The 57,443-nt window shown below is 70.4% G+C and carries 50 protein-coding genes (1 of these 50 cut by a window edge); 33 read left to right on the forward strand and 17 right to left on the reverse strand.

Translation table 11 applies throughout. From position 1 onward, the window contains the following. Positions 1–44: 44 nt before the first annotated feature. The 3 genes from AB0D31_RS00865 to AB0D31_RS00875 form a co-directional block, all read right to left on the reverse strand. Positions 45–1,331, reverse strand: a complete 1,287-nt coding sequence (locus tag AB0D31_RS00865; protein WP_362715254.1) for an MFS transporter — start codon at positions 1,329–1,331, stop codon at positions 45–47. 280 nt (positions 1,332–1,611) lie between these two features. Next, positions 1,612–2,268 carry an MBL fold metallo-hydrolase gene (locus AB0D31_RS00870; RefSeq protein ID WP_362715072.1) on the reverse strand — a complete coding sequence of 219 codons (657 nt, stop codon included), beginning with the start codon at positions 2,266–2,268 and terminating at the stop codon, positions 1,612–1,614. A 21-nt stretch (positions 2,269–2,289) separates the two neighbouring features. Next, positions 2,290–2,979 (reverse strand): maleylpyruvate isomerase family mycothiol-dependent enzyme, encoded by a 690-nt coding sequence (locus tag AB0D31_RS00875; RefSeq protein WP_362715075.1) that lies wholly within the window; start codon positions 2,977–2,979, stop codon positions 2,290–2,292. Between the two features lie 214 nt (positions 2,980–3,193). On the opposite strand from AB0D31_RS00875, the gene uvrA reads away from it, so the two are divergent. Further along, entirely contained in the window at positions 3,194–6,238 is a 3,045-nt protein-coding gene (uvrA, locus tag AB0D31_RS00880; RefSeq protein WP_362715078.1) for an excinuclease ABC subunit UvrA, read from the forward strand. A 262-nt stretch (positions 6,239–6,500) separates the two neighbouring features. Here uvrA and AB0D31_RS00885 read toward each other — a convergent pair whose 3' ends face one another. After that, entirely contained in the window at positions 6,501–7,427 is a 927-nt protein-coding gene (locus tag AB0D31_RS00885; RefSeq protein ID WP_362715080.1) for a carbohydrate kinase, read from the reverse strand. Between the two features lie 374 nt (positions 7,428–7,801). Between AB0D31_RS00885 and AB0D31_RS00890 the strand changes: the two genes are divergently transcribed. Continuing rightward, positions 7,802–8,230: a Rieske (2Fe-2S) protein gene (locus tag AB0D31_RS00890; RefSeq protein WP_362715083.1), complete on the forward strand. Its 429-nt coding sequence runs from the start codon at positions 7,802–7,804 to the stop codon at positions 8,228–8,230. Positions 8,231–8,247: 17 nt separating this feature from the next. Here AB0D31_RS00890 and AB0D31_RS00895 read toward each other — a convergent pair whose 3' ends face one another. Continuing rightward, positions 8,248–9,171, reverse strand: coding sequence for a hypothetical protein (locus AB0D31_RS00895; protein WP_362715086.1), 924 nt, complete (start codon positions 9,169–9,171; stop codon positions 8,248–8,250). A gap of 237 nt (positions 9,172–9,408) precedes the next feature. Between AB0D31_RS00895 and AB0D31_RS00900 the strand changes: the two genes are divergently transcribed. The 13 genes from AB0D31_RS00900 to pgi all read left to right on the forward strand — a co-directional run bounded on the left by AB0D31_RS00900 (position 9,409) and on the right by pgi (position 25,535). After that, entirely contained in the window at positions 9,409–10,071 is a 663-nt protein-coding gene (locus AB0D31_RS00900; RefSeq protein WP_362715089.1) for a papain-like cysteine protease family protein, read from the forward strand. 5 nt (positions 10,072–10,076) lie between these two features. Further along, a complete protein-coding gene (locus tag AB0D31_RS00905; protein WP_362715257.1) occupies positions 10,077–10,856 on the forward strand; it encodes a hypothetical protein in 780 nt (259 codons plus the stop codon). A 334-nt stretch (positions 10,857–11,190) separates the two neighbouring features. Beyond that, entirely contained in the window at positions 11,191–13,353 is a 2,163-nt protein-coding gene (gene uvrC / locus AB0D31_RS00910) for an excinuclease ABC subunit UvrC (RefSeq protein WP_362715091.1), read from the forward strand. Further along, on the forward strand, positions 13,350–14,297 hold the full coding sequence (gene rapZ, locus AB0D31_RS00915; protein WP_362715094.1) for an RNase adapter RapZ: 948 nt from the start codon (positions 13,350–13,352) through the stop codon (positions 14,295–14,297). Before uvrC ends, rapZ begins: the two co-directional genes overlap by 4 nt. Continuing rightward, the gene (gene yvcK, locus AB0D31_RS00920) at positions 14,294–15,316 is read left to right on the forward strand and encodes a uridine diphosphate-N-acetylglucosamine-binding protein YvcK (RefSeq protein ID WP_362715097.1); all 1,023 of its coding nucleotides are present in this window, start codon (positions 14,294–14,296) and stop codon (positions 15,314–15,316) included. The genes rapZ and yvcK overlap by 4 nt, the downstream gene beginning before the upstream one ends. Then, positions 15,307–16,296: a DNA-binding protein WhiA gene (whiA, locus tag AB0D31_RS00925; RefSeq protein WP_362715100.1), complete on the forward strand. Its 990-nt coding sequence runs from the start codon at positions 15,307–15,309 to the stop codon at positions 16,294–16,296. Before yvcK ends, whiA begins: the two co-directional genes overlap by 10 nt. 299 nt (positions 16,297–16,595) lie before the next feature. After that, complete coding sequence (locus tag AB0D31_RS00930; protein ID WP_362715103.1) at positions 16,596–19,553, forward strand: M14 family zinc carboxypeptidase; 2,958 nt, start codon at positions 16,596–16,598, stop codon at positions 19,551–19,553. A 208-nt stretch (positions 19,554–19,761) separates the two neighbouring features. Next, a complete protein-coding gene (gene gap, locus AB0D31_RS00935; protein ID WP_362715106.1) occupies positions 19,762–20,772 on the forward strand; it encodes a type I glyceraldehyde-3-phosphate dehydrogenase in 1,011 nt (336 codons plus the stop codon). 121 nt (positions 20,773–20,893) lie between these two features. After that, positions 20,894–22,105, forward strand: coding sequence for a phosphoglycerate kinase (locus AB0D31_RS00940; protein ID WP_362715109.1), 1,212 nt, complete (start codon positions 20,894–20,896; stop codon positions 22,103–22,105). A gap of 6 nt (positions 22,106–22,111) precedes the next feature. After that, entirely contained in the window at positions 22,112–22,888 is a 777-nt protein-coding gene (gene tpiA / locus AB0D31_RS00945) for a triose-phosphate isomerase (RefSeq protein ID WP_362715112.1), read from the forward strand. 109 nt (positions 22,889–22,997) lie between these two features. After that, a complete protein-coding gene (gene secG, locus AB0D31_RS00950; RefSeq protein ID WP_261711188.1) occupies positions 22,998–23,231 on the forward strand; it encodes a preprotein translocase subunit SecG in 234 nt (77 codons plus the stop codon). A gap of 113 nt (positions 23,232–23,344) precedes the next feature. After that, entirely contained in the window at positions 23,345–23,680 is a 336-nt protein-coding gene (locus AB0D31_RS00955) for an RNA polymerase-binding protein RbpA (RefSeq protein WP_003976875.1), read from the forward strand. A gap of 202 nt (positions 23,681–23,882) precedes the next feature. Next, positions 23,883–25,535 carry a glucose-6-phosphate isomerase gene (gene pgi, locus AB0D31_RS00960; RefSeq protein WP_362715259.1) on the forward strand — a complete coding sequence of 551 codons (1,653 nt, stop codon included), beginning with the start codon at positions 23,883–23,885 and terminating at the stop codon, positions 25,533–25,535. A gap of 110 nt (positions 25,536–25,645) precedes the next feature. Here pgi and pgl read toward each other — a convergent pair whose 3' ends face one another. From pgl to tkt, 5 genes are read right to left on the reverse strand one after another with little or no spacing between them, the layout of a single operon-like run. Continuing rightward, complete coding sequence (gene pgl / locus AB0D31_RS00965) at positions 25,646–26,428, reverse strand: 6-phosphogluconolactonase (RefSeq protein ID WP_362715115.1); 783 nt, start codon at positions 26,426–26,428, stop codon at positions 25,646–25,648. Continuing rightward, positions 26,425–27,459: a glucose-6-phosphate dehydrogenase assembly protein OpcA gene (gene opcA / locus AB0D31_RS00970; protein ID WP_362715118.1), complete on the reverse strand. Its 1,035-nt coding sequence runs from the start codon at positions 27,457–27,459 to the stop codon at positions 26,425–26,427. Before opcA ends, pgl begins: the two co-directional genes overlap by 4 nt. Then, on the reverse strand, positions 27,456–28,988 hold the full coding sequence (gene zwf / locus AB0D31_RS00975) for a glucose-6-phosphate dehydrogenase (protein ID WP_362715121.1): 1,533 nt from the start codon (positions 28,986–28,988) through the stop codon (positions 27,456–27,458). Before zwf ends, opcA begins: the two co-directional genes overlap by 4 nt. Positions 28,989–28,991: 3 nt before the next feature. Next, positions 28,992–30,110: a transaldolase gene (gene tal, locus AB0D31_RS00980; RefSeq protein WP_362715124.1), complete on the reverse strand. Its 1,119-nt coding sequence runs from the start codon at positions 30,108–30,110 to the stop codon at positions 28,992–28,994. A gap of 35 nt (positions 30,111–30,145) precedes the next feature. Further along, a complete protein-coding gene (tkt, locus tag AB0D31_RS00985; RefSeq protein WP_362715127.1) occupies positions 30,146–32,233 on the reverse strand; it encodes a transketolase in 2,088 nt (695 codons plus the stop codon). A 307-nt stretch (positions 32,234–32,540) separates the two neighbouring features. Here tkt and AB0D31_RS00990 point away from each other — a divergent pair, with 307 nt between their 5' ends. The 3 genes from AB0D31_RS00990 (at position 32,541) to AB0D31_RS01000 (ending at position 35,084) form a co-directional block, all read left to right on the forward strand. Then, positions 32,541–33,494, forward strand: a complete 954-nt coding sequence (locus AB0D31_RS00990; protein WP_362715129.1) for a heme o synthase — start codon at positions 32,541–32,543, stop codon at positions 33,492–33,494. Positions 33,495–33,583: 89 nt separating this feature from the next. Continuing rightward, complete coding sequence (locus tag AB0D31_RS00995; protein WP_362715132.1) at positions 33,584–33,925, forward strand: hypothetical protein; 342 nt, start codon at positions 33,584–33,586, stop codon at positions 33,923–33,925. A gap of 76 nt (positions 33,926–34,001) precedes the next feature. Further along, positions 34,002–35,084 carry an amidohydrolase gene (locus tag AB0D31_RS01000; protein WP_362715135.1) on the forward strand — a complete coding sequence of 361 codons (1,083 nt, stop codon included), beginning with the start codon at positions 34,002–34,004 and terminating at the stop codon, positions 35,082–35,084. An 18-nt stretch (positions 35,085–35,102) separates the two neighbouring features. On the opposite strand, the gene AB0D31_RS01005 is transcribed toward AB0D31_RS01000, so the two are convergent. The 4 genes from AB0D31_RS01005 to AB0D31_RS01020 form a co-directional block, all read right to left on the reverse strand. Continuing rightward, positions 35,103–36,107, reverse strand: coding sequence for a COX15/CtaA family protein (locus AB0D31_RS01005; protein ID WP_362715262.1), 1,005 nt, complete (start codon positions 36,105–36,107; stop codon positions 35,103–35,105). Between the two features lie 85 nt (positions 36,108–36,192). Next, positions 36,193–36,960, reverse strand: coding sequence for an ABC transporter permease (locus AB0D31_RS01010; RefSeq protein ID WP_362715138.1), 768 nt, complete (start codon positions 36,958–36,960; stop codon positions 36,193–36,195). Continuing rightward, positions 36,957–37,883 carry an ABC transporter ATP-binding protein gene (locus tag AB0D31_RS01015; RefSeq protein ID WP_362715141.1) on the reverse strand — a complete coding sequence of 309 codons (927 nt, stop codon included), beginning with the start codon at positions 37,881–37,883 and terminating at the stop codon, positions 36,957–36,959. The genes AB0D31_RS01010 and AB0D31_RS01015 overlap by 4 nt, the downstream gene beginning before the upstream one ends. 58 nt (positions 37,884–37,941) lie before the next feature. After that, the gene (locus AB0D31_RS01020; RefSeq protein ID WP_362715144.1) at positions 37,942–38,748 is read right to left on the reverse strand and encodes an AAC(3) family N-acetyltransferase; all 807 of its coding nucleotides are present in this window, start codon (positions 38,746–38,748) and stop codon (positions 37,942–37,944) included. A 172-nt stretch (positions 38,749–38,920) separates the two neighbouring features. On the opposite strand from AB0D31_RS01020, the gene AB0D31_RS01025 reads away from it, so the two are divergent. The 8 genes from AB0D31_RS01025 (at position 38,921) to AB0D31_RS01060 (ending at position 45,502) form a co-directional block, all read left to right on the forward strand. Beyond that, on the forward strand, positions 38,921–39,673 hold the full coding sequence (locus AB0D31_RS01025; protein ID WP_362715147.1) for a winged helix-turn-helix transcriptional regulator: 753 nt from the start codon (positions 38,921–38,923) through the stop codon (positions 39,671–39,673). Then, entirely contained in the window at positions 39,670–41,091 is a 1,422-nt protein-coding gene (gene sufB / locus AB0D31_RS01030; RefSeq protein ID WP_362715150.1) for a Fe-S cluster assembly protein SufB, read from the forward strand. Before AB0D31_RS01025 ends, sufB begins: the two co-directional genes overlap by 4 nt. Before the next feature lie 62 nt (positions 41,092–41,153). Further along, positions 41,154–42,335, forward strand: a complete 1,182-nt coding sequence (gene sufD / locus AB0D31_RS01035) for a Fe-S cluster assembly protein SufD (RefSeq protein WP_362715153.1) — start codon at positions 41,154–41,156, stop codon at positions 42,333–42,335. Next, positions 42,335–42,652 carry a bifunctional 3-phenylpropionate/cinnamic acid dioxygenase ferredoxin subunit gene (locus AB0D31_RS01040; RefSeq protein ID WP_100574415.1) on the forward strand — a complete coding sequence of 106 codons (318 nt, stop codon included), beginning with the start codon at positions 42,335–42,337 and terminating at the stop codon, positions 42,650–42,652. The genes sufD and AB0D31_RS01040 overlap by 1 nt, the downstream gene beginning before the upstream one ends. A gap of 7 nt (positions 42,653–42,659) precedes the next feature. Next, positions 42,660–43,424 carry a Fe-S cluster assembly ATPase SufC gene (sufC, locus tag AB0D31_RS01045; protein WP_362715156.1) on the forward strand — a complete coding sequence of 255 codons (765 nt, stop codon included), beginning with the start codon at positions 42,660–42,662 and terminating at the stop codon, positions 43,422–43,424. Then, the gene (locus tag AB0D31_RS01050) at positions 43,421–44,692 is read left to right on the forward strand and encodes a cysteine desulfurase (protein WP_362715159.1); all 1,272 of its coding nucleotides are present in this window, start codon (positions 43,421–43,423) and stop codon (positions 44,690–44,692) included. Before sufC ends, AB0D31_RS01050 begins: the two co-directional genes overlap by 4 nt. Before the next feature lie 10 nt (positions 44,693–44,702). Beyond that, positions 44,703–45,167, forward strand: a complete 465-nt coding sequence (gene sufU, locus AB0D31_RS01055; RefSeq protein ID WP_267053849.1) for a Fe-S cluster assembly sulfur transfer protein SufU — start codon at positions 44,703–44,705, stop codon at positions 45,165–45,167. Continuing rightward, complete coding sequence (locus AB0D31_RS01060) at positions 45,164–45,502, forward strand: metal-sulfur cluster assembly factor (protein ID WP_362715162.1); 339 nt, start codon at positions 45,164–45,166, stop codon at positions 45,500–45,502. The genes sufU and AB0D31_RS01060 overlap by 4 nt, the downstream gene beginning before the upstream one ends. Positions 45,503–45,594: 92 nt before the next feature. Here the strand turns inward: AB0D31_RS01060 and AB0D31_RS01065 are convergent, their stop codons facing one another. Further along, a complete protein-coding gene (locus tag AB0D31_RS01065) occupies positions 45,595–47,109 on the reverse strand; it encodes a hypothetical protein (RefSeq protein WP_362715165.1) in 1,515 nt (504 codons plus the stop codon). A gap of 21 nt (positions 47,110–47,130) precedes the next feature. On the opposite strand from AB0D31_RS01065, the gene AB0D31_RS01070 reads away from it, so the two are divergent. The 4 genes from AB0D31_RS01070 (at position 47,131) to dapD (ending at position 50,702) form a co-directional block, all read left to right on the forward strand. Next, on the forward strand, positions 47,131–47,496 hold the full coding sequence (locus AB0D31_RS01070) for a VOC family protein (protein ID WP_362715168.1): 366 nt from the start codon (positions 47,131–47,133) through the stop codon (positions 47,494–47,496). 91 nt (positions 47,497–47,587) lie between these two features. Further along, positions 47,588–48,985, forward strand: coding sequence for a DUF3616 domain-containing protein (locus AB0D31_RS01075; RefSeq protein ID WP_362715171.1), 1,398 nt, complete (start codon positions 47,588–47,590; stop codon positions 48,983–48,985). Between the two features lie 141 nt (positions 48,986–49,126). Next, on the forward strand, positions 49,127–49,450 hold the full coding sequence (locus AB0D31_RS01080; RefSeq protein WP_362715174.1) for a multidrug efflux SMR transporter: 324 nt from the start codon (positions 49,127–49,129) through the stop codon (positions 49,448–49,450). A gap of 256 nt (positions 49,451–49,706) precedes the next feature. Continuing rightward, entirely contained in the window at positions 49,707–50,702 is a 996-nt protein-coding gene (gene dapD, locus AB0D31_RS01085) for a 2,3,4,5-tetrahydropyridine-2,6-dicarboxylate N-succinyltransferase (RefSeq protein ID WP_362715177.1), read from the forward strand. Positions 50,703–51,050: 348 nt separating this feature from the next. Here the strand turns inward: dapD and dapA are convergent, their stop codons facing one another. Beyond that, positions 51,051–51,935: a 4-hydroxy-tetrahydrodipicolinate synthase gene (dapA, locus tag AB0D31_RS01090; protein ID WP_362715180.1), complete on the reverse strand. Its 885-nt coding sequence runs from the start codon at positions 51,933–51,935 to the stop codon at positions 51,051–51,053. A gap of 161 nt (positions 51,936–52,096) precedes the next feature. On the opposite strand from dapA, the gene AB0D31_RS01095 reads away from it, so the two are divergent. After that, positions 52,097–52,831 carry an SDR family oxidoreductase gene (locus AB0D31_RS01095; RefSeq protein ID WP_362715183.1) on the forward strand — a complete coding sequence of 245 codons (735 nt, stop codon included), beginning with the start codon at positions 52,097–52,099 and terminating at the stop codon, positions 52,829–52,831. Between the two features lie 133 nt (positions 52,832–52,964). Here AB0D31_RS01095 and AB0D31_RS01100 read toward each other — a convergent pair whose 3' ends face one another. Continuing rightward, a complete protein-coding gene (locus tag AB0D31_RS01100; RefSeq protein WP_362715185.1) occupies positions 52,965–54,809 on the reverse strand; it encodes an endonuclease/exonuclease/phosphatase family protein in 1,845 nt (614 codons plus the stop codon). A 307-nt stretch (positions 54,810–55,116) separates the two neighbouring features. Between AB0D31_RS01100 and AB0D31_RS01105 the strand changes: the two genes are divergently transcribed. Together AB0D31_RS01105 and AB0D31_RS01110 are read left to right on the forward strand one after the other, a co-directional pair. Continuing rightward, the gene (locus tag AB0D31_RS01105) at positions 55,117–56,562 is read left to right on the forward strand and encodes a hypothetical protein (protein WP_362715188.1); all 1,446 of its coding nucleotides are present in this window, start codon (positions 55,117–55,119) and stop codon (positions 56,560–56,562) included. A 160-nt stretch (positions 56,563–56,722) separates the two neighbouring features. Then, positions 56,723–57,443, forward strand: partial view of a TROVE domain-containing protein gene (locus AB0D31_RS01110; protein WP_362715191.1) — the 5' portion only. 836 nt of this gene lie beyond the right edge of the window; the window shows 721 of its 1,557 coding nt (coding positions 1–721); its start codon is at positions 56,723–56,725; the stop codon falls past the right edge of the window.

Consider the following 57,443-nt stretch of genomic DNA (forward strand, 5'->3'; position numbering starts at 1 on the left):
CCTGGCCCTTTACGCGGGGGCCGTCTCCGATTCCGCCTGGCCCTTTACGCGGGGGCCGTCTCCGATTCCGCCCCGGGGGCAGGCCGCACCGCCGCCTGCGGACCGGTCTCCGGCAGCAGCGCGAAGCAGCCCAGACTCAACAGCCCGAGCCCGGTCAGATACGCGGCGACGCCCCACGGCGGCCCGGCACCGCGGGACAGTGCGGTCGCCACGATCGGCGTCAGCGCGCCGCCGACCACCCCGCCCAGGTTGTAACCGACTGCGGCGCCCGTGCAGCGCACCTTCGGCTCGTACAGCTCCGGCAGATACGCCGCGATCACCGCGAACATCGAGATGAACGCCAGCATCGCACCAAGGAACCCCGCGAACATCAGAAGCGGTTCGGCGGTCTCCAGCAGCGCCACCATCGGGAACATCCAGACCACCGTCGCCGCACACCCCACGAGACACAGCGGCCGCCGTCCGTAGCGGTCGCCGAGCAGCGCCGCGAACGGCGTCAGCACGCCCATGATCGCGACGGCCGCCATGACACAGGCCAGCATCACCGTGCGGTCGACGCCGAGCCGCTCGGTGGCGTACGCGAGCGACCAGGTGGAGACCGCGTAGAAGACGGCGTACCCGACGGCGAGCGCGCCCGCGGTCAGCAGGACCAACCGACCGTGCCCGCGCGCCACTTCGAGGAGCGGCAGCCTGACCGGTTCGCCCATCGCGCGGAACTGCGGCGTCTCGGCCAGCGAGGTGCGCAGCAGCAGGCCGCCCAGAGCCAGCAGCCCCGCGCCCCAGAAGGGCACCCGCCACCCCCAGTCGCGGAACTGCGCGTCGCTCAGGGACGCGGACAGGGCGAGGACGACGCCGTTGGCGAGCAGGAAGCCGACGGAGGGCCCGATCTGCGGGAAACTCGTCCACAGCCCGCGCCGGTGGGCGGGCGCGTGCTCGGCGGTGAGCAGCACGGCGCCGCCCCATTCGCCACCGAGCCCGAGCCCCTGGAGGAAGCGCAGCACCAGGAGGAGTACGGGCGCCGCGACGCCGATCGCTGCGTACGAGGGCACACAGCCGACCGCCACCGTCGCCAGCCCGGTCAGGGTGAGCGAGGCGAACAGGACCGGGCGGCGCCCGTAGCGGTCGCCGATGTGTCCGAAGACGACGGAGCCCAGGGGGCGGGCGAGGAAGCCGGCCCCGAAGGTACCGAAGGCCGCGAGGGTTGCCGCGAGCGCGGAGAAGGTCGGAAAGAAGAGCGGGCCGAGAACGAGCGCGGCCGCGGTGCCGTACACGAAGAAGTCGTAGAACTCGATGGCGGTGCCCGCGAGCGAGGCGGCCGCGAGGCGGAGCATGGACGGGGGACCGGAGGCGGGTGTGGTGCTGGTGCGCATGGAGCGCCAACTACCCACGGTGACCAACCGTTACGGGGGCGCGCGGGAGCTCAGGGGGCGGGGCGGAGCCCCCGGAAACGGGGCCGGCGCCACGCGCGCCGGAGGCCGTGCGGCCGGGCGGGCACTGCGCGCGGACCCGATTGTCAGTGGCGGGTGCCACCATCGGGGCATGGACTTCTACGGCGCGGTGAACGGACCGGTTCCCCCTGCGGGGACGACGGCGCGTGCCGCCGACGGGCGGCTACCAGCCCCGTGCGTGCCACTCCGGCAGGTGCGGGCGCTCGTCACCGAGCGTGGTGTCGTTGCCGTGGCCGGGATAGACCCAGGTCTCGTCCGGCAGGGTGGCGAAGAGCTTGGTCTCGACGTCGTGGATGAGGCTGGCGAAGGCCTTCGGGTCCTCCCAGGTGTTGCCCACACCGCCCGGGAACAGGCAGTCGCCGGTGAACACATGGGGGTGCCCGTGCGGGTCGTCGTAGACCAGGGCGATCGAGCCGGGTGTGTGGCCGACGAGGTGGCGCGCGGTCAGCTCGACGCGGCCCACGGTGATGGTGTCGCCGTCCTCGACGAGCACATCGGTCGCCACCGGGATGCCTTCGGCGTCAAGGCGGCCCGCGTAGGTGCGGGCGCCGGTCGCGGCGACGACCTCGGCGAGCGCCTGCCAGTGATCGCCGTGGCGGTGTGTGGTGACGACGGACGCGATGCCGTCGTCACCGATCAGCGTGAGCAGCGTCCCGGGCTCCGCGGCCGCGTCGATGAGCAGCTGCTCGCCGGTGTTGCGGCAGCGCAGGAGATACGCGTTGTTGCCCATGGAGCCGACCTGCACCTTGGAGATCATCAGGTCGGTCAACTCGTGCACATCGGCGGGACCGCCGGCCTTCACCGTTCCGCTGTACGTCATGGGGTCAGCCTAGCCCCGGGGTCACAGCGGGGGCAGGGCGGGCAGTGCTCCTCCGGTCGTTTTCAAAGCGGCGCCGTCACGCCGTCCCGCGAGCCAGCCGACGAGGTCGGCGGCGCGGCCGTCGACCTGGACGGGATCGCCTTCGGCGCCGCCCCCGGTGGCCCACGTCCGGCCCTTGTCGTCGTTCAGGGCGATCGACGGCAGATCCTTGTGGCCGACGAAGCGATCGGTGAGGAAGTCGGTCTCGCGGCGGACGAAATCCTCGGAGAGGTCTTCGAGTTCATAACCGATCCCGAGGTCCACGTGGTGCAGTTCGACCTCGACGAGCCGGCGGAACGGCACGCGGGCCGCGGCGTCCGTCACGCCGTTGCGCAGCTCGACGGTGCGGGACCAGTCGGCGGGCCGCTCGCCCTCCGCCTGGAAGCGGGCCGCGCTGTCGCGTACGTCCGCGAGCTGTGCCTCCAGCGGACGCGGCGCATCGCGGTCGATGTCGGCGTCCCGGGTCTCGGCGCTCGCATACATGGGCCGCCCGGCCAGCACGTTGACGAGCGCGTCCGCGTTCCGCGCCAAATGGGCCAGCACATGGCCGCGGCTCCAGCCGGGCAGCCGTGACGGCGCGGCGACGGAGGCGTTGTCCAGTGCGGCGGCTGCGGTGAGCAGCCGGTCGGTGGCTTCGCGTACAGAGGCCAGGTCGCGTGCGTGATCAATCATGGCGCCGACGATAGCCCCGCCACTCGTCCGGGTGAAGGTGGCAGGACGAGACCGTAAATCGAATGCACGTGCTATACGCTCGGGAATGGGTTTCCGCTCGGAACCGTTGAGGAACCCGGGAACCTGTCTGGGTTCATCCAAGAATCAACCACATCGCCGCGGCGGCCCCCCTACCCTGGATGGGGGCTCCTGCAGCTCCCTCTCCCTATGAAAGGTGCGGACCGGCGTGGCCGACCGTCTCATCGTCCGTGGCGCGCGCGAGCACAACCTCAAGAACGTCTCGCTCGACCTGCCACGCGACTCCCTCATCGTCTTCACGGGTCTGTCCGGGTCGGGCAAGTCCTCGCTCGCCTTCGACACGATCTTCGCCGAGGGACAGCGGCGGTACGTCGAATCGCTGTCCTCGTACGCCCGCCAGTTCCTCGGGCAGATGGACAAGCCGGACGTCGACTTCATCGAAGGTCTCTCGCCCGCCGTCTCCATCGACCAGAAGTCGACCTCGCGCAATCCGCGCTCGACGGTCGGCACCATCACCGAGGTCTACGACTACCTGCGTCTGCTCTTCGCGCGCATCGGCAAGCCGCACTGCCCCGAGTGCCACCGGCCGATCTCCCGCCAGTCGCCGCAGGCCATCGTCGACAAGGTGCTCGAACTGCCCGAGGGCAGCCGCTTCCAGGTGCTCTCGCCGCTGGTGCGCGAGCGCAAGGGCGAGTTCGTCGACCTCTTCGCCGACCTCCAGACCAAGGGCTACAGTCGCGCCCGGGTCGACGGCGAGACCATCCAGCTTGCCGAGCCGCCCAAGCTGAAGAAGCAGGAGAAGCACACCATCGAGGTGGTCATCGACCGCCTCACCGTGAAGGAGGGCGCCAAGCGCCGCCTCACCGACTCGGTGGAGACCGCGCTCGGCCTCGCCGGCGGCATGGTCGTGCTGGACTTCGTCGACCTGGCGGCCGACGACCCCGAGCGCGAGCGGATGTACTCGGAGCACCTGTACTGCCCGTACGACGACCTCTCCTTCGAGGAGCTGGAGCCGCGCTCCTTCTCCTTCAACTCGCCGTTCGGTGCCTGTCCCGACTGCACCGGCATCGGCACCCGCATGGAGGTCGACCCCGACCTGATCGTGCCGGACGAGGACAAGTCGCTCGACGAGGGCGCGATCCACCCGTGGTCGCACGGCCACACCAAGGACTACTTCGCCCGCCTGGTCGGCGCGCTCGCCGGCGAGCTGGGCTTCCGCACCGACATCCCCTGGGCCGGCCTTCCGCAGCGCGCCAGGAAGGCGCTGCTGTCCGGCCACAAGACCCAGATCGAGGTCCGCTACCGCAACCGGTACGGCAGGGAGCGGGCGTACACCACCGCATTCGAAGGCGCCCTGCCGTTCGTCAAGCGGCGCCACTCCGAGGCGGAGAGCGACGGCGCGCGCGAGCGCTTCGAGGGCTACATGCGCGAGGTGCCCTGCCCCACCTGTGCGGGCACCCGCCTCAAGCCCCTGGTCCTCGCGGTCACCGTGATGGAGAAGTCCATCGCCGAGGTCGCCGCGATGTCGATCAGCGACTGCGCGGACTTCCTCGCCCAGCTGCGGCTCAACGCCCGCGACAAGAAGATCGCCGAGCGAGTCCTCAAGGAGGTCAACGAGCGGCTGAAGTTCCTGGTCGACGTCGGCCTGGACTACCTCTCGCTCAACCGCGCCGCCGGCACCCTCTCCGGTGGCGAGGCCCAGCGCATCCGGCTCGCCACGCAGATCGGCTCCGGCCTCGTCGGCGTCCTGTATGTCCTGGACGAGCCGTCGATCGGCCTGCACCAGCGCGACAACCACCGCCTGATCGAGACGCTCGTGCGTCTGCGCGACATGGGCAACACCCTGATCGTCGTCGAGCACGACGAGGACACCATCAAGGTGGCCGACTGGGTCGTCGACATCGGCCCCGGCGCCGGCGAGCACGGCGGAAAGGTCGTCCACAGCGGGCCCTTGAAGCAGCTCCTGAGCAACAAGGAGTCGATGACCGGCCAGTACCTGGCGGGCAAGAAGTCGATCCCGCTGCCCGACCTGCGGCGTCCCACCGACCCCAAGCGCCGGCTCACCGTGCACGGCGCGAAGGAGAACAACCTCCGCGACATCGACGTGTCGTTCCCGCTGGGCGTCCTGACCGCCGTCACCGGCGTCTCCGGATCCGGCAAGTCGACGCTGGTCAACGACATCCTCTACACGCACCTGGCCCGCGAGCTGAACGGGGCGCGCAGCGTGCCCGGCCGGCACACCCGGGTCGCCGGTGACGACCTCGTCGACAAGGTCGTCCACGTCGACCAGTCGCCGATCGGCCGCACCCCGCGGTCCAACCCGGCGACGTACACAGGCGTCTTCGACCACGTCCGCAAGCTGTTCGCGGAGACGATGGAGGCCAAGGTCCGCGGGTATCTGCCCGGCCGGTTCTCCTTCAACGTCAAGGGCGGCCGCTGCGAGAACTGCTCGGGCGACGGCACGATCAAGATCGAGATGAACTTCCTGCCGGACGTGTACGTGCCGTGCGAGGTCTGCCACGGGGCGCGCTACAACCGGGAGACCCTGGAGGTCCACTACAAGGGCAAGTCAATCGCCGAGGTCCTGGACATGCCGATCGAGGAGGGTCTCGAATTCTTCGAGGCCGTTCCGACCATCGCACGGCACCTGCGGACGCTCAACGAGGTGGGTCTCGGTTACGTCCGCCTCGGGCAGTCCGCGCCGACCCTGTCGGGTGGCGAGGCCCAGCGGGTGAAGCTCGCATCCGAACTCCAGAAGCGCTCGACGGGCCGCACGGTGTACGTCCTCGACGAGCCCACCACCGGGCTCCACTTCGAGGACATCTCCAAGCTGATCAAGGTGCTGTCCGGTCTTGTCGACAAGGGCAACACCGTGATCGTCATCGAGCACAACCTGGATGTCGTCAAGACCGCGGACTGGGTCATCGACATGGGTCCCGAGGGCGGCAACGGGGGAGGCCTCGTCATCGCCGAGGGCACGCCCGAGGAGGTCGCATCGGTGCCGACCAGCCACACCGGAAAGTTCCTGCGGGACATTCTGGGGGCGGACCGGATCAGCGACGCGGGGCCGTCGCCGGTGCGGAAGCCGGCGAAGAAGACGGTTTCCGCGGCTGCGTCCGGGTCTGCCAAGAAGGGTGCCGCGGCGAAGGCTGTCCCGGCGAAGAAGGCCGCCGCTCGGGGGGCCGGGGGTGCGAAGTCGGCGGCGCCGGCGAAGAAGGCGGTACGGGGTCGCAAGGCCTGAGCTGTGCCCCTCCCCGCCCCTGCCCTGAACCCTCCGGGGGCGGGGGAGGGTCGGGGAGGGGCGGGGCGTTTTTCCGGCGCTGCGCCCGGCCCCCCTGAGGCGCTTGAGGGGGCTCTGCCCCTCGGACCCCGGTGGGCCTTGCCCTCTGCGCTACCGCCCCGGATCCCGGTGGGGCCTTGCCCTCTGCGCTACGCCCCGGATCCCTTGAGGGGCTCGGCTTTCGGGCCCCGGTGGGGGTTTTGCTCCCTGGACGCAAGCGGGTTCAGGGGTGCGCGGGGAACTGCGCCGGGCCGGAGGAGAAGGCCGCCCGCACCTCCTCGGCCGTCGGGGGCTGAGCCCCCCTTCTCGCGCAGGTCAGGGCCCCCGCCCTCGCCGCGTAGCGCAGGACGCGCGGCCAGTCGGCCGCGGGCAGGGCGGATGCGGTCGGAACGTGCCGCAGCAGCGCCGCGTTCACCGTGTCGCCCGCGCCGATCGTGTCCACGATCTCCACCCGTTCCGCCGGCACCGCGTACGTCGCGCCCTGGGCGGTGTGCACCGACAGGCCGGCCGCGCCCCGTGTCACGACGACCGCCCGCGGGCCCATCTCCAGCCACTCCTCGACCGTGCCGCCGAGCCACGCCGCATCCTCCTCCGAGAGCTTCAGGAGGGACACGTACGGCAGCCAGCTCCTGAAGCGGGCGCGGTAGGCGTCGGCGTCCGGGATCAGGGGCGGGCGGATGTTGGGGTCGAGGAGCGTGAGCAGGCCTCGGCCCGACTCCCTGCGCAGCAGGGCCTCGTAGGCGCTCGCACCCGGTTCGAGGACCAGCGAGCAGGTGCCGAGGGACAACGCCGTTGCCTGGGGCGGGAGTTGAGGAGGAAGCTCGAAGAGGCGGTCGGCCGTACCGTCCGCGTAGAAGCCGTACCCCGCCGAGCCGTCGAGCCCCACCGCCGCCACCGTGAGCGTCGTCGGCTCCGGGCCGCGCTGCACCAAAGACGTGTCCACCCCGGCCGCGGCAAGGCCGCCGAGGAGCGCCTCGCCGAAACCGTCCGTGGACACCCGGGAACAGAAGGCCACCCGCGCGCCGAGCCGCCCGAGGGCCACCGCCGTGTTGTACGGCCCACCGCCCGGCCGGGGCGACAGCGGCCCCAGGGGGTCTCCGGGGTGCTGCGGCACCAGGTCGATGAGGGACTCTCCGGCAACGACGATCACGGCCCAGAACGTAACCCATCCCGAGTCCCCACGGGCAGCCCCACCCCGGCCGCAGTCTGCCCCGGTCCGGGCACGAGCTGCGGTATCTGGGCGTGGCTTGCCCGCGCTCGGGCGTGGCCCGCCCTCGGCCGCGGCCGGCCCCGCCCTCGGCCGCCGCCGGCCCGGCCCGGCCCCGGCGCGCCCTGCCCCACCCCCCGGCGCGACCCGCTCCGACCTGGGATCGGGCGGCTTCGATCCGGCGTCGGGCAGCCCCGGCGAAGGGCTGTCGTTCTGCGCCGGTATCGTCGAATGTGTAACCCGGGTCGGTTGCGCGGCGGCCGGTTCGGTCGTGGGGCGGCGGCCAGGACAAGACCAGTGATCAGTGGAGACAGCCCATGACCGGCCAGCCCGCCGCCCGTCGCACCGTGCTGAAAGGCGCCGCCCTCGCCGGGGCTGCCGGGGTCGGTGTAGCCGCTTGCTCCACCGAGTCCAAGCTCGGGCACGCCGAGACCCCCACCCCGACTGCCCCCGAGCCGCTCGGCTCCCCGGACGCGGTCCCGGTCGGCGGTGCGAAGCTCTACCGCGAGCAGCGCGTCATGGTGTGCTGCCCGGCGAAGGGCGAGTACAAGGCGTTCAGCGCGCAGTGCACGCACGCCGGCTGCCTCCTGGAGAAGATCGAGGACGGTCACGCGAACTGCCCCTGCCACGGCAGCCGCTTCAACGTGATGACCGGCAAGCCCGTCCATGGCCCCGCCACCGTGCCGCTCCCCTCGGTCCCGGTGAAGCTCAAGGACGGCCAGCTGGTGGCCGGGCCCGACGCCTGACAGTCGGCGCGAGGGGCTCACTCCCAGTCCCAGTCCACCCCCAGGATCCCCGGGCGTACGCCCTGCTCGACCAGGTGCACCGAACGGTGGCGCCCACTGAGCGTGAGGTCGCTGCGGCCCGAGCGGGTGGCGCCCGTGGAGCTCTGCGCGAAGCGGCGGCAGCGGGCCGGAAGGGCCCGCTCGTCGAACCTCACCTGCAGGACGTACTGGCCGCCCGCGAAGGCGAAGCCCCGCATGTACTCGTGGCTGGGGCCGCCCGTGCCGTCCTCGAAGCCGTATCCGAACAGGAACGTCTCGCCGGCCCGCAGCCGCGTGTCGAAGAGCAGCTCGGTGACGAGGACCCCGCTGGACCCGTCCCAGCGGACGCGCCCCGTGCGGCAGTTCTCACCCGCGCGCACCTCGACCCGCGCCGGATCGCAGCCGGCGTCGCCGCGGTGGATGGCCAGATAGCGGTCGACGCCGTCACGGTGGGCCCGTACGACATGCTGCGAGACCCGGCCACGCAGTTCGCGGTCCGCGCCGATACGGACCCGTTCGTGGTGGCCGACGGTGTGCAGCCCGCCGTCCACGGGTGACTCGAGCCCTGCGATGAGCTGCTCCACCACCCCCGACGCCTCGACGAGCGAGCGGTAGGAGCGGCCCGTGGGCCGGTCCACTTCGGCCGCGGACGCGTCGTCGAGCAGGCGCAGCAGGGAGTTCGCGGGAAGGCCGAGCACTTCTTCGAGCGCGCGCACCGCGCGCAGCGACTCGGGGCGCTGCGGCCGGCGTGCGCCCTGCTGCCAGTAACTCAGGCTGGTCACACCGACCTTGATGCCGCGCCCGGCGAGATGGTGCTGAACCCGCTGAAGGGGCAGACCCCGTACGGAGAGTGCGGCGCGCAGCGCCAGGTGGAACGGGCCGGTGTGCAGCGCCTGTTCGAGGTCGGCCTCGGTGTGGAGCATGGGGGACTCCTCAGTGAACGTTCACGGTGGGGGGTGGGCGCGGCGTGGCGGCAGGTCGGGGAAAACCTGGTGGCGGGGAAGGAGCGGTTCACACTCCGGCCACTTCGTTCACACCCGCGTCCCACCCCGCATTCAAGCGCGTTGACCTGCTCCCGACAACGCCCGATGCTCATCAGCAAGCGTCCGGACGCGATCCCCCACCATCCCCACCCCCCACCCCGCCATGGGAGGAACGCGATGCGCGACAAGAAGAGACGGCTGTCGGCCCTCACCCTCGTGGTGGCGGCCCTGTTCGCCGCCCCCACGGCAACAGCCACCGCCACCCCGCACAGCGACAAGCCGGTGCCCGCCGCAGCCGCCGCGGCGAGCGCTCCGAGCACCACGACCACGTCGGGCACTCCGAGCGCCGCGAGTGCCGCCAGTTCCAAGCGGCTCAACATCACCATGCAGGCCCAGCAGAAGGACAACTGGTGCTGGGCCGGCAGCGGCAACACCATCGCCACGTGGTTCGGCCGCACCTACACCCAGAACCAGTTCTGCAACGCGGCGTTCGGCCGGGCGCAGGGCTACGACTGCCCCAACTCGCAGGCCGACCTCGGCAACGTGCAGACCGCCCTGAACTGGGCCGGCATCAACTCGGGCTCCTACGTGACCGGTTGGCTGCGCTACTCGACCGTACAGACCGAGATCAACAACAACCGCCCGATCGAGACCCGCATCCAGTGGTCCAGCGGCGGCGGTCACATGCACGTCGTGTACGGCTACGACGACACCAACTCCTGGGTGTACTGGGGCGACCCCTGGCCCTCCAGCACCCGCTACAACTGGGCGTCGCACGACTGGTACGTCGACAACAACTCCTTCTCCTGGACCCACTCGCTGTACCGGATCGGGGCGTGACGACGATGAAGGTGACCCGCCTCGTACCCGCGGCCCTCGCCGTGGCCCTCGTCGGCCTCGCGGCCCCGCACGCCGCTGCCGACCAGGCCGGCCAGACCCCGCCGGCATCCGCCGAGTCCAAGGCCGCGGCCCGCCAGGCCGCGACCGCCCCCGCCACCCTCGACACGCTCTCCCGCTTCTTCTCCCGGGACGGCAAGGTGGCCCTGAAGGCCGCCGCCCCGCGCGTCGAGGGCGACGCGGTGCCCGTCTACGCGCTCTCCCCGCAGTTCGTTGCGGGCAAGGCCGGTGCACCGGTCGCACAACTGGAGTACCTCGCCTCCACGGCCGTCTCCGCCGACGGCCAGAAGGCGTCGCTGTGGACGGTCGAACAAGGCGCCTCCTGGAAGGTGGTGAACATAGCCACCGGCGATGACGAGTCCCGCTACACCGCGGCCGGCGCCGCGAAACTGCCCGGCGGCACGGTGTTCCAGGAGCCGCAGATCAACGCCTGGTACGTGGAGAAGGGCAGCACGGTACTCCCGCTCGACGAGGACGCCGTCAAGGCGATCGGTGCCGGTGGCACCACGCTCGCGGGTTACCAGAAGCGCGTCGCCAAGGCGTACGGGGACAAGCTGCCGGGCTCGGCGTACGACAGGTCGGGCAAGGCGGGTGGCTTCGCCGAGCCGGCCGCTGCCGAGCCGGCATCCGCCGGAGGTTCCGCTCTGCCGGTGCTGGCCGGGGCGGGGGCGCTGCTCGGGCTCGGGCTGAGCGGGGTGCTGCGCAGGCGTAGGCGGTTGTCGGAGTAGCCCCGGGCCGGGGTGGGGAGCCGCCCCTCTCCTCCCCGTCCCGGCTGCCCCGGTTCGCACGTCGCCTGCGGGCCGGAGGGGGGCGTCCGCGCGGTTCCCCGCGCCCCTTAGCCCCGTTTTCGTCTGCGGACCGTGCCCACGTCTCGCGCGGTTCCCCGCGCCCCTTGACTACTCGGTGCCGGACGGCATGGGAAACCTCAGCCCGTCATGAGGGTCCCCTGGCCCTTGAGGCCTTGGGGGAGTGTGAGGACGAGCGCCCTTCAGGCGCGATCGGGTCTGGGGCGGAGCCCAGGGGAGGGCTGGGTTGTCGGTGGGCGACAGTAGGGTGGGGGCCATGGCAGACCCCTCCACCTACCGCCCCAAGCCGGGACAGATCCCCGACTCGCCGGGGGTCTACAAATTCCGTGACGACCACCGCCGGGTGATCTACGTCGGGAAGGCGAAATCCCTGCGCCAGCGGCTCGCCAACTACTTCCAGCCGTTGACGAGCCTGCACCCCCGTACGGCCACGATGGTCACCACGGCCGCCTCCGTGGAGTGGACCGTCGTCGCCACCGAGGTCGAGGCGCTGCAGCTCGAATACTCCTGGATCAAGGAGTTCGACCCCCGCTTCAACGTCAAGTACCGCGACGACAAGAGCTATCCGTATCTCGCGGTGACCATGAATGAGGAGTTCCCGCGGGTCCAGGTCATGCGCGGCGCCAAGAAGAAGGGCGTGCGCTACTTCGGACCGTACGGACAGGCCTGGGCGATCCGCGAGACCGTCGACCTGCTGCTCCGCGTCTTTCCGGTACGCACCTGCTCGGCTGGCGTGTTCAAGCGCTCGGCGCAGATCGGCCGCCCCTGTCTGCTCGGCTACATCGGCAAGTGCGCCGCGCCCTGCGTCGGCCGGGTCACGCCGGAGGAACACCGCGAACTGGCGGAGGACTTCTGTGACTTCATGACCGGCCGCACCGGCGCGTACCTGCGCCGCGTCGAGCAGGACATGATGGTCGCGGCCGAGGACATGGAGTACGAGCGGGCCGCGCGGCTCCGCGACGACCTGGGTGCCCTCAGAAAGGCGCTGGAGAAGAACGCGATCGTCTTCAACGACGCCACTGACGCCGACCTGATCGCGGTCGCCGAGGACGAGCTGGAGGCGGCCGTCCAGATCTTCCACGTGCGGGGCGGCCGGGTCCGCGGCCAGCGCGGCTGGGTTACCGACAAGGTCGAGGCGGTCGACACCGCGGGCCTGGTCGAGCACGCGCTCCAGCAGCTGTACGGGGAGGAGACCGGCGACTCCGTACCGAAGGAGGTCCTGGTCCCGGCGCTGCCCGAGGACGCGGACGCGGTGAGCGGCTGGCTTGCCGCCCGGCGCGGCTCCGCCGTGTCCCTGCGCATTCCGCAGCGCGGCGACAAGAAGGCGCTGATGGAGACCGTCGCGCGCAACGCCCAGCAGGCCCTCATGCTCCACAAGACCAAGCGCGCATCCGACCTCACGACGCGCTCGCGCGCCCTGGAGGAGATCGCCGCCGCCCTGGAGCTCGACAGCGCGCCGCTGCGTATCGAGTGCTTCGACATCTCGCACCTCCAGGGTGACGACGTGGTGGCCTCGATGGTCGTCTTCGAGGACGGTCTCGCCCGCAAGAGTGAATACCGGCGCTTCCAGATCAAGGGCTTCGAGGGTCAGGACGACGTCCGGTCCATGCACGAGGTGATCAGCCGCCGCTTCAAGCGCTACCTCGCCGAGAAGGCACGTACGGGCGAGTGGGTCGAGGAGGAGGAGTCGGAGGCGGCGGAAGGGGCCGGCCGGCCCGGCGCCGACACGCCCGCCGGCGCCGACACGCCCGCCGGGGCCGACACGACGCCCGCCGGGGCCGACACGACGCCCGCCGGGGCCGACACGCCGGCCGCCACCCCGCTGCCCTCCGCACTGGAACTCGCCCCGGTATCCCTATCCGGTGAGGTCTCCGCGTTCCAGGACGAGGACGGCCGGCCCAAGCGGTTCGCCTACCCGCCGCAGCTGCTCGTCGTCGACGGCGGGCAGCCGCAGGTCGCCGCCGCCAAGCGGGCCCTGGACGAGCTCGGCATAGATGACATCGCGGTGTGCGGGCTCGCCAAGCGCCTCGAAGAGGTCTGGGTGCCGGGCGAGGACGACCCCGTGGTGCTGCCCCGCTCCAGCGAGGGGCTCTACCTGCTCCAGCGGGTGCGTGACGAGGCCCACCGCTTCGCCATCACCTACCAGCGGGCCAAACGGACCAAGCGCTTCAAGGCGGGCCCCCTGGATGCCGTGCCGGGCCTCGGAGACACCCGCAAGCATGCTCTGATCAAGCACTTCGGCTCGGTGAAGAGGCTTCGGTCGGCGACAATCGACGAGATCTGCGAGGTCCCCGGCATAGGCCGCAAGACGGCCGAGACCGTTGCCGCGTTCCTCGCACAGGCCGCCCCGGCGGCGCCCGCCGTGAACACGGCGACAGGAGAGATCATGGAAGAGGACGACGGGGGCAGCACGACATGACCGAGCAGAACGAAGACCGAGAAGCGGAAGCGGGAGAACACGTGAGTACGGGCACGACGATCGAGGCCGGCGGGGCCGATGCGCCCATCCCCGAGCTGGTGATCATCTCCGGTATGTCGGGCGCGGGTCGCAGCACCGCCGCCAAGTGCCTGGAGGACCTCGGCTGGTTCGTCGTCGACAACCTGCCGCCCGCGCTGATCCCCACCATGGTGGAGCTCGGCGCCCGCTCCCAGGGCAATGTCGCGCGGATTGCCGTCGTCGTCGACGTGCGCGGCCGCCGGTTCTTCGACAACCTCCGCGAGTCGCTCGCCGACCTCGACGCGAAGGAGGTCACCCGGCGCATCGTCTTCCTGGAGTCCTCCGACGACGCCCTGGTGCGCCGCTTCGAGTCGGTGCGCCGCCCGCACCCGCTGCAGGGCGACGGCCGGATCGTCGACGGCATCGCCGCCGAGCGCGACCTGCTGCGGGAGCTGCGCGGCGACGCCGACCTAGTGATCGACACCTCCAGCCTCAACGTCCACGAGCTGCGCGCCAAGATGGACGCCCAGTTCGCCGGCGACGAGGAGCCGGAGCTGCGCGCCACCGTCATGTCGTTCGGTTACAAGTACGGCCTGCCGGTCGACGCCGACCTGGTGGTCGACTGCCGTTTCCTGCCCAACCCGCACTGGGTGCCGGAGCTGCGTCCCTTCACCGGCCTGAACGAGGAGGTGTCGGGCTATGTCTTCAACCAGCCCGGTGCCAAGGAGTTCCTTGACCAGTACAGCGAGCTGCTCCAGCTGATCGCGGCGGGCTACCGCCGCGAGGGCAAGCGGTACGTGACGATCGCGGTGGGCTGCACCGGCGGCAAGCACCGCTCGGTCGCCATGTCCGAGAAGCTCGCCGCCCGCCTCGCCACCGAGGGGATCGAGACCGTCGTCGTCCACCGGGACATGGGGCGCGAGTGAAGGTGTACCGCCGGCGCACCGTCGGGCCGGGGCTGCGCACCGGCCGCAAGCGGGGCGCCCAGCCCAAGGTCGTCGCCCTCGGCGGCGGCATGGGCCTCTCGGCCTCGCTCGCCGCGCTGCGCCGCATCACCGGCGACCTGACGGCCGTCGTCACCGTCGCCGACGACGGCGGCTCCAGCGGCCGGCTCCGCGACGAGCTGGGTGTGCTGCCCCCCGGCGACCTGCGCAAGGCGCTGGCCGCGCTGTGCGGCGACGACGACTGGGGCCAGACGTGGTCCCGGGTCATCCAGCACCGCTTCCAGTCCAAGGGCGAGCTGCACGAGCACGCCGTGGGCAATCTGCTGATCGTCGCGCTGTGGGAACAGCTCGGCGACCATGTGCAGGCCCTCGACCTGGTCGGCAAGCTGCTCGGTGCCCAGGGCCGGGTCCTTCCGATGTCCGCGGTCCCGCTGGAGCTCGAAGCCCTCGTACGGGGGCACGACCCGGAGCGTCCCGACGACGTGGACACCGTGCGCGGCCAGGCCACGGTGGCGCTCACGCCGGGCGAGGTGCTCTCCGTGCAGCTGGTCCCGCACGATCCGCCGGCCGTCCCCGAAGCGGTCGCCGCGGTGCTCGATGCGGACTGGGTGGTGCTCGGCCCCGGCTCCTGGTTCTCCAGCGTCATCCCGCACCTGATGGTGCCCGAACTGCTGGATGCGCTGACCGAGACCAAGGCCCGCAAGGTCCTCTCGCTGAACCTCGCGCCACAACCGGGTGAAACCGATGGGTTCTCACCGCAGCGTCATTTGGAGGTTTTGGGACGACACGCCCCTAAACTCGCCTTCGACGTGGTGCTGGCCGATGTGGCCGCCGTGCCCGACCGGGGGAGCCTGACCGAAGCCGCGAAACGGCTCGGAGCCGAGGTCGAGCTGGCGCCCGTGGCCAGGCCCGATGGTTCTCCGAAGCACGATCCGGAGCTGTTGGCCGCCGCGTACGACCGTATTTTTCGGATGCATGGAAGGATCGGCCCATGGCGATGACGCCGGCGGTGAAGGACGAGATTTCCCGGCTGCCCGTCACCCGGACCTGCTGCAGGAAGTCGGAGGTCTCGGCGATTCTTCGATTCGCGGGCGGGCTGCACCTGGTGAGCGGCCGCATTGTGATCGAGGCGGAGCTGGACACCGCGATGGCGGCACGCCGGCTCAAGCGGGACATTCTGGAGATCTTCGGGCACAGCTCCGAGCTGATCGTGATGGCGCCGGGCGGCCTGCGCAGAGGGTCGCGGTTCGTCGTACGGGTCGTGGCGGGCGGCGACCAGCTGGCGCGCCAGACCGGGCTCGTCGACGGACGGGGCCGGCCCATCCGCGGTCTGCCGCCCCAGGTGGTCTCGGGGGCCACCTGTGACGCCGAGGCCGCCTGGCGCGGCGCGTTCCTGGCGCACGGCTCGCTGACCGAGCCGGGCCGCTCCTCGTCCCTCGAGGTGACCTGCCCGGGCCCGGAGGCGGCCCTCGCCCTGGTCGGTGCCGCACGGCGGCTCCAGATCGCGGCCAAGGCACGCGAGGTCCGCGGTGTGGACCGGGTGGTCGTCCGCGACGGTGACGCGATCGGCGCGCTGCTCACCCGGCTCGGCGCGCACGAGTCGGTGCTGGCCTGGGAGGAGCGGCGGATGCGCCGCGAGGTCCGGGCCACCGCCAACCGCCTCGCCAACTTCGACGACGCCAACCTGCGCCGCTCGGCGCGGGCCGCCGTCGCCGCCGGAGCCCGGGTGCAGCGCGCCCTGGAGATCCTGGCGGACGAGGTGCCCGAGCACCTGGCGGCCGCCGGGCGGTTGCGTATGGAGCACAAGCAGGCCTCCCTCGAGGAGCTGGGCGCGCTCGCCGACCCGCCGCTGACCAAGGACGCGGTCGCGGGCCGCATCAGGCGCCTGCTCGCGATGGCCGACAAGCGGGCCCAGGACCTGGGCATCCCCGGCACGGAGTCCAATCTGACGGAGGAGATGGCGGACGGCCTCGTCGGCTGAGCCTGCGCCCGTCGCGCAACTCGCCTTCGGCTGAGCCTGCGCCCGTCGCGCAACTCGCCGTCGGCTGAGCCTGCGCCCGTAGCGCAACTCGCCTTCGGCTGAGCCTGCGCCCGTCGCTCAACCCGTCTTCGGCTGAGCCTGCGCCCGTAGCGCAACTCGCCTTGACCGGCGCCCACTTGGTGGGCGCCGGCTCCGTTTTCCCGCAGGGAGCCCGGGGTCATGCGGTATTGACATGATCATGAAGTGTCATGAGCCTGGCGTCTGTCCACTTCCGTGGCACACACCAGCAAGGGGGGCTCATGAGACGCAGAGCGAGAGCGATCCTCGCCGCTGCATCACTGCTGACGGCCGGCCTGATGGCGGCACCCGCCGCCCAGGCCCGCCAGAGCGGAGCGGACGGCGAGGGCATCGTCGTCTGGAACGCCCAGGTCAGCCGTGCACAACTGCCGCTGCTCCTGGCGGCCGGCGCCGACGCCCAGGAACTGGGCGCCAAGCTGCCCGCCAAGGGCTCGGCCGGAGTCGAGCTCTACCTCACCAAGTCCCAGGCCGCGGCGTTGCGCGGCAAGGGCGTCGGCCTGTCCGAGCGCAAGGTCTCCACTCAGACCCAGAACCACCTCAAGGCCGCGGGCGACGGCGTGTTCCGCCCCTACAGCGGCCCGAACGGCCTGAAGCAGGAGATCCTCGACACCGGCAAGGCCAACCCGTCCCTCACCAAGGTCGAGTCGATCGGCAAGACCGTCGACGGCCAGGACATCCTCGCCCTCAAGCTGACCAAGGGCGCCAACAAGTCCAGGGACGGCTCCAAGCCCGCCACGCTGTACATGTCCAACCAGCACGCCCGGGAGTGGATCACCCCCGAGATGACCCGGCGGCTGATGCACTACTACCTCGACAACTACGGCAAGGATCCGAGGACCACCAAGATCGTGGACTCCACCGAGCTGTGGTTCGTGCTCTCCGCCAACCCGGACGGCTACGACTACACCTTCACGCCGGGCAACCGGCTGTGGCGCAAGAACCTCGCCGACAACAACGGCGACGGCAAGATAACGTCGGTCGACGGCGTCGACCCCAACCGCAACTTCCCCTACAAGTGGGGCTACGACAACGAGGGTTCCTCCGACGACCCCTCGAACGAGACCTACCGCGGCCCGAGCGCGGGCAGCGAGCCCGAGACCAAGGCGCTCGACTCGTTCGAGAAGCGGGTCCACTTCAACTACGCGATCAACTACCACTCCGCGGCTGAACTGCTCCTGTACGGAGTGGGCTGGCAGGTCGCCACGCCGACCCCCGACGACGTCATCTACAAGTCGCTGGCGGGCACCCCCGACAAGCCGGCCATCCCCGGCTACCTCTCGGAGCTCTCCTCGGCGCTCTACACCACCAACGGCGAGGCCGACGGGCACGCGGCGAACGTCAACGGCACGATGATGTTCACCCCCGAGATGTCGACCTGTGCCACGGCCTCGAACGTGGACCCGAACGACGCGTGGAACGCCGCGGACTGTCCCTCCGACTTCAACTTCCCCGACAGCGAGAAGCTGATCCAGGGCGAGTTCGAGAAGAACATCCCCTTCGCGCTCTCCGTCGCGGAGACCTCGGCCCACCCCGACCAGCCCTCGTCCTCGCTCGGCATCGCCGCCCCCGACTTCACCCCGGACACCTTCTCGACCTCGTACGCGCGCGACGACGACCAGGAAGTCGCCGTCACGGTCCGCAAGTCGGTGCGCGACAAGACCCTCAACTACCGCGTCAACGGCGGCCGCAAGCACACCGAGGAGCTGAGGCCCTGGAAGGGCGGTGACGTCTTCGGCGGTGAGGACAACATCCGCTTCGACCAGTACCGCGCCAAGGTCGAGGGCGCGGACGCCGGTGACAAGGTCGAGGTGTGGTTCACCGGCAGAACCGCCGCGGGCAAGTCCACCGCCGGCACGCCGTTCACGTACACCGTGGCCGCCCGGCCCAAGGGGGACACCCTGGTCCTCGCCGACGAGGGCGGCACCGCCCCCGCCAAGAACGCCGCGCTCTACACCAAGGCGCTCGCCGACAACGGCAAGAAGGCGGCCGTCTGGGACGTGGCGACCCAGGGCGCTCCGAGCGTGCTCGGCGTGCTCAGCCACTTCAAGAATGTCCTCTGGTACACGGGCAGCGACCGGGAAACGGCACCGACCGCGGCCACCACGTTCGCCGTACGGGACTTCGTCAACGAGGGCGGCAAGCTGATCGACGCCGGTGAACAGGCCGGCGGCAGCGTCGACCTCGGCGGCGGCGCCCTCTCCGACGACTTCTCGCAGTACTACCTCGGCGCCTACAACAAGGCCGGGCTCAAGTCCCCGCCCGCCTTCGCCGGATCAGGCAAGCTCGCCGGCGCCACCGCCCCGCTGGCCGCCGCACCCGGCAGCCCGCTCACCGCGGCCGGCACGTACACCGTCACCTCCGACACCCTGAAGCCGGCGCAGTTCCCGCAGTTCAAGAGCGCCGCCGCCGGTGACTACCCCGGGGTGCGCACGCCCTTCGAGCCCGCCGAGGGCTCGTGGTTCGCCGCGGCGCAGCACCGCGACGACGCGTACATGCGGCTCGCCCGCACCGTCGACCTGGCCCAGGTGGCCGCCGCGCAGAAGCCGAGTCTGGACTTCCAGCTCAGCTACGACACCGAGCCCGGCTACGACCAGGTGATCATCGAGGCGCACACCGTCGGCCAGGACGACTGGACGACGCTGCCCGACCTCAACGGCGGCAGCACCACCAGTGTGCCCAGCCAGTGCGAGCAGGGCTTCCTCATGCAGGAACACCCCTTCCTGACGCACTACCTCACGGCCGGCTCACCTGCCTGCACGGCGTCCGGTACCAGCGGCTCCTGGAACCGCTTCACCGGCTCGTCCGGCGGCTGGCAGCAGGTCTCCGTCGACCTCGGCGCCTACGCGGGCAAACAGGTCGAGATCGCCGTCGCCTACGTGTCCGATCCGGGCACCGGCGGCCTCGGCGCCTTCGTCGACGACACCCGGCTCGTCATGAACGGCACACCCTCGGACACCGAGGGCTTCGAGACCTCACTCGGGCCCTGGAGCGTGCCGGGAGCACCGGCCGGCAGCCCCGGCAACAGCGGAGACTGGGCGCGCTCGCAGGCGCTCTTCCACTCATCGGCCGCCGTCACGACCCCCTCCACCGTCCTTCTGGGCTTCGGCCTGGAGAACGTCAGCACGGCCGCCGGCCGCAAACAGGTCGTCGCGAAAGCACTCAGCGCACTGCACCACTGACACCGTGTAGTGGGGCCGAAGGTCCCCGGAGGCCCGTATCGCACGAAGATACGGGCCTCCGGGCCGGTCCGGGCGTGATTTCGGAACCATACGGGCGCTCTGATGTCACTTCGCGGGCCCCGGGGAGGTAGGGTCGTAAGCGGTCGGGGACATCCCATACAACTCGCCGGCGTCGAGTACCCGGCGTACCTAACGAGGAGATCGGTTCGTGACGATCCGCGTAGGCATCAACGGCTTCGGCCGCATCGGGCGCAACTACTTCCGGGCGCTCCTTGAGCAGGGTGCAGACATCGAGATCGTGGCTGTCAACGACCTTGGTGACACCGCGACCACTGCTCACCTCCTGAAGTACGACACCATCCTGGGTCGCCTCAAGGCCGAGGTCACCCACACCGCCGACACCATCACGGTCGACGGCCACACCATCAAGGTGCTCTCCGAGCGCAACCCGGCCGACATCCCCTGGGGTCAGCTGGGCGTCGACATCGTCATCGAGTCGACCGGCATCTTCACCAAGAAGGCCGACGCCGAGAAGCACATCGCGGGCGGCGCGAAGAAGGTCCTCATCTCGGCTCCGGCCAAGGACGAGGACATCACCATCGTGATGGGCGTCAACCAGGACACGTACGACGCGGCCAACCACCACGTCATCTCCAACGCCTCCTGCACCACCAACTGTGTGGCGCCGATGGCCAAGGTCCTCGACGAGAACTTCGGCATCGTCAAGGGTCTGATGACGACGGTCCACGCGTACACCAACGACCAGCGCATCCTGGACTTCCCGCACTCGGACCTGCGCCGCGCACGCGCCGCCGCCGAGAACATCATTCCGACCACGACCGGTGCCGCCAAGGCCACCGCTCTGGTCCTGCCGCAGCTCAAGGGCAAGCTCGACGGCATCGCGATGCGCGTGCCCGTCCCGACCGGTTCGGCCACCGACCTGGTCGTCGAGCTGCAGCGCGAGGTCACCAAGGACGAGGTCAACGCCGCGTTCAAGAAGGCCGCCGGCGACGGCGACCTGAAGAACATCCTTTACTACACCGAGGACCCGATCGTCTCCTCCGACATCGTGGGCGACCCGGCCTCCTGCACCTTCGACTCCTCCCTGACCATGGTTCAGGAGGGCAAGACGGTGAAGATCCTCGGCTGGTACGACAATGAGTGGGGCTACTCCAACCGACTCGTCGACCTGACCGTCTTCGTCGGCGGCCAGCTCTGACCTCGGTCCGGTAGGCACCTGATGTGAGCTACAGGGCTCGGGCAGCGCGATGATGCGCTGTGCGGGCCCTGTCGCCTGTCCTGACCGCCCCGCCTCGTACCACCCAAGGAGCCATCCTCACATGAAGACGATCGACGAACTTCTCGCCGAAGGGGTCGCCGGCAAGCGGGTCTTCGTCCGCGCCGACCTCAACGTGCCCCTGGACGACGGCCGCATCACCGACGACGGCCGCATCCGCGCCGTGCTGCCCACCATCAAGGCGCTCGTCGCCGCCGACGCCAAGGTCGTCGTGGCCTCGCACCTGGGCCGCCCCAAGGGCGCACCGGACCCGCAGTTCTCGCTGCGTCCCGCCGCCGACCGGCTCGCCGAACTCCTCGGCGCGCCCGTCGCGTTCGCCGAGGACACCGTCGGCGCCGCCGCCCACGACGCGGTGAACGGACTCGGATCCGGCCAGGTCGCCGTCGTCGAGAACCTGCGGTTCAACGCCGGTGAAACGGCCAAGGACGACGCCGAGCGCGGCGCCTTCGCCGACCAGCTCGCCGCCCTCGCCGATGTGTACGTCGGCGACGGCTTCGGCGCGGTGCACCGCAAGCACGCCTCCGTCTTCGACCTCCCGGCGCGCCTTCCGCACTACGCGGGCTACCTCATCGCCACCGAGGTCGGCGTCCTCAAGAAGCTGACCGAGGACGTCAAGCGGCCCTACACCGTCGTGCTCGGCGGCGCCAAGGTCTCCGACAAGCTCGCCGTCATCGACGAGCTGCTCGGCAAGGCCGACCGCCTCCTGATCGGCGGCGGCATGGCGTACACCTTCCTGAAGGCCAAGGGGTACGAGGTCGGCATCTCCCTGCTCCAGGAGGACCAGATCCCGGTCGTCACGGAGTACATGGAGCGCGCCGAGAAGAACGGCGTCGAGCTGGTGCTGCCGGTCGACGTCCTCGTCTCCAAGGACTTCCCGGACCTGAAGACCAAGGCTCCGGCCGACTTCCGGACCGTCGACGCGGACAAGATCCCCGCGGACCAGGAGGGCCTCGACATCGGCCCCAGGTCCCGTGAGCTGTTCGCCTCGAAGATCACCGACGCCGAGACCGTCTTCTGGAACGGCCCGGTCGGCGTCGCCGAGCACCCCGACTACGCCGGCGGTACCACCGCCGTCGCACAGGCCCTGCTCGACAGCAAGGGCTTCACCGTGGTCGGCGGCGGCGACTCCGCCGCGGCCGTCCGCAACCTGGGCTTCGACGAGACGAAGTTCGGCCACATCTCGACCGGTGGCGGCGCGAGCCTCGAATACCTCGAGGGCAAGACGCTTCCCGGCCTCGCCGCACTGGAGGACTGAACACCTGTGAGCACCCGTACCCCGCTGATGGCGGGCAACTGGAAGATGAACCTCAACCACCTCGAGGCCATCGCGCACGTCCAGAAGCTCGCCTTCGCCCTCGCCGACAAGGACTACGACGCCGTCGAGGTCGCCGTCCTGCCGCCCTTCGTCGACCTGCGCTCCGTGCAGACCCTCGTCGACGCCGACAAGCTCAAGATCAAGTACGGCGCCCAGGACATCTCGGCGCACGACTCCGGTGCCTACACCGGCGAGATCTCGGGCCCGATGCTGGCCAAGCTGAAGTGCACCTACGTCGCCGTGGGCCACTCCGAGCGCCGCCAGTACCACGACGAGAACGACGAGATCTGCAACGCCAAGGTGAAGGCCGCGTACAAGCACGGTCTGACCCCGATCCTGTGCATCGGCGAGGGCCTCGACGTCCGCAAGGCCGGCGAGCAGGTCCCCTACACCCTCGCCCAGCTCGACGGCGGCCTGAAGGACGTGCCGGCCGAGCAGGCCGAGTCCATCGTGATCGCGTACGAGCCGGTCTGGGCGATCGGCACCGGCGAGGTCGCCACGCCCGAGGACGCCCAGGAAGTGTGCGGAGCGATCCGCGCGCGCCTGGCGGAGCTGTACTCGCAGGAGCTCGCCGACAAGGTGCGCATCCAGTACGGCGGCTCGGTGAAGTCCGGCAACGTGGCCGCGATCATGGCCCAGCCGGACGTGGACGGCGCCCTGGTCGGCGGCGCCGCGCTGGACTCCGAGGAGTTCGTCAAGATCGTCCGCTTCCGCGATCAGTAAGTATGCGGTAGCGCGGATCCGTCGTACCCTTGCGGGGGCCGGGACAGGGATTGTGGAATTGTCCCCCCGGCCCCCGTCGCCATATCAGTCCTAGAGAGTTGGTCCAGCCGTGATTGTCGGGTTCTCGATTGCCCTGATCGTCTTCAGCCTGCTGCTGATGCTGCTGGTGCTGATGCACAAGGGAAAGGGCGGCGGCCTCTCCGACATGTTCGGCGGTGGCATGCAGTCCTCCGTCGGTGGCTCCTCGGTCGCCGAGCGCAATCTCGACCGCATCACCATCGTGATCGGTCTGTTGTGGTTCGCGTGCATTGTCGTACTTGGTCTGCTGATGAAGCTCAAGTAAGCCGCTGTCGTTCGGCGTTTCGGGGGTGGGGTGTAACTCCAATCGCTGGACGCGCGTTGGGCCTTACGTAGACTGGGGCATCTTCGAGCACCATCACGCAGGGAGTTACGACCGTGGCAAGTGGCAACGCGATCCGGGGAAGCCGGGTCGGAGCGGGGCCGATGGGGGAGGCCGAGCGCGGCGAGTCCGCGCCGCGCCTCCGCATCTCCTTCTGGTGCTCGAACGGGCACGAGACGCAGCCGAGCTTCGCCAGTGACGCACAGGTTCCGGAGACGTGGGACTGCCCGCGCTGCGGATTCCCCGCAGGACAGGACCGGGACAACCCGCCGGACCCACCGCGCACCGAGCCGTACAAGACCCACCTGGCGTACGTACGCGAACGGCGCAGCGACGCGGACGGCGAGGCGATCCTCGCGGAAGCACTCGCCAAACTCCGCGGCGAGATCTGACGGATGAAGGGCCCATGGGGTGAACTCGGTTCATCCGCAGGGCCCTTCGGTGTATTCCGGGCCCGGCACGCCCGCCGCTCACTTCCGGCTTTCTTCTGGGCCGCCGCCGCGCTGAGTCCTGCCCGCGCCGCCTGATCAATTAGGTTGGAGGGGCAGCGGGGCAAGGTACGCAAGTACGAGAAGAAGTGGGCTGATGCCGGAGATGAACGCAGGAAGCCGTACCAGGCTCAACCAGATGCCCGAGTGGACCGCACTGGGCAAGCACCGGGAGCAGATGGGTGACACCCATCTGCGTGAGCTGTTCGCCGCCGAGCCCGACCGGGGCACCGCATACACCCTGGCGGTCGGCGACCTCCACCTCGACTACTCCAAGCACCTGGTGACCGGCGAGACCCTCGCGCTCCTGCGCGAGCTGGCCGCGGCCACCGATGTCACCGGGCTACGGGACGCCATGTTCCGCGGCGAGAAGATCAACGTCACCGAGGACCGCGCGGTCCTGCACACCGCACTGCGCGCCCCGCGCGACGCGGTGATCGAGGTCGACGGCGAGAACGTGGTGGCGGGCGTCCACGAAGTGCTCGACAAGATGGCCGCGTTCTCCGGGAAGATCCGCTCGGGCGAGTGGACCGGCCACACCGGCAAGCGCATCAAGAACGTCGTCAACATCGGCATCGGCGGCTCCGACCTCGGCCCGGCGATGGCGTACGAGGCCCTGAAGTCGTTCGCCGACCGGGAACTGACGGTCCGTTTCGTCTCCAACGTGGACGGCGCCGACCTCCACGAGGCGGTCCGCGACCTGGACGCCGCCGAGACGCTGTTCATCATCGCGTCCAAGACGTTCACCACCATCGAGACCATCACCAACGCCACCTCGGCCCGCGACTGGCTGCTCACCGAGTTGCAGGCCGGTCAGGACGCCGTCGCCAAGCACTTCGTGGCGCTGTCGACCAACGGCGAGAAGGTCGCCGACTTCGGCATCGACACGGCCAACATGTTCGGTTTCTGGGACTGGGTCGGCGGGCGTTACTCCTTCGACTCGGCCATCGGCCTCTCCCTGATGATCGCCATCGGCGCGGACCGGTTCCGCGAGATGCTGGACGGGTTCCACCTGGTCGACGAGCACTTCCGCACCGCGCCCGCCGAGTCCAACGTCCCTTTGCTGATGGGTCTGTTGGGGGTCTGGTACGGGGCGTTCTTCGACGCGCAGTCGCACGCGGTACTGCCGTACTCGCACTACCTGTCCAAGTTCACCGCCTACCTCCAGCAGCTGGACATGGAGTCCAACGGCAAGTCCGTGGACCGCGACGGCAACCGGGTCGACTGGCAGACCGGACCCGTCGTGTGGGGCACGCCGGGCACCAACGGGCAGCACGCGTACTACCAGTTGATCCACCAGGGTACGAAGGTCATCCCGGCCGACTTCATCGGCTTCGCCGAGCCGGTCGCCGGCCTGCTGCCGGGCCTGGTCGCCCAGCACGACCTCCTGATGGCCAACTTCTTCGCCCAGACCCAGGCCCTCGCATTCGGCAAGACGCCCGACGAGGTGCGCGCCGAAGGCGTGGCCGAGGAGCTGGTGCCGCACAAGACGTTCCAGGGCAACCACCCCACCACCACGATCCTGGCCAAGGAGCTGACCCCGTCGGTCCTCGGCCAGTTGATCGCGCTGTACGAGCACAAGGTGTTCGTCCAGGGTGCCATCTGGAACATCGACTCCTTCGACCAGTGGGGCGTCGAGCTCGGCAAGGTCCTCGCGAAGCGCGTCGAGCCCGCCCTGACCGAGGGCGCCGACGTGCCGGGCCTCGACGGATCCAGCAAGGCGCTCGTCGCCAAGTACCGCGCGCTGCGCGGCCGTTGAGCCGCTCGGCGCGTTGAGCCCCAACGGCCTGCTGAGCCGCTGAGGCGCCCGTGACGACGAACGGCCCGGCCCGCCCCCGAAGGGGTGGACCGGGCCGTTCGCGTGCGGCGTCAGGCAGACGCCGGGGGGTACAGCGACCGTGGCAGCTCGGACGCGGCAGCCGCGTCCAGGAGCCACAGGGTGCGGGCGCGGCCGTACGCGCCCGCGGCCGGAGCCTGGACCTCGCCCGCGCCCGACAGGGCTATCCGCGCCGCGTGCGCCTTGTCCTCGCCGGCCGCGAGCAGCCAGACCTCGCGCGCCGACCGGATCGCCGGGAGCGTGAGCGAGATGCGGGTGGGCGGCGGCTTGGGAGCGCCGTGCACCCCGACCACCATCCGCTCGGTCTCCCGCACCGCGGGCAACTCCGGGAACAGGGACGCCACATGGGTGTCGGGTCCGACCCCCAGCATCAGCACGTCGAACGTAGGTACCGGCCCGTGGTCCTCGGGACCGGACGCCTCGGCGAGCTCCGCCGCGTAGGCGGCTGCCGCCGCGTCCGCGTCATTGCCGAAGACCCCGCCCGAAGCCGGCATCGCGTGGACCCGCTTGGGGTCGAGCGGTACCGCGTCGAGCAGCGCCTCACGCGCCTGGGTGTAGTTGCGCTCGGGGTCGCCCTCGGGCACGAACCGCTCGTCGCCCCACCACAGGTCGAGCCGCGACCAGTCGATCGCGTCCCGGGCCGGCGAGGAGGCGAGCGCCGCGAGCAGCCCATTGCCGTTGCGGCCGCCCGTGAGGACCACGGACGCCGAACCGCGGGCCGCCTGGGCGTCCACGACCTTCGTGATGAGCCGGGCAGCGGCTGCCTCGGCCATCAGCTCCTTGTCGCGGTGGACGACCAGCTGCGGCGTGCTCACTTCGCCGCTGCCTTCTTGGCAGGCGCCGCCTTCTTCGCGGGCGCCGCCTTGGCCTCTGCGCCGTCGGCGCTGTCCTTGCCGGCCTGCGCGGTCTTCTCCTCGACGCCCTCGCCGAGCTTGTCGACGCCGTACTTCAACGCGGACGCGTAGGTGTCGTCCGGGTCGAGGCGGCGCAGCTCCTCCGCGATGAGCTCGGAGGTCTCACGGCGCTTGAGGGCCACCGCACGGTCGGGCTGGCCCTGCATGGACAGCGTCGCGAGCGAGCCGTCCGCGCGGTCCAGGACGATCGGACCGCAGTCCGTCTCCAGGCGTACGGCGGTGAGGCCCGGGCCCTGCGAGAGGGAGCGCTTGACCGGCACGTCGAGCCGGTCGGCGAGCCACATCCCGAGCAGTTCGCAACTCGGGTTGAACTCCTCGCCCTCCACCTCGGCGCCGATGACCTTGCAGGTCACCTGGTCGAGGGCCGCGGCCAGCATCGAACGCCACGGCGTGATGCGGGTCCACGACAGGTCGGTGTCGCCGGGGGTGTACGCCTCGGCGCGGGCGGTCAGCTCCTGGATGGGCTGCTCGGCCGCGTAGGTGTCGGTCACCCGGCGCTGGGCGAGCGCGCCCAGCGGGTCCTGCGCCGGGTCGATCGGCGCGTTCACCGGCCACCAGACGACGACCGGCGCGTCCGGAAGCAGCAGCGGGAGCACCACGGACTGGGCGTGGTTGAGCACCTCGCCGTACATCCGCAGCATCACCGTCTCGCCGGTGCCGGCGTCCGCGCCGACCCGCACCTCGGCGTCGAGGCGGGAGGCGGTGCGGTCGCGGGGCGAACGCGAGACGCGCTTGATGACGACGAGCGTGCGCGAGGGGTGCTCGCGCGAGGCCTCGCCCGCCGCCCTCAGGGCGTCGTACGCGTTCTCCTCGTCGGTGACGATGACGAGGGTGAGCACCATGCCGACCGCGGGGGTGCCCACGGCCCTGCGGCCCTGCACGAGCGCCTTGTTGATCTTGCTGGACGTGGTGTCCGTAAGGTCGATCTTCATGGCCGACGCCAGCTCCGTCCGTCTCGTGCGAGCATTTCGTCCGCCTCGTCGGGACCCCAGGTCCCCGAGGGGTACTGGGCGGGCTTGCCGTGTGCGTCCCAGTACTTCTCGATCGGGTCGAGGATCTTCCAGGACAGCTCGACCTCCTCCACGCGCGGGAAGAGGTTGGAGTCGCCCAGCAGGACGTCCAGGATGAGGCGCTCGTAGGCCTCGGGGCTCGACTCCGTGAAGGACTCGCCATACGCGAAGTCCATGGAGACGTCCCGGACCTCCATCGAGGTGCCCGGCACCTTGGAGCCGAAGCGCACCGTCACGCCCTCGTCCGGCTGCACCCGGATGACCAGGGCGTTCTGGCCCAGCTCCTCCGTGGCGGTGTGGTCGAAGGGGGAGTGGGGAGCGCGCTGGAAGACCACCGCGATCTCGGTGACGCGCCGGCCGAGCCGCTTGCCGGTGCGCAGATAGAACGGCACGCCCGCCCAGCGGCGGTTGTCGATCTCCAGCTTGATCGCGGCATAGGTGTCGGTCTTCGACTTGGGGTCGATACCGTCTTCCTGGAGGTAGCCGACGGCCTTCTCGCCGCCCTGCCACCCGGCCGCGTACTGCGCACGCACGGTGGACTTGCCGAGGTCCTTGGGCAGCCGTACGGCGCCGAGCACCTTGGTCTTCTCCGCCGCCAGCGCGTCCGCGTCGAAGGAGGCGGGCTCCTCCATCGCGGTCAGCGCCATGAGCTGCATCAGGTGGTTCTGGATGACGTCACGGGCCGCGCCGATGCCGTCGTAGTAGCCGGCCCGGCCGCCGATGCCGATGTCCTCGGCCATCGTGATCTGCACGTGGTCGACGTAACTGCGGTTCCACAGCGGCTCGAACATGGTGTTCGCGAACCGCAGGGCCAGGATGTTCTGAACGGTCTCCTTGCCCAGGTAGTGGTCGATCCGGAAGACCTCGTTGGGCGGGAAGACCTCGTGCACGACCTGGTTGAGCTCCTCCGCGGAGACCAGGTCGTGGCCGAACGGCTTCTCGATGACCGCGCGGCGCCAGGAGCCGTTCTTCTGGTCGGCGAGCCCGTGCTTCTTGAGCTGCTGGACGACCTTGGGGAAGAACTTCGGCGGCACCGACAGGTAGAAGGCGTAGTTGCCGCCCGTGCCCTGCGCCTTGTCGAGCTCCTGGATCGTGGACTTCAGGGTCTCGAACGCGTCGTCGTCGTCGAAGTCGCCCTGGACGAAGCGCATCCCCTGGATGAGCTGCTGCCAGACCTCCTCACGGAACGGGGTGCGGGCGTGCGCCTTGACGGCGTCGTGGACCTCTTGGGCGAAGTCCTCGTCCTGCCACTCGCGGCGGGCGAAGCCGATCAGCGAGAAGCCCGGCGGCAGCAGACCGCGGTTGGCGAGGTCATAGACGGCGGGCATCAACTTTTTACGGGACAAATCGCCCGTGACGCCAAAGATCACCAGGCCCGACGGCCCCGCGATACGCGGGAGCCGTCGGTCTGCGGCGTCACGAAGCGGATTCGCTTGGCGAATCGCAGTCAAGATTTACGCCTCCGAGGGTGCGAGGCGCTTGAGCTCCGCCTCGGTGGACTTGAGCAGGTCGTTCCAGGCGCCTTCGAACTTCTCGACGCCCTCGTCCTCCAGGAGCTGCACGACCTCGTCGTAGGAGATCCCCAGCTTCTCCAGGGCGTCGAGCTCGGCACGCGCCTGCTCGTAGGTGCCGGTCACCGTGTCACCGGTGATCTGCCCGTGGTCGGCGGTGGCCTCAAGAGTGGCCTCCGGCATGGTGTTCACCGTGTTCGGCGCCACCAGGTCGTCCACGTACAGGGTGTCCTTGTACGCCTTGTCCTTGACACCGGTCGAGGCCCACAGCGGGCGCTGCTTGTTGGCGTGCGCCTTGTCGAGCGCGGCCCAGCGGTCGGAGGAGAAGACCTCCTCGTACGCCTGGTAGGCCAGGCGCGCGTTGGCCAGACCCGCCTTGCCGCGGGCGGCCTTGGCCTCGTCGGTGCCGAGCGCGTCGATCCGCTTGTCGATCTCCGTGTCCACACGGGACACGAAGAAGGACGCCACGGAGTGGATCTTCGACAGGTCCAGGCCGCGCTCCTTGGCCTTCTCCAGGCCGGTCAGGTAGGCGTCCATGACCTTGCGGTAGCGCTCAAGGGAGAAGATCAGCGTGACATTGACGCTGATGCCGAGCCCGATGGTCTCGGCGATCGCCGGCAGACCCGCCTCGGTGGCCGGGATCTTGATGAGCGTGTTCGGGCGGTCCACCAGCCACGCGAGCTGCTTGGCCTCGGCGACCGTCGCCCTCGTGTTGTGCGCCAGGCGCGGGTCGACCTCGATGGAGACCCGGCCGTCCTGGCCGTCGGTGGCGTCGAAGACCGGGCGCAGGATGTCGGCGGCGTCCCTCACGTCAGCCGTCGTGATCATGCGGATGGCCTCTTCGACGGTCACCTTGCGGGCCGCGAGGTCGGTCAGCTGGGTGTCGTACCCGTCACCCTGGCTGATCGCCTTCTGGAAGATGGACGGGTTGGTGGTGACACCGACCACGTGCGACTGGTCGATCAGCTCGGCCAGGTTGCCGGACGTGATCCGCTTGCGCGACAGGTCGTCGAGCCAGATCGCGACGCCTTCGTCGGAGAGGCGCTTGAGTGCGTCTGTCATGAGAAATGCATCTCCTACTAGTTCGTATACCGGCGTCAGCGCTTGGCGGCGTCGATGGATTCCCGGGCGGCTGCGGCCACGTGCTCGGCAGTGAAGCCGAACTCCTTGAACAGGACCTTGCCGTCCGCCGAAGCGCCGAAGTGCTCCAGCGAGACGATGCGGCCCGCGTCACCCACGAAGCGGTGCCAGGTCAGACCGATACCGGCCTCGACCGCGACGCGTGCCCGGACCGAGGGCGGCAGGACGCTGTCCCGGTACGCCTGGTCCTGCGCCTCGAACCACTCCACGCACGGCATCGAGACCACACGGGTCGGAACGCCGGCGGCCTGGAGCTGCTCGCGCGCCTCGACGGCGAGCTGCACCTCGGAGCCGGTGCCGATGAGCACGACCTGGGCATCGCCGCCTTCGGCGTCCAGGAGCACGTAGCCGCCCTTGGCTGCGTCCTGGTTGACCTCGTACGTCGGCACGCCCTGGCGGGTCAGCACGAGGCCGTGCGGGGCCCCCTTGCCGTACACCTTGGTGTAGCGCCGGAGGATTTCGTGCCAGGCGATGGCGGTCTCGTTGGCGTCCGCGGGGCGGACCACGTTGAGGCCGGGGATGGCGCGCAGCGAAGCGAGGTGCTCGACCGGCTGGTGCGTCGGACCGTCCTCGCCGAGGCCGACCGAGTCGTGCGTCCACACGTAGGTGACCGGCAGGTGCATCAGCGCGGAAAGACGCACGGCGTTGCGCATGTAGTCGGAGAACACCAGGAAGGTGCCGCCGTAGATGCGGGTGTGGCCGTGCAGTGCGATGCCGTTCATCTCCGCGGCCATGGAGTGCTCGCGGATGCCGAAGTGCACGGTGCGGCCGTACGGGTCGGCCTCGGGCAGCGGGTTGCCGGCCGGCAGGAACGACGACGTCTTGTCGATGGTCGTGTTGTTCGAGCCGGCGAGGTCGGCGGAGCCGCCCCACAGCTCGGGCATGACCGCGCCGAGTGCCTGAAGGACCTTGCCGGAGGCGGCGCGGGTGGCGACGGCCTTGCCGGTCTCGAAGACGGGGAGATGCGACTCCCAGCCCTCGGGCAGCTCACCCGCGTTGATGCGGTCGAACTCGGCGGCGCGCTGCGGGTTGGCGGTGCGCCACGCGGCGAACGTCTTCTCCCACTCGGCCTTGGCCTCACGGCCGCGGTCGAGCGCCTCGCGGGTGTGCGCGAGCACCTCGTCGGCCACGAAGAAGGACTGCTCGGGGTCGAAGCCGAGGACGCGCTTGGTGGCGGCCACCTCGTCGTCGCCGAGCGCCGAGCCGTGCGCGGCCTCGGTGTTCTGCGCGTTCGGGGCGGGCCAGGCGATGATCGAGCGCATCGCGATGAACGACGGCCGGTCGGTGACGGCCTTCGCGGCCTCGATCGCGTCGTACAGCGCCTCCGGGTCCAGGTCGCCGTCGGGCTTCGGCGCGACGCGCTGGACGTGCCAGCCGTACGCCTCGTACCGCTTGACGGTGTCCTCGGAGACGGCGGTCTCGGTGTCGCCCTCGATCGAGATGTGGTTGTCGTCCCACAGCAGGATTAGGTTGCCGAGCTGCTGGTGGCCGGCGAGCGAGGACGCCTCGGAGGAGATGCCCTCCTGGAGGCAGCCGTCACCGGCGATCGCGAAGACGAAGTGGTCGAACGGGGAGGTGCCGGGGGCCGCCTCCGGGTCGAACAGGCCACGCTCGTAGCGGGCGGCCATCGCCATGCCCACCGCGTTGGCGACACCCTGGCCCAGCGGGCCCGTCGTCGTCTCGACGCCGGTGGTGTGGCCGTACTCCGGGTGGCCGGGGGTCTTGGAACCCCAGGTCCGGAACGCCTTGAGGTCATCCAGCTCCAGGCCGAAGCCGGCCAGGTACAGCTGGATGTAGAGGGTCAGGGACGAGTGGCCCGCGGAAAGGACGAAACGGTCGCGGCCCACCCAGTCGGCGTCCGCCGGGTCGTGCCGCATCACCTTCTGGAAGAGGGTGTACGCGGCCGGCGAGAGGCTCATCGCCGTACCTGGATGGCCGTTGCCGACCTTCTGTACGGCATCCGCGGCCAGTACGCGGCCGGTGTCTACGGCCCGCTGGTCCAGCTCGGTCCACTGGAGGTCTGTGGTGGTCGGCTTGGTGCTCACCCTGAGTCAGGGCTCCTCTCCACATGTCGTATCCCGGTGACTGAGGGCGCACCGGGCGTTGTCGAGCCTACCCCCGCAGGAACGCTCATTTTTTCGACTTACCGCAGGTTGAGACGGACACGTCCAGGGTGCCGGGGACCGGCGAAATCCGCCTCCCGGCGAACCATCCCCAACACGACCCCACCCCCGGGGATGGCGGCCTATGGGCAACGTCTACAGTGGCGTGGTACGCGCAAGTCTTAACCGGGCCTTCACGTCCGGGAACGTCCCGGATCACCGGGGACTTGCTGGGAATTCTCTGTCAGGGGTGTGCGTGACGGCCGTCGAGTCCCGACCCGCAGGGGTCGTCTTGACTCCCAGCCCGGGGGGCCATCGGCCATTCGGGGCCCGCGTCAAGGCCTTTGTGGCGCTGACCAAGCCACGGATCATCGAACTGCTCCTCATCACCACCATTCCGGTGATGTTCCTGGCCGAGCAGGGCGTTCCCCCACTGTGGCTGGTCTTCGCCACCACACTGGGCGGGTACCTCTCAGCGGGCGGCGCAAACGCCCTGAACATGTACATCGACCGCGACATCGACGCGCTGATGGACCGCACCTCCCAGCGTCCGCTGGTGACCGGCATGGTCTCGCCGCGTGAATGCCTGGTCTTCGGCATCTCGCTCGGCGTCATCTCGACGCTGTGGTTCGGGCTCCTCGTCAACTGGCTCTCGGCCGCCCTCTCGCTCGGTGCGCTGCTCTTCTACGTCGTCGTGTACACGATGCTCCTCAAGCGCCGGACCTCGCAGAACATCGTGTGGGGCGGCATCGCGGGCTGTCTGCCGGTGCTCATCGGATGGTCCTCGGTCACCGACTCGATGTCGTGGGCGCCGGTCATCCTGTTCCTCGTCATGTTCTTCTGGACGCCGCCGCACTACTGGCCGCTGTCCATGAAGGTCAAGGAGGACTATGCCCGGGTCGGCGTGCCGATGCTGCCGGTGGTCGCCTCCAACAAGGTCGTGGCCCGTCAGATCGTCCTCTACAGCTGGGTGATGGTCGCCGTCTCACTGCTGCTGACGCCGCTCGGCTACACGGGCTGGTTCTACACGGTGGTCGCGCTGGTCTCCGGCGGTTGGTGGCTGTGGGAGGCGCACGCGCTCCAGTCCCGTGCCAAGAACGACACCACCGGCACCAAGCTCAAGGAGATGCGCCTGTTCCACTGGTCCATCACCTACGTGTCGCTGCTCTTCGTGGCCGTCGCGGTGGACCCGTTCCTGCGCTGACCCCCTTGTTCGTACGGCTGAGGGGCCAGTGGCGCAAGCCACTGGCCCCTCTTGTCGCTCCCGGATCTACCCGCTAGTAGCATCGCGGCATGGCAGACACCCAGGTTGACGAGAAGCAGGCCGCGAAGGCCGAACGGCACGCGGCCAGGCTGGCCCGCCTGATCGGCTCCTTCGCCAAGGAGCACGGCGGCGCCGAGGGCCAGATCGCGTACCTCGGCCAGAAGGGCGCCCGCATCGTGCTGGTCGGCGAGGACGGCGGCTGGGGCGACCTGGTGGCCCCCACCCACGCCGTCGCGCTGAGCGCCGTCGAGAAGTCCGGGATCACCGTCCACGAGGACTTCGACGGCGAGTTCGCCGCCAAGGTGAAGACCGGCCCGTACGAGTGGAGCCGCATGGCCGGCATCCAGCTCGGCGGTCCGAAGAACAGCTGAGCGGCAGCCGATCAATACCGATCCGGGGCTCACCCGTTAGGAGGGGTACAAGCGCGTCCACCCCAGGGAGCCCCGGATGATCGACACCCCGACCCTGGTGGACCAGTACTGCCACGGCATCCTGCGCACCGAGCTGGGCCTCGGCACCTTCGAGACGGCCCTCGGCCGCACCGGAACGCTCCCCGCACCCGGCACCACCTTCTTCGACACCCAGACCGGCTTCGCCGTACGCCGCTGGTGTCCCCCGCTCCTCGGCCTTGAGCCGCACTGCCCGCCGGCCCGCTATCTGGCCCGCCGCCGCGAGCTGGGCGTACTGGAGTCGGGCAGACGCCTGTTGAGGGGCTCCGGGGTCTCCACCTATCTGGTGGACACCGGGCTGCCCGGCGACCTCACCGCGCCCCACGAGATCGCCGCGGCGGGCGCGGCCGACGCCCATGAGATCGTCCGACTCGAACTCCTCGCCGAACAGGTCGCCGACACCTCCGGAACCGTCGAGTCCTTCCTCGCCAACCTCGCCGAAGCCATGCACACCGCGGCGCACTCGGCCATCGCCTTCGCCTCGGTGGCGGCCGTACGCGAGGGACTCGACCCGGAGCCGCCGGGCCCGGGGGAGGTGCGCGGCGCGGCCGGGCGGTGGCTGGCGGGCCGGCGCAAACACGACCGCCTCGACGACCCCGTCCTCCTGCGCCACCTGCTGTGGAGCGCCGTCGCCTGCGGCCGCCCGCTCCAGCTCCAGGTGGGCATGGCCGACCCGATGCTGCTCGCCGGATTCGCGGACGCGACGGGCGGGCTCGGCACGAATCTGGTGCTGCTCCACGGCTATCCGTACCACCGCCAGGCCGCGCATCTGGCCGGTCTCCACCCGCATGTGTACGCGGATGTCGGGCCCGCCCTGGTGCGCACGGGAGCCCGCGCCGCCGCCGTACTGGCGGAAATCCTGGAGCTGGCTCCCTTCGGGAAACTGCTCTACTCCAGCGGAGCGTGCGGGCTTCCCGAGCTGCACGTGGTGGGCGCGCGGCTCTTCGCCGAGGCGCTCGGCCGGGTGCTGGGCGGCTGGGTGGACGAGGGCGCGTGGTCACGCGCGGACGCGCAGCGGGTGGCGGGGCTGATCGCGGCGGGCAACGCGAGACGGGTCTACGGGCTACCGGACCCGGCCTAGCCCGGTTTGCCAGGCCCCTCAGGCGTGGCTCAGGGCGGAGTCGGCCTGGGCCGGCACCTCGGCCGGGAGCTCCGGCCGCTCGCGCAGCGAGAGCAGCACCCGCAGCACCGCGATCCACACCAGGCACGAGCCCAGCATGTGCAGGCCGACCAGGATCTCGGGCGTCTTCAGGAAGTACTGGACGTAACCGATCACGCCCTGGCCGAGCAGCACCAGGACCAGGTCCCGGGCCCGGGCGCGCGGCCCGGCGGGTGCGTCGACGGCCTTCAGGACGAACCACAGGGCGACGGAGAGAGCCACGACGATCCAGGCGAGATCCGCGTGCAGCTGCGTGATCATCGTCCAGTCGAGCGGAATGCGCGGCACGTCCTTGGAGTCGCCGGGGTGGCGGCCGGTGCCGGTGACGATCGTGCCGACCGCGATGAGCGCGGCCGACGCGCCCACCAGAAGCCAGGTCAGCTGCACAACTGCCTTGCCCACCAAGGGCCTTGGCGCTCCGTCGCCCTCCTGAGTGCGCTGCCAGGTGATGACGGCGACCGCGATGAGTGCGCTGGAGAGCAGGAAGTGGGCGGCCACCGTGTACGGGTTGAGCCCCACCAGGACGACGATGCCGCCGAGGATCGCGTTGCCCATGACCACCCAGAACTGCACCCAGCCGAGCCGGGTCAGCGGGCGCCGCCAGGGCTTCGCGGAGCGGGCCGCGATGATCGCCCAGCCGACCGCGGCACACAGCACGTAGGTGAGCATGCGGTTGGTGAACTCGATGGCGCCGCGGAAGCCCATCTCGCTGGTGGCGGTCAGGCTGTCGCTGGTGCACTTGGGCCAGGTGGGGCAGCCGAGCCCCGAGCCGGTGAGCCGGACCGCGCCGCCGGTCACCACGATGGCGACGGCCATGACGAGTGCGGCGAGGGCCGCGCGCCGCACGACCAGGGGGGAGGCGGTCCAACGCTGCGCGATGTAGAGAAGCGGATTGCGGGCCGCTGCGGTCACATCGGCGCGGGTCACTTTCGGCATGGGCCCTATCGTAGGCGCCCGTTTGTGCATGTTTTCACGAGGGGGGTGCGGCGGGCCGTACCGGGAGGGAAGTCACTCCCCGTATGGCCTCGGCTCACTCCCAGCGGAAGAACTTCGCCGCCGCACCGAGGCCCAGGACCGCCCAGACCGCGAGGATCCCGAGGTCGCCCCACGGCATGGCGGCGCCGTTCGCCAGCACGTCGCGCAGCCCGTCGGAGAGGGCCGAGATGGGGAGCAGGTTCAGCACGGACTGGACGCCGCCCGGGAACTTGTCCATCGGCACGATGACCCCGCCGGCCACCAGGAGCAGCAGGAAGACGAGGTTGGCCGCGGCGAGCGTGGCCTCTGCCTTCAGGGTGCCCGCCATGAGCAGCCCGAGCCCCGAGAAGGCGGCGGTGCCGAGCACCAGCAGGAGCAGCACGGCGAGCGGATTGCCGTGCGGGGACCAGCCGAGAGCGAAGGCGATGACCGTGAGCAGGACGACCTGGAGCACCTCGGTGACGAGCACGGCGAGCGTCTTGGACGTCATCAGCGCCCAGCGCGGCAGCGGCGACGCGCCGAGCCGCTTGAGCACCCCGTACCGCCGCTCGAAGCCGGTCGCGATGGCCTGGCCGGTGAACGCGGTCGACATGACGGCGAGCGCGAGGATGCCGGGCGCCAGGAAGTCGACGGACTTGCCCGCGCCGGTGTCGATGATGTCGACGCTCGAGAACAGCACCAGCAGGAGGCTCGGGATGATCACGGTGAGCAGCAACTGCTCGCCGTTGCGCAGCAGCATCCGCGTCTCCAGGGCGGTCTGCGCCCCGATCATCCGCCCGAGCGGCGCGGCGCCGGGCTTCGGTGCGTACGTACCAGCGCTCATGCGCGCAGCTCCTTGCCGGTGAGCTCCAAGAAGACGTCCTCAAGCGTGTGGCGCTCGACCGAGATGCCGTCGGGCATCACGCCGTGCTGGGCGCACCAGGTGGTGACGGTGGCGAGCAGCTGGGGGTCGATGGTGCCGGTGATGCGGTACGCGCCGGGCGTCAGCTCGGCCGCGGCAGAGCCGTCCGGCAGCGCCTTGAGGAGCGAGCCGAGGTCGAGGCCGGGGCGGCCGGTGAAGCGCAGGGTGTTCTCGGCGCCGCCCTTGCAGAGCTGCTCGGGGGAGCCCTCGGCGACGACCTTGCCCGCGTCGACGATGGCCACGCCGTCCGCGAGCGTCTCGGCCTCGTCCATGAAGTGCGTGGTGAGGACCACCGAGACGCCGTCGGCGCGCAGCTCGCGCACGAGGTCCCAGGTGGCGCGGCGGGCCTGCGGGTCGAGGCCCGCGGTCGGCTCGTCCAGGAAGACCAGTTCGGGGCGGCCGATGACGGCCATGGCGAGCGCGAGGCGCTGCTGCTGGCCGCCGGAGAGCCTGCGGTAGGTGGTGCGGCCGCAACTGCCGAGCCCCAGGCGCTCGATGAGCGCGTCCACGTCCAGCGGGTGGGCGTGGAGTTTCGCCATGTGGCGGAGCATTTCGTCGGCGCGGGCGCCGGAGTAGACGCCGCCGGACTGGAGCATCACGCCGATACGCGGCTTGAGGCGCCCGGCGTCGGCGACGGGGTCCAGGCCGAGGACGCGCACGGTGCCCGCGTCGGGCCTGCGGTAGCCCTCGCAGGTCTCGATGGTGGTGGTCTTGCCGGCGCCGTTGGGGCCGAGGACGGCCGTCACGGTGCCCGCGCCGACCGTGAGGTCGAGGCCGTTCACGGCGGTCTTGGATCCGTACCGCTTGACCAGGCCCACGACCTGGACGACGGGCTCGCTGTTCATGACCGGCAAGTCTAGGCCTGGGTGCCGGGTCCCCCGGCGTGGGGGCCCGGCGGCCGCCTCATCCCTCGTACGGGCGATGGACGGGCAGCCAGCGCGTCGCGTAGGAGACCGCGTCCCGGACCGGGAACAGGCGGCACACGGCCGCGCCGGCCCGGCCGCGCTCCACGCTCCGCGCGTCCCGTTCGAAGTCGGCGCCCAGCTCGGCGAAGTCCTCGCTGTCGAGGGCAGTGTCGCGGACGGTGAGCCACTCCCGGCCCCGCGGGGTCGTCGCGGCGAACGACACGTCGACGACGGGGCCAGGCACCCGGTACTCCGCCAGGTGGAAGGAGGTGCAGGAGCCGAATCCGGCGCCGAGCAGCAGCACGCGGGCGCCCGCTTCCTCCAGGCGGGCCAGCGGGCTGCGCTCGCCCAGGGCGCAGTCGAGCGGGTGGCCGGCGGTGATCCGCGACGCGCCCGGGCCGATCGCCGCGAAAGAACACTGCGGGTGGTCGCTGCGCAGCGCGCCGGGCCAGGTGCGCACGGCCTCGGGTATCACCCCGACACCCCGGCTCGGGGTGGTGCGCGGGTCGTACGCGGGGAGGGCGCCCCGGATGGTCTCCCACCACTCCTCGGGCACGGCGGGGCGGCGCCATGGGGCGGGGTCGGAGTTGTCGTTGGAGAAGGCGGGGACCACCAGCGTGCCCGTTTCGCCCAGCGTGTCGAGAAGAGATCGGACGACTGTGGGCGCGCCTCCGCAGACCCAGCCGAGCGACTTCAGGGAGGAGTGCACGAGGAGCGTCTCGCCGGGGCGGACCCCCAGCGCGCGCAGGTCGTCCGCGAGCGTCTCGCGTGTGCACAAAGGGCCGGTCACAGGCGGTGTGGGCATGGTGGGGGAGTCTGCCGCAGAGGTGTCGCGGGAGCCACCGGATTATGGCCCGTACCGATCGATCAAAGATCGTTTCCGCAGGTCATCTTAGGTTTGCCTAAGTGATGCAATGCACCGCTCGGTGATCGGACGTGGGTTGTCAGGCCCTGAGGAATTACGCAACAATGGTGTTGTGAAAAACGTCGGCGAGGCTCCCCAGGAGGAACTCGCGACCGGTGAGCGGTCCACCCGCAACCGCGTCGCGCGCTCCATCCTGGACCACGGGCCCTCGACCGCCCAGGACCTCGCGAAGCGCCTCGGCCTCACCCAGGCCGCCGTCCGCCGCCACCTCGACGCGCTCGTCGCCGACGAGGTCGTCGTGCCGCGCGAACAGCGTGTGTACGGCGCGCGGACCCGCGGCCGCCCGGCCAAGGTCTTCGCCCTGACCGACTGCGGCCGGGACGCCTTCGAGCAGTCCTACGACAAGCTCGCCGTCGACGCCCTGCACTGGATCGAGCAGTCCGCGGGCGGCGGCGCGGCCGGCGAGGAAGCCGTCGCGGCGTTCGCGCGGGCCCGCATCGAGGCTCAAGCCGTGGCGTACCGGGACGCGATCGAGGCCGCGGAGCCTGCGGAGCGCACCCAAGCCCTGGCCAAGGCCTTGAGCGCCGACGGGTACGCTGCTACGGCGCGCAGCGCACCTCTTCCGCAGCGGGGCGAGCAGCTGTGCCAGCACCACTGCCCGGTCGCCCACGCCGCCGAGCGGTACCCGCAGCTGTGCGAGGCGGAGACGGAATTCTTCTCCCGCCTCCTGGGAACACATGTGCAGCGCCTGGCGACGATCGCCCACGGCGATGGCGTCTGCACCACGTTCATCCCGCACGGCGCGCCACCACAGACCACACACCAGCAAGCATCTGCAAGCACGGCCGGGAGGAACCCCGCATGACGCTCCCCACGGAGACTGCCCACCCTGAGCTTGATGGCCTGGGCACGTACGAATACGGCTGGGCCGACTCCGACGCGGCCGGCGCCGCTGCCAAGCGCGGTCTTTCCGAGGCTGTCGTCCGCGACATCTCGCAGAAGAAGAACGAGCCGGAGTGGATGCTGAAGCTGCGCCTCAAGGGCCTGCGGCTGTTCGACAAGAAGCCCATGCCGAACTGGGGCTCCGACCTCTCCGGCATCGACTTCAACAACATCAAGTACTTCGTGCGGTCGACCGAGAAGCAGGCGGCGTCCTGGGAGGACCTGCCCGCGGACATCAAGAACACGTACGACAAGCTCGGCATCCCCGAGGCGGAGAAGCAGCGCCTGGTGGCCGGTGTCGCGGCCCAGTACGAGTCCGAGGTCGTCTACCACCAGATCCGTGAGGACCTGGAGGAGCAGGGCGTCATCTTCCTCGACACCGACACCGCCCTGAAGGAGCACCCCGAGCTCTTCCAGGAGTACTTCGGCACCGTCATCCCGGTCGGCGACAACAAGTTCGCGTCGCTGAACACCGCGGTGTGGTCCGGCGGCTCGTTCATCTACGTGCCCAAGGGTGTCCACGTCGACATCCCGCTGCAGGCCTACTTCCGTATCAACACGGAGAACATGGGCCAGTTCGAGCGGACGCTGATCATCGTCGACGAGGACGCGTACGTCCACTACGTCGAGGGCTGCACCGCGCCGATCTACTCCTCGGACTCGCTGCACAGCGCCGTCGTCGAGATCATCGTCAAGAAGGGCGGCCGCTGCCGCTACACGACGATCCAGAACTGGTCGAACAACGTCTACAACCTGGTCACCAAGCGCGCCGTGGCGTACGAGGGCGCGACCATGGAGTGGATCGACGGCAACATCGGTTCCAAGGTCACCATGAAGTACCCGGCCGTCTACCTGATGGGCGAGCACGCCAAGGGCGAGACGCTCTCCATCGCCTTCGCGGGCGAGGGCCAGCACCAGGACGCCGGCTCCAAGATGGTCCACATGGCGCCGAACACCTCCTCCAACATCGTCTCCAAGTCGGTGGCGCGAGGCGGCGGCCGCACCTCCTACCGCGGTCTCGTGGAGATCGGCGAGGGCGCCCACGGCTCCAAGTCGAACGTGCTCTGCGACGCGCTGCTCGTCGACACGATCTCCCGCTCGGACACCTACCCCTACGTCGACGTCCGCGAGGACGACGTCTCCATGGGCCACGAGGCGACCGTCTCGAAGGTCTCCGAGGACCAGCTCTTCTACCTGATGAGCCGCGGTCTGACCGAGTTCGAGGCGATGGCGATGATCGTGCGCGGCTTCGTCGAGCCGATCGCCAAGGAGCTCCCCATGGAGTACGCCCTTGAGCTCAACCGGCTGATCGAGCTGCAGATGGAGGGCTCGGTCGGATAACGACCGTTCCCCGTCCGGCAGTTGAGCAGATTCTGATTCAGGAAGAGAGCACTACGACAGCCATGGCTGAGGCTCAGAACATCCCGGCCGGTTCCACCACGGCCGGCTCCATCGCGGTGGCCGCCGAGTCGACCGTCGCCACCCGCATGAGCGTCCCTCCGTCCTTCGACGTCGCGGACTTCCCGGTCCCGCACGGCCGCGAGGAGGAGTGGCGGTTCACGCCGCTGGAGCGGCTGCGCGGGCTGCACGACGGCACCGCCGTCGCCACCGGTGACGGGGTGACGGTCACCGTGGACGCGCCCGAGGGCGTCGTCGTCGAGACCGTCGGGCGCGACGACGCCCGTCTGGGCAAGGCCGGCACCCCGGTGGACCGCGTCGCGGCCCAGGCGTACTCATCCTTCGAGAAGGCCTCCGTCGTGTCCGTCCCCAAGGACATGGTGCTCACCGAGCCGATCCGGCTGGCCGTGCACGGCGAGGGCGGCGTGGCCTACGGCCACCAGGTCATCGAGCTCGGCGCCTTCGCCGAAGCCGTCGTGGTCATCGACCACACCGGCGACGCGGTGCTCGCCGCCAACGTCGACTACCTCCTCGGTGACGGCGCCAAGCTGACCGTCGTCTCCGTGCAGGACTGGGACGACAAGGCCGTCCACGTCTCCCAGCACAACGCGCTGATCGGCCGCGACGCCACCTTCAAGTCGTTCGTGGTCACCTTCGGCGGCGACCTGGTCCGGCTGCACCCGCGGGTCTCCTACGCCGGCACCGGCGGTGAGGCCGAGCTGTTCGGCCTGTACTTCACCGACAAGGGCCAGCACCAGGAGCACCGCCTCCTGGTCGACCACAACACCCCGCACTGCAAGTCCAACGCCGTGTACAAGGGCGCCCTCCAGGGCGACGACGCGCACGCCGTGTGGATCGGTGACGTCCTCATCCAGGCCAAGGCCGAGGGCACGGACACCTACGAGATGAACCGCAACCTGGTCCTCACCGACGGCGCCCGCGTCGACTCGGTGCCGAACCTGGAGATCGAGACCGGCGAGATCGCCGGTGCCGGTCACGCCTCGGCCACCGGCCGCTTCGACGACGAGCAGCTCTTCTACCTGATGTCGCGCGGCATCCCGCCGATGGAGGCGCGCCGCCTGGTCGTGCGCGGCTTCTTCGCGGAGCTCGTCCAGCAGATCGGTCTGCCGGACGTCGAGGAGCGCCTCCTGGCGAAGATCGAGACGGAGCTGGAGGCTGCCGTCTGATGGCCTTCGTCAAAGCCTGTGCGCTGAGCGAGCTGGAGAGTGACACCCCCAAGCGGGTGGAGATCGACGGCACGCCGGTGTCCCTCGTCAAGACCGAGGGTGAGGTGTTCGCGATCAACGACATTTGCTCGCATGCGAACGTGTCGCTCTCGGAGGGCGAGGTCGAGGACTGCGCCATCGAGTGCTGGCTGCACGGCTCCAGCTTCGACCTCCGCACCGGCAAGCCGTCCGGCCTCCCCGCGACGCGCCCCGTGCCCGTATACCCCGTACAGATCCAAGGGGACGATGTGCTCGTCTCCGTCACCCAGGAGTCCTGAGTTCCCCATGGCAACGCTTGAAATCCGCGACCTGCACGTCTCCGTCGACACCGAGAACGGTACGAAGGAGATCCTCAAGGGCGTCGACCTGACCGTGAAGCAGGGCGAGACCCACGCCATCATGGGCCCCAACGGCTCCGGCAAGTCGACCCTGGCGTACTCACTGGCCGGGCACCCCAAGTACAAGATCACCAGCGGCACCGTCACGCTCGACGGCGAGGACGTCCTGGAGATGTCCGTCGACGAGCGCGCCCGCGCCGGCGTCTTCCTCGCCATGCAGTACCCGGTCGAGGTCCCCGGCGTCTCGGTCTCCAACTTCCTGCGCACCTCCGCCACCGCGATCCGCGGCGAGGCGCCCAAGCTGCGCACCTGGGTGAAGGAGGTCAAGTCCGCGATGGAGCAGCTCCAGATGGACCCGGCCTTCGCCGAGCGCAACGTCAACGAGGGCTTCTCCGGCGGTGAGAAGAAGCGCCACGAGATCCTCCAGCTGGAGCTCCTCAAGCCGAAGATCGCGATCCTCGACGAGACCGACTCCGGCCTCGACGTCGACGCGCTGCGCCAGGTCTCCGAGGGCATCAACCGCGTCCGTGAGAACGGCGAGGTCGGCACCCTCCTGGTGACCCACTACACGCGCATCCTGCGCTACATCAAGCCCGACTACGTCCACGTCTTCGCGGGTGGCCGCATCGTCGAGTCCGGCGGCGCCGAGCTCGCCGACAAGCTCGAGGCCGAGGGCTACACGTCGTACACGAAGGGTGGCGCTTCCGAGTGACACAGCTGCCGGGCCTCCTCACCCAGTCCGCTCTCCTGGACGAGGCGATCCGCAAGGACTTCCCCTTGCTGGACCGTGTGGTCCACGACGGGAAGAAGATCGTCTACCTCGACAGCGCTGCGACCTCGCAGAAGCCGCGCCAGGTGCTCGACGCGCTCAACGAGTACTACGAGCAGCACAACGCCAATGTGCACCGCGGCGTGTACCTGGTAGCCGAGGAGGCCACGGCGCTGTACGAGGGTGCCCGCGACAAGGTCGCGCGGTTCATCAACGCGCCCAGCCGCAACGAGGTCATCTTCACCAAGAACGCCTCGGAATCGCTCAACCTCGTCGCCAACATGCTGGGCTGGGCCGACGAGCCCTACCGCGTGGACAGCGACACCGAGATCGTCATCACGGAGATGGAGCACCACTCCAACATCGTGCCGTGGCAGCTGCTCGCGCAGCGCACCGGCGCGAAGCTGAAGTGGTTCGGCCTGACCGACGACGGCCGGCTCGACCTGTCGGACATCGACGAGATCATCACCGAGAAGACGAAGATCGTCTCCTTCACGCTGGTCTCCAACCTGCTCGGCACCCAGAACCCGGTCGAGGCGATCGTGCGCCGCGCGCAGCAGGTCGGCGCGTTGGTCTGCATCGACGCCTCGCAGGCAGCCCCGCACATGCCGCTGGACGTACAGGCGCTCCAGGCCGACTTCGTGGCCTTCACCGGCCACAAGATGTGCGGCCCGACCGGCATCGGCGTCCTGTGGGGCCGCCAGGAGCTCCTGGAGGACCTGCCGCCGTTCCTGGGCGGCGGCGAGATGATCGAGACGGTCTCGATGCACTCCTCCACCTACGCTCCGGCGCCGCACAAGTTCGAGGCGGGTACGCCCCCGATCGCGCAGGCCGTGGGCCTGGGCGCGGCCGTGGACTACCTCTCGGCGATCGGCATGGACAAGATCGCAGCGCATGAGCACGCGATCACCGAGTACGCGGTCCAGCGCCTCCTTGAGGTGCCCGACCTGCGGATCATCGGCCCCACCACGGCCGAGGACCGCGGCGCGGCGATCTCCTTCACGCTCGGTGACATCCACCCGCACGACGTGGGCCAGGTCCTCGACGAGGAGGGCATCGCGGTCCGCGTCGGCCACCACTGCGCGCGTCCGGTCTGCCTGCGCTACGGAATTCCTGCGACCACGCGAGCGTCTTTCTATCTGTACTCCACGCCCGCCGAGGTCGACGCCCTGGTGGACGGCCTGGAGCACGTACGAAACTTCTTCGGCTAGGGGTCGAGACGTGAAGCTTGATTCGATGTACCAGGACGTCATCCTGGACCACTACAAGCACCCGCACGGCCGGGGCTTGCGGGACGGTGACGCCGAGGTGCACCACGTGAACCCGACGTGCGGCGACGAGATCACCCTGCGGGTGAAGTACGACGGCGCCCGCATCGAGGACGTCTCGTACGAGGGCCACGGCTGCTCCATCAGCCAGGCCAGCGCCTCGGTCCTCAACGACCTCCTGGTCGGCAAGGAGCTGACCGACGCGCAGCGCATCCAGGAGACCTTCCTGGAGCTGATGCAGTCCAAGGGCCAGTTGGAGCCCGACGACGCGATGGAGGAGATCCTGGAGGACGCGGTGGCGTTCGCCGGCGTCTCCAAGTACCCCGCCCGTGTGAAGTGTGCTCTGCTGAGCTGGATGGCGTGGAAGGACGCGACGGCCCAGGCTCTGGGCGACGTCGCCGAAAGGAAGACGGCATGACCGAGAACGCGGAGGCGGCCATCAAGCCGGCGACCGAAGAAGAGATCCGCGAGGCGCTGTACGACGTCGTCGACCCCGAGCTGGGCATCGACGTCGTCAACCTCGGCCTGATCTACGGCATCCACGTCGACGACTCCAATGTCGTCACGCTGGACATGACCCTGACGTCGGCGGCCTGCCCGCTGACCGATGTGATCGAGGACCAGGCGAAGTCCGCGACCGACGGCATCGCCAGCGAGCTGAAGATCAACTGGGTCTGGATGCCGCCGTGGGGCCCGGACAAGATCACCGACGACGGCCGCGAGCAGCTGCGCGCGCTGGGCTTCAACGTCTGAGTTCCGCTCGACGGCAGAGCCCGTCTGTTCCCTGAGACCCCCGGTACCGCATGGTGCCGGGGGTCTCTTGGTGCCCGGGGGCCTCTTCGCGCTTACGCGGCCGCGGCCAGGCGCCGCATCACGGTCACGGGCAGCGTCGGGTTCGCGGCCGCCGCGGGGGCGAGCTCCTCGTCGTCGAGCAGCTCCGTGAGGCGGGGGAGGGGCAGGCGGGGGTGGCGGGTGCCCGCGTCCCGTACGCACGCGTCCGTATCCCGGGTGAGCCGGTCGGCCGCCGCGGGGGCGAGCTTCGGGTCGCCGGCGGCGAGCGCGCGTACGGCAGGGTCGGGATGGTGGGCGTACCGGGCGAGCCCGGCGGTCGGGAAGCCCGGCCGTTCCGGCAGGCACGCGCGGCCCGGGCCGGTGTATTCGAGGAAGCAGCGGAGCAATAGCCGGGGTGGCGGGTCCGGAAGGTACTGGGCGAGCAGGACCCGTACGCCGAGGTCGGGGTCGTCGATGAGTGAGTCCGCCAGGTCCCGGGGGAGGTGTTCGGCCATCGCCGCGCGGCGGCGCAGCAACGGGTGGCCGGAGAGCGCCAGGGCACGGAGCTGAGCGCGGTCTTCCGGCGGCATCGGGGTCCACACCGTGCGGAACGGACCCTCCTCCGCCACCGCGTAGTCGATGGCCGCCCGCTCGTCCTCCGACAGCGCCGGATGCTGCGAGGCCGCGAGACGGACCGACGGATCGGGATCGGCGCCGAGAGTCATGACCTGATGGTGCGTCAAATCAGTTCGCAGGGCGACGGTTCGGCGCACCTCGGGGTCGGGGTCGCCGGCGAGCAGGGCCACGGTGTCGGCGGGAAGGCTGTGGTTGCCGGCGATGGTCACCCGCTCGGAAGGCCGCGCAGGGGACGTCAGAACCGCCTCGATGACGGTGCGGCTCAGGGCCCCGAACAGCAGCAGGTAGCTGCGGTGGCGCGTGACGCGGGCGGGCAGGTCCGCCTCCACACGGGCCGGATCGCGGACGCCGTCGTGGTGGTCCTTCCAGGACAGCGCCCGGTCGCGCACGGTCGGGTCGGGGTCGTTGAGGAGGGCGGCCCGTTCCTCATCGGAGAAGGCGTCCCACAGGCGCATGCCGACCCCGAAGGCGCGGACCTTCGGCTCCGGATGGGTGAGCATCGAGGCGCGGAACTCCGGGGAGAACCGGAGAGTGAAGCAATAGTCGCCGAGGCAGTCGTTCTCATACGTGGTGATCATGTGGGCCGCGGCCCAGTCGGGCAGCGGATCGCGGGGCCCGTCGAGAGGGGCGAGCGGTCCGGCGGCGAGATGGGCGCGCACCCGCCAGTCGGGATCGTCCACGAGCCGCAGCCGCTGAGCCATGTCGACGTGCGGGTTGGTCGCGACGGCGCTCCGGACGCGCCAGTCCGGGTGCCCGACCGCCGCGTCGACCAGTGCCGCGGGCAACGGCCTCTCCCGGCACAGGGTCTTGCGGAGCGCGGCAGGTCCCGCGGCGAGGAGCCGCAGCAGCACGTCCTCGGGGGCGGCCGGGTTGAGGGCGAGGCCGGCAAGCCGGCGCTCGGCGAGGCCCGCCGAGTCCTCGGCCTCGTACGGTGTCCGCGCGCGCCCGCTCATCGGGCGGGGCAGACTGCGGATATGGCCGTTTCCATGTACCACCTCGTAGTAGACGCCCACGATCTGCCTGCCCTCGCCCGGTTCTGGTGTCAAGTCCTCGACTGGAAGGTCTTGTTCGAGGACCCGGAGGAGATCGTCATCGGGGCGGACGAGACAGCGTATCCGGGGATGTGCTTCCTTCCGGTGCCCGAGCGCAAGAGCGTCAAGAACCGGCTGCACATCGACCTCAACCCCGATGACCAGGCCGCCGAGGTCGAGCGGATCATCGGGCTCGGGGCTCGACGGGTGGACGTGGGGCAGGGGGAGGAGGCCACCTTCACGGTGCTCGCGGATCCCGAGGGGAACGAGTTCTGCGTGCTGCGGCCCAAGCGGAGCCTGATCGACTGACGTTCGCCCGCCGTACGGATTGCGTACGCCTGCGCTTGGCGGAGCGAACGGAACCTACTCGACGACACCCCGCCGACGAGAGGCCAACCCCGTGCCGCACCACTCTTCGCTCCGCCGCGCCAGGACCCTCGCGGCCGCCTCCGGCGTGCTCACGCTGGCCGCCCTGGGCCTCAACGCCCCGGCACACGCCGCGAGTTACGGCACCCCGACCCTCTCGCTCTCGGCCTCCTACCTGACGGGCGCCGTGGGTGCCACCGGCGACCCCGTGGTCGACGTGACCGTCGCGCAGAGCGGGGCCGACGCCTCGGCGCTCACCGTGGCCGCGTCCGCCAGCAGCAAGAGCTCCGTGGCCGGGACCGGGGACGTCGCTGTCACCGGGAGCGGCGGCAGCCGGCAGCTGGCTGTGACCGCGCACACCCGCGGCTACACGGACCTGACCATCAAGGTCACCGGGCTCGGCGGCAAGACCGCCACCAAGACCCTGCACTACGCCGCCTCCGCCGCCGTGCAGAACGCCGCCGACACCCGCTACCTCACCGGCTCCAGCGACGCATCCGCCGCCGTGGACGTGGGCGGCGGGTACACCGTCGTCGCCGACGACGAGTCCAACACGCTTCGCCTGTACGACCGTTCGGCCTCCGGGGCGCCCGTGAAGACCTGGGACTTCAGCTCCCAGCTCGGGGTCTCCAAGGAGATCGACATCGAGGGCGCGGCCCGCGTCGGCAACACCATCTACTGGACCGGCTCGCTCGGCAACAACAAGGACGGCGCGTACAAGCCGGACCGCAACACCGTCTTCACCACGACCGTCACCGGTTCGGGCGCCTCCACCCAGCTCGCGCTCGCCGGCTCGTACAAGAAGCTGCGGGACTCCCTGGTGGCGTGGGACCACGCCAACGGGGACCGGTTCGGGTTCGCCGCGGGCACCGCCGACGGGCAGGTGCCCAAGCAGATCGACGGGTTCAACGTGGAGGGCCTGGAGTTCGCGCCGGGCTCCACGAGCACCGCGTACATCGGGTTCCGGGCGCCGCTCGTGCCGCCGGCGGGCGGCGGCAAGGCGCTGATCGTGCCGGTGACCAACTTCGACAAGGTGGTGGGCAGCGGCGCCAAGCCGGTCTTCGGCAGCGCCATCCAGCTCGACCTCGGCGGGCTCAGCATCCGCGACATCCGCAAGAACGCCGCCGACCAGTACCTGATCGTCGCCGGGTCGTGGGCCGCGGACGACAACTCCGACCCGTACGCGGTCTACTCCTGGGACGGCGTCGCCGGACACACGCCCGTCAAGCGGGCCGATCTGCCGACCAGCGACCCGGGCGGCTGGGAGGCCGTCGTCGACGTGCCCGACCTGAGCCAGGCCGGGGCCAAGGCGCAGTTCATCACGGACGACGGCTCCGCCGACCTCTACGGCGACGGCACCGAGGCCAAGGACCTCACCCACCCCGAGTGGAAGAAGTCCCGGGCGACCTGGTTCACGGTGAACGCCGGCTGACCCGCAGCTCGCCGCTACCGCGGGGGCGGCCCCGGCCCGCCCCTGCCGCAGCTCGCCGCTACCGCAGGGGCGGCCCCAGCCCGCCCCTGCGGTAGCCCGGCCCGCCGTAAGCCACCCCCGCCCAGAGGTACGCTCGCCCCCATGCCCTACGTCCTTCTCGCCTGCGCCATCGGCTCGGAGATCGTCGCCACGTCCGCGCTGAAGTACAGCGAGGGATTCACCAGGCTCTGGCCCTCGCTGATCACCGCGGCCGGCTATCTGCTCGCCTTCTACCTGCTGTCGCTGACGCTCAAGTCTCTCTCCGTGGGCACCGCGTACGCGATCTGGTCGGGCGTGGGCACGGCCGTCATCGCGGCCATCGGCATGGTCTTCATGGGGGAGGCGATGACCGCCGCCAAGATCGCAGGAATCGCCCTCATCATCGGCGGAGTGGTCCTGCTCAATCTTGGGGGCGGGGCGCACTGAACCGGGCGGGCGGGCGTTCGCCGACAAGGAGGCCCTCGGCGCGGGGTGGTGCACGCTCGGGACGGCCGGGGCGTGCCGGAGCGCGGGCGGCGCGGTTGTGCCGCGGGGGCCACGGGCCATGCCCGGCGGCCTGTCGTGCGGCAGGCCGCCACAGTCGGTTCCGCGGGGGAACGCGCTCGTCGGGGCGGGTGGGACACGGGACCGTCACATGAGACCGGTTCGCCCCGGCGGGCCGTGGCCGGTTAGGTTTTGGGTCATGACCGACACGACTGCACCTGCTTCGACCGGCGCCGCGGCCGCCGGACTCGCCACCATCGCCGCCGACGGCACCGTCCTGGACACCTGGTTCCCCGCCCCCGAGCTCGTGGCCGTGGCCGAGCCCGGCCCGGCCGGTACCGAGCGGCTCTCCGCCGAGCGCGCCGCCGAACTCCTCGGCGCGGGCGCGCTCAAGGCGATCGGCCCGGACGAGCGCCGCGGGGTCGAGGTCGTCGCCGTCCGTACGGTCATCGCCTCGCTCGACGACAAGCCGCTCGACGCGCACGACGCCTATCTGCGTCTGCACCTCCTCTCGCACCGGCTCGTGAAGCCGCACGGCCAGAACCTCGACGGGCTCTTCGGGGTGCTCGCCAACGTCGCCTGGACCTCGCTCGGCCCGGTCGCCGTCGACGACGTGGAGACGGTCCGCCTCAACGCGCGTGCCGAGGGGCTGCACCTCCAGGTGACGTCCGTCGACAAGTTCCCGCGCATGACGGACTACGTCGCGCCCAAGGGCGTACGCATCGCCGACGCCGACCGGGTGCGGCTGGGCGCGCACCTCGCCGAGGGCACCACCGTGATGCACGAGGGCTTCGTGAACTTCAACGCGGGCACGCTCGGCACGTCCATGGTCGAGGGCCGCATCTCCGCCGGCGTCGTGATCGGTGACGGCTCCGACATCGGCGGCGGCGCGTCCACGATGGGCACGCTGTCGGGTGGCGGCAACGTCCGCATCGTCATCGGCGAGCGGTGCCTCGTGGGGGCGGAGGCCGGTGTGGGCATCGCGCTCGGCGACGAGTGCGTCGTGGAGGCCGGTCTGTACGTCACCGCCGGTACGCGGGTCACCATGCCCGACGGGCAGATCGTGAAGGCGCGGGAACTGTCGGGCGCCTCCAACATCCTCTTCCGGCGGAACTCGGTGACGGGGACGGTGGAGGCGCGGCCGAACAACGCGGTGTGGGGCGGCCTGAACGAAGTCCTCCACGCCCACAACTAGCCGCCCGCGCCGGGGTTGGCCGGCCCCAGCTCCCTGGGGCTCCGCCCCGGAACCCGTGTCGCGCCTTGAAGGGTGCTCGTCCTCAGTCTCCCCCAAAGGGCCAGGGGGGACCCCATGAGGGGCTGACGTTGCCTCTGCTGGGCACCCTGCCAAGGTCAGCCCTGCCAGGGGCGCGGGGAACTGCGCGAGACGCGGGCACGGTCCGCAGGTGTGACCGACGTCCTTAGGGGCGCGGGGAACTGCGCGACCAGCCACGCACGGCCCGCGCCCTGGGGGTCCGTTCGCGGAGGAGTTGCGTGCCGGCCGGCACCGAGTAGTCAGGGGCGGGAACTGCGGGAGCGGAATGCGTCAGGATGTCAGGGCCGACCACGCCGCGCGCAACCGCACAAGCTCGTCCTCGCGCCCCACCCGCAGGGGCGCTCTCACCGCGAACCCCAGAAGGGCCTTCGCCGTCACCGCCCCCGGCCGGCCCGAAGCCATCATCAACTCCACCAGAGGGAGCAGGAGTTGGTTGAGGCGGGCCGCCTCAACCGGAGCCCCCGTGTCGTACGCGTCCAGAACCGCCCGCATTGCCCGCGGCGCCACGTTCGCCACCGTGCTCACGTAGCCCGCCCCGCCCACCGCGTACAGCGGAAGGTTCAGCTCCTCGCTCCCGGAGTAGTACGCGAGCGATGTGCGGCCCATGACCTTGGTCGAGCCGAGCAGGTCGTACGCGCAGTCCTTCACCGCCACGATGCGCTCGTGCTCCGAGAGCCGCAGCATCGTCTCGACCTCGATCCGCGTGCCCGTGCGCTCCGGGATGTCGTACAGCATCACCGGCAGCCCGGTCGCGTCGGCCACCGTACGGAAGTGTGCCTCGATGTCGTCCTGCGGGGGCCGGCTGTAGTAGGGCGTCACCACCAACAGGCCGTCCGCACCCGCCCGTTCGGCCGCGCGGGCCAGGGTGACGGTGTGGGCGGTCGACGCGCTGCCCACCCCCGCCACGACCGCCGCCCGTTCGCCCACCTCCTCGGCCACCGCGCGTACCAGCGCCGTCTTCTCCTCGTCGGTGGTCGTCGGCGACTCCCCGGTGGTGCCGTTCAGGACGAGGCCGTCACAGCCGTTGTCGACGAGGCGCGCAGCCAGTTCCCGTGCGGCCGCGAGGTCGAGTTCGTCCGACGTGGTGAACGGCGTGACCATGGCGCACAGCGCCCGGCCGAAGGGGCGAGGAGGCAGACTCGTCGATGTCGTCATACGGCAGTCTCGCCCGACGGAAAGTCAACGTCTACTTAGACTTCGTTCCGGGATTGTGTAGAAGCGCTGTAATCACCATGGCTGCGGGCGCCGGTGTGGCTCCGCCTCATGGCATGATCGGCTGCGGGCGCGGCTGAGACCGCATGTGAGGAAATTGCACCATGAGCGAAGCGCGTGTCGCACTGATCACCGGCTCCTCCTCGGGTATCGGCGCCGCCACCGCCCGCCGGCTCGCCGCGTCCGGCGTCCGCGTCGTGATCAACTCCCGTTCGCCCGAGGCGGGCGAGAAGCTCGCGGCCGAGCTGACCGGGGCCCGCTACATCCAGGCAGACGTCTCGGTGGACGGCGAGGCCGAACGGCTCGTGCGGGAGGTCATCGACGCCTTCGGGCGGCTCGACATCCTGGTCAACAGCGCGGGCACCACCCGGTTCATCCCGCACGACGACCTCGCGGCCGCGAGCCCCGAGATCTGGCGGTCCATCTTCGACGTCAATGTGCTCGGCGTCTGGCAGACCATCACCGCCGCGGCCCCGCACCTGAAGGCGAGCGGCGCGGGCGCCGTCGTCAACGTGTCCTCGCAGGCAGGCGTCCGCCCCAACGGCAGCTCCATCCCGTACGCCGTCTCCAAGGCGGCCGTGAACCACCTGACGCGCCTGCTCGCCAAGACGCTCGGCCCCGAGATCCGCGTCAACGCGGTGGCGCCCGGCTTCATCGAAACCCCATGGTACGAGGGCGTCGAAGGCTTCGCCGACACCAAGCGGCACGTGGAGAACGCCGTGCCGCTGCGGCGTACCGGCAGCGCCGAGGACGTGGCCGACGCGGTTGTCCACCTCGTCGACGCCTCGTATGTGACGGGCGAGGTCATGTTCGTGGACGGTGGCGGAAACCTGGTGTGAGGCCCGTCGCGGCTCCGGTTGGGCTCGCGGGGGCCGGGCGGGGGACACGGATGTGCCGCCCCGCCCGGCCCGTCGCCGCCCCGAGGGCCGGGCCCCGGGGCGCGCTACGGACACAAGCTTTCGGACGCCAGCGTTACGGGTGGAGACGGATGATCTGCGGGTCGTGGTCGCTGGTCTGGTTCGCGAACTCCGCGTTGATGTGCACGCTGTCGTAGTCGAAGCCACGGATCGCGGGGCTGGTCAGGACCTGGTCGAGGACCTGGGTGTTGCCCTGGTACACGTAGGAGTAGCGCTCCTTCTTCGGCAGCGTCCGGTAGGCCGAGCGCAGCGCGCCGCCGTCCTCCAGGGCCTTGGTGGTGCCCGAGAAGTCGAAGTCGTTGATGTCGCCGACGGCCAGGACGTCCGCGTGCTTGTCGACCGCGAGCAGCTGCTTGACGAAGGCGTTGACGGCCTGCGCCTGCTGGAGCCGCTTGGTCTCGGATGAGCGCGGCACCGGCTGGTGCTGCGAGACCAGGCCCTCGTCGCCGCCCTTCGACGCGAAGTGGTTGGCGATCACGAAGACCGTTTTCCCCTTGAACACGAACTCGCCGGCCAGCGGCTTGCGGCTGTCGTCCCAGGCCGCGTTGGACGGGTCGATGCGGCCGGGCGAGAGGGTCAGGGCCGGGTGGCCCTTGGTGCCGGTGACGGCGACGGCGGTCTTGTAGTCGCCGCCGGGACGGTCGGTGAAGGAGACCCGCGCCGGGTTGAACAGGAAGCCCTGACGGATGTTGCCGCCGGGCTCGCCACCGTCCTTGTTGTTCTCCGGGTCGATCGAACGCCACTGGTAGGCGGGGCCGCCCGCCGCGACGATCGCGTCCGTGAACTTCTTGACGGTCGCCGATGCGTCCACCGTGCCGTCGTTCTTCGCACCGTTGTTGTCCTGGATCTCCTCCAGGGCCACGATGTCGGGGGAGGCGAGGTGGGTCACGACACCCTGGGCGAGGGCGTCGAACTTCGACTGCGGGTCGGTCGGGTCCAGGTTCTCCACGTTGTACGTGGCGACCGCCAGCTCACCCGTGCGCTGCTTGCGGGTGACCTCGCGCTTGAGACCGTTGTCCTTGACCGTGCCGAGCGTGCGCGCGGTGATGGTGTAGCCGCCGAACTGGTTGAAGTCCAGGGGGCCTTCGGTGGTCCCGGTCAGGGTGTCGCCCACGTTCGCGGTGGGCAAGGCCTGCTGGGCGGTGGGGATCAGGCTCTGGATCTGGAGGCGCCCGGTGTTCTGGTCGTTGTACGAGGCGTACAGCGAGCCGCCGCGCGCGGTCCGGTTCTCCTGCGGCTTCACCGTCACCCACAGCTCGGAGTACGGGTCGGTGGCGCCGACCACTCGCGAGGTGCCGATGCGGACGTTCATGCCCTCAAGGGACTCGTAGTAGTCCGTGGCGTACTTCTTCGGCCGCAGGGCCAGAGCGTTGACGCTGTTGCCGGCCGCCGGGTCGCCGTTCGGCGTGTAGCGGTCGGGCACCGAGCGGGAGGTGATGACGACGGGGGCGGGCACGGCGTTGCCGGAGGAGACGACCGTGACGGTCGGCTTCGACAGTTCGGTCACCGACTGGTTGCCCGAGGACAGACCGCCGGGCACGTACTCGCTCACTGTGGCGGAGACGCTCACCGCGTCACCCACGGCGACGGTCGGGTTGGAGCCGGTGAAGACGAAGACGCCCTCGCTGGTGGCGGGGTTCTTGTCGGGCGCGGTGTCCTGGAACCAGAAACCCTTGGACGAACCATAGGCGCGCACACCGGTGACGACGCCGGTCACGCCGGTGACCTGCTGGCCGGCGAGCGGGGATATCCGGGTGGTGCCCTGGATGTCGTGGATCTTCGCCTGCACGGGTGCAGCGGGTGCTGCGGGGGCCGCCTGGGATGAGGCGGCGCAGACCAGGCCGGCGGCGAGCGCTGCGGCGACCACGGCGGACACGGCGGCGGTTCTGGGAACGGGCATTCAGGTACTCCGAGGGTGATGAGGGAAGAGGTGCGTGCGGCGGTACGGTTCTACGCGCGTCAATCTCTTGTCTGGAGAGGGGAGTTGTCAAGAGTCCCCGGTGGCTGATTACCGACGGGTAGATGAAGTCTTGGGGCGGGCGGTGCGGCGACCGCCGGCGTCGGGCGTGCTCGGCGGGGTCCGCGCCGGATGTGCACGGGCGGCGCAACGAAACCCGGTGAAATACGTCTACGCTGGGTGCCGCTCGCCCACCGCCGACCCGGCGCGACCAGAGCCCCCAGACCGTACGGCCGAGGAGTACCCCCAGATGTCCGGAGACCGCCCCACCCTGCCGCCGGTACGGCTGAACTCCGAGGCGGAGCTGGCGCGGGACGCGCTGTCCGCCCCGCTGCTCGCCCGCGCGGTGCGGCTCGCCCGCTGGGCCGGACCCGAAACCCGGGTCGGGGCCGGCGGCGAACTCGTCGAGGAGCAGCTGCCCGCGGCCGCCGCCGAACTCGGCCTGGGCGACGACCAGGACGCAGCGGCGTACGCGAGCGAGGCCTGGCGGGTCGCCGTCGAGACCGGGCTCGTCGACGTCGAGGACACCCCCGGCGGGGACGAGGACGCCGAGGGCACCGCATCGGCAGGCGACAACCTCGCGGTCCTCACCACCGGCTCCCCCCAGGACGTCCTCGCGATCTGGGCCGATGCCTTCGACGTGGTCTTCGCCGACGCGATCGCCCCGATGATCGACGACTTCGCGGACCTGGTCGGCGAGGACGGCGAGATCGACTTCGAGCGCCTCGAATGGGACCCGGAGGGCGAGGCCGAGTTCCTGGAGGGAGTGCTCGGCAATCTGTACCTGCTGACCGTCAGCGAGGGCGGCACCCCCGAAGGGCCCGTGCCGCTGCCTGCGCTCGCCGCGTCGATGATCGTCCCCGACGACATGGGTGAGCCCACCGACGACATCCTGGAGCAGGTCTCCGACGCGATGATGCGCCTCGACGACCAGTTCCGGCTCCTGGAGCCGATCGGCCTGGTCGAGTACGAGCCCGTCGACGAGGCCCTGATGGCCGAGGTGGGCGACGAGCCCGCCCCGCCCGTCGACGACGAGGACGTATCCCGCTACGGAATGGTCCGCCTGACCCCGCTCGGCCTGTACGGCGTGCGTGCCCGGATGCTCGAGGCGGGCGTGGACGCCCCGGCCGTCGGCGACCTGGCGGGCAAGGGCGCGGACGCGCTGCTCGACGGCATCGCCTACTTCCCCGAGGTGTCGGCCCGCGCCGAGACCGAGCAGTGGCTCACCCGGCGCGAACCGGCCGTAGCCGCAGGGGAGTTGCTCGCCGCGGCCCGGGGCGGCGACGCGGGTGGCCCGCTGCGCAGGCTCCACTGCCAGCAGGCCCTCGCCCTGACCGGAGCGGCCGCGGAACCCGCCGTGCGCGAGGTGCTGCCCGACCCCGAACTGGGTGGCCTCGCCCGGGTCTGGCTCGCCGAGCGCGGCGCATCCGACGTGCCGCCGCCCTCCGAGACCATGATCTTCTGGCTGGCCATCGACACCATCGCCGCCCAACTCGCGGTGGAGGGCGACCTGGAGGAGCTCCAGGAGCTCGTCGAGGGTCTGGTCGGCCAGCACAGCGGGTTCTTCGACGCGGCCTGGCGGGTGGACCACCCGGCGACCGCCGACGTCCTGGAGGCGATGGGCCGTCTCCACCCGGACAAGTCCACCGCCAAGGAAGCCCGTAAGGCGGCGTTCAAGGCCCGCTCCCGCGCCTGACCACTCGCCCGGGCTCCCGGTCAGCCGAGCCCGGTCCCCACTGCCCGGCCCTGCACGACCACCCCACTGCTCGGCCCCGCACGACCACCCCACTGCCCGGTCCCAACTGCCCGGCCCCGCACCCTCCCACCGCCCGGCGGCCCCACCCGGCCGTCGGGCGGTGGCGTACGAAAATGCTTGGCGCGCTCCCGCGCCCCACGCCTATGGTCGGTCTTTCCTGCGCGACGCGAGGTCGGAGCTGTGCCTGCTGGCCGTCGCCAACTTCGTTGCCCAGCAGGCGTTCTACGAGAGCGGCGACGGCCGCGACGACCGGTTCGCGGCACTCGTGCGCCGGCTCGCCGTCGAGGACGCCGCGTGGACCGCGGGCCTGCTCGGCTGGCTGCGCGGCGAGGGCGGCATGCGGACCGCGTCGATCGTCGGCGCCGCCGAGTACGTCAAGGCGCGCCTCGACGCGGGCGCCGAGACCGGCCCCGCCAACCGGCAGGTCGTCGCCGCGGTGCTCCAGCGTCCCGACGAGCCGGGCGAACTGCTCGGCTACTGGACCTCGACGTACGGCCGCACGGTGCCCAAGCCCGTGAAGCGCGGGATCGCCGACGCCATACGCCGTCTCTACAGCGGGAAGTCGCTGCTCAAGTACGACACCGCGTCCAAGGGTTACCGCTTCGGCGACATCCTCAACCTGGTGCACGCGGCGCCCGATCCGGACAAGCCGTGGCAGGGCGAGCTGTTCCGGTACGCGCTGGACCGCCGGCACAACCCGGCCACGGCGCAGCCGCCCGCCGGCGACCGGGTGCTCACCGCGCACCGGGCGCTGATGGCAGTGCCCGTCGAGGAGCGCCGGGCCGTGGTGCGCGCGCCCGACGGCGCCCAGCGGCTCGCCG

This window comes from Streptomyces sp. NPDC048361 (assembly GCF_040651795.1).
In the GTDB taxonomy this organism is placed as follows: Bacteria; Actinomycetota; Actinomycetes; order Streptomycetales; family Streptomycetaceae; genus Streptomyces.

Excerpts from the sequence above, each read along its gene's own strand:
- AB0D31_RS00865 (WP_362715254.1), bottom strand. The coding sequence starts at position 1,331 with ATGCTCCGCCTCGCGGCCGCCTCGCTCGCGGGCACCGCCATCGAGTTC.
- AB0D31_RS00870 (WP_362715072.1), bottom strand. The coding sequence starts at position 2,268 with ATGACGTACAGCGGAACGGTGAAGGCCGGCGGTCCCGCCGATGTGCAC.
- AB0D31_RS00875 (WP_362715075.1), bottom strand. The coding sequence starts at position 2,979 with ATGATTGATCACGCACGCGACCTGGCCTCTGTACGCGAAGCCACCGAC.
- AB0D31_RS00890 (WP_362715083.1), top strand. The coding sequence starts at position 7,802 with ATGACCGGCCAGCCCGCCGCCCGTCGCACCGTGCTGAAAGGCGCCGCC.
- AB0D31_RS00895 (WP_362715086.1), bottom strand. The coding sequence starts at position 9,171 with ATGCTCCACACCGAGGCCGACCTCGAACAGGCGCTGCACACCGGCCCG.
- AB0D31_RS00900 (WP_362715089.1), top strand. The coding sequence starts at position 9,409 with ATGCGCGACAAGAAGAGACGGCTGTCGGCCCTCACCCTCGTGGTGGCG.
- AB0D31_RS00905 (WP_362715257.1), top strand. The coding sequence starts at position 10,077 with ATGAAGGTGACCCGCCTCGTACCCGCGGCCCTCGCCGTGGCCCTCGTC.
- uvrC (WP_362715091.1), top strand. The coding sequence starts at position 11,191 with ATGGCAGACCCCTCCACCTACCGCCCCAAGCCGGGACAGATCCCCGAC.
- rapZ (WP_362715094.1), top strand. The coding sequence starts at position 13,350 with ATGACCGAGCAGAACGAAGACCGAGAAGCGGAAGCGGGAGAACACGTG.
- whiA (WP_362715100.1), top strand. The coding sequence starts at position 15,307 with ATGGCGATGACGCCGGCGGTGAAGGACGAGATTTCCCGGCTGCCCGTC.
- AB0D31_RS00930 (WP_362715103.1), top strand. The coding sequence starts at position 16,596 with ATGAGACGCAGAGCGAGAGCGATCCTCGCCGCTGCATCACTGCTGACG.
- AB0D31_RS00940 (WP_362715109.1), top strand. The coding sequence starts at position 20,894 with ATGAAGACGATCGACGAACTTCTCGCCGAAGGGGTCGCCGGCAAGCGG.
- pgi (WP_362715259.1), top strand. The coding sequence starts at position 23,883 with ATGAACGCAGGAAGCCGTACCAGGCTCAACCAGATGCCCGAGTGGACC.
- opcA (WP_362715118.1), bottom strand. The coding sequence starts at position 27,459 with ATGAAGATCGACCTTACGGACACCACGTCCAGCAAGATCAACAAGGCG.
- tal (WP_362715124.1), bottom strand. The coding sequence starts at position 30,110 with ATGACAGACGCACTCAAGCGCCTCTCCGACGAAGGCGTCGCGATCTGG.
- AB0D31_RS00995 (WP_362715132.1), top strand. The coding sequence starts at position 33,584 with ATGGCAGACACCCAGGTTGACGAGAAGCAGGCCGCGAAGGCCGAACGG.
- AB0D31_RS01000 (WP_362715135.1), top strand. The coding sequence starts at position 34,002 with ATGATCGACACCCCGACCCTGGTGGACCAGTACTGCCACGGCATCCTG.
- AB0D31_RS01010 (WP_362715138.1), bottom strand. The coding sequence starts at position 36,960 with ATGAGCGCTGGTACGTACGCACCGAAGCCCGGCGCCGCGCCGCTCGGG.
- AB0D31_RS01015 (WP_362715141.1), bottom strand. The coding sequence starts at position 37,883 with ATGAACAGCGAGCCCGTCGTCCAGGTCGTGGGCCTGGTCAAGCGGTAC.
- AB0D31_RS01020 (WP_362715144.1), bottom strand. The coding sequence starts at position 38,748 with ATGCCCACACCGCCTGTGACCGGCCCTTTGTGCACACGCGAGACGCTC.
- sufB (WP_362715150.1), top strand. The coding sequence starts at position 39,670 with ATGACGCTCCCCACGGAGACTGCCCACCCTGAGCTTGATGGCCTGGGC.
- sufD (WP_362715153.1), top strand. The coding sequence starts at position 41,154 with ATGGCTGAGGCTCAGAACATCCCGGCCGGTTCCACCACGGCCGGCTCC.
- AB0D31_RS01040 (WP_100574415.1), top strand. The coding sequence starts at position 42,335 with ATGGCCTTCGTCAAAGCCTGTGCGCTGAGCGAGCTGGAGAGTGACACC.
- sufC (WP_362715156.1), top strand. The coding sequence starts at position 42,660 with ATGGCAACGCTTGAAATCCGCGACCTGCACGTCTCCGTCGACACCGAG.
- AB0D31_RS01060 (WP_362715162.1), top strand. The coding sequence starts at position 45,164 with ATGACCGAGAACGCGGAGGCGGCCATCAAGCCGGCGACCGAAGAAGAG.
- AB0D31_RS01065 (WP_362715165.1), bottom strand. The coding sequence starts at position 47,109 with ATGAGCGGGCGCGCGCGGACACCGTACGAGGCCGAGGACTCGGCGGGC.
- AB0D31_RS01070 (WP_362715168.1), top strand. The coding sequence starts at position 47,131 with ATGGCCGTTTCCATGTACCACCTCGTAGTAGACGCCCACGATCTGCCT.
- AB0D31_RS01080 (WP_362715174.1), top strand. The coding sequence starts at position 49,127 with ATGCCCTACGTCCTTCTCGCCTGCGCCATCGGCTCGGAGATCGTCGCC.
- dapD (WP_362715177.1), top strand. The coding sequence starts at position 49,707 with ATGACCGACACGACTGCACCTGCTTCGACCGGCGCCGCGGCCGCCGGA.
- dapA (WP_362715180.1), bottom strand. The coding sequence starts at position 51,935 with ATGACGACATCGACGAGTCTGCCTCCTCGCCCCTTCGGCCGGGCGCTG.
- AB0D31_RS01095 (WP_362715183.1), top strand. The coding sequence starts at position 52,097 with ATGAGCGAAGCGCGTGTCGCACTGATCACCGGCTCCTCCTCGGGTATC.
- AB0D31_RS01100 (WP_362715185.1), bottom strand. The coding sequence starts at position 54,809 with ATGCCCGTTCCCAGAACCGCCGCCGTGTCCGCCGTGGTCGCCGCAGCG.
- AB0D31_RS01105 (WP_362715188.1), top strand. The coding sequence starts at position 55,117 with ATGTCCGGAGACCGCCCCACCCTGCCGCCGGTACGGCTGAACTCCGAG.